Consider the following 55,539-nt stretch of genomic DNA (forward strand, 5'->3'; position numbering starts at 1 on the left):
GGACCTGCAAGTACCGTCCAGACTACCCGAGCAAACCATTCGGAGGCTTGGAGGAAGCGCGGGCGTGGACACTGAAATTCGTGCGCTGGTACAACCAGGAGCACAAGCACAGCGGACTGAAGTTTGTGACGCCGGCGCAGCGTCACACTGGCCAGGATGCGGCCATTCTGGCGCGCCGCGAGCAGGTCTATCGTGACGCCAAGAACCGCAATCCTCAGCGCTGGTCGCAGGACACGAGGAATTGGAAACTGGAAGATCAGGTCTGGTTGAATCCGGAACGGATTCGGCCAGAAGAACTACAGCAAGCAGCTTGAGATGACACGACAACTACGTTGACAAACGCCGGGTTGGGCTTTCGAACTTAACCAAAACGATGAAGAGCTTTTAGCGTTTTTAGTCGGGTAAGGCGAAGGCAAGGTCGAATAGATTACCGGGGACCCTTCGAAGCAACTGCTAAACTCGTCAAAACGGCCCAGTTTGCGCGTGCTGGCGCCGATTTAGATCCCCTCAGTCCGAGGGAGACGTGCGGGATTCGCCAGGCTTCATGCGCACGCTTGCGGCGCGGTAGTTGTGGACTATGTCGCATGGAGTTCAGCCAGAACCCGCACGATCCAGATAATGACGCCTAGAACCGCGATCCCGTTGCGCATGCGCTTGATGTATCCAGACTTTTTCGAGGAAAGTAGATGCCGCCCATATTCGCTTGAATCCTGCGGCATGGTGCGGGCGCTCCAGACGCCTTCGATTATGGAGATGATCCGGAACTCGCGTTCCCACAACTGTCGTTGGCTGTCGCAGATTACATTCCAGAATATGAGCAGCAGCGACGAGCCAACAGCTGCGGAGATCAAGGCGGCCTTGTGTAGATCGCCATCGTCGTTTCGAAACGGTAGGACGAGGCCACCAAGCGCAACCGGAAGCAAGATTGCGGTGATGGACCAGATCAGTCCATTGTAATGCCGAGCCCACTCATGCCGCTGCGTGTATAAAAGACGCAGTTCCTCGGCCCTGGGTCCGTGTGGCCTGGCCGGATCCGCCATCGCCTCCAAGGCTTCGGCAAGTTGCTGCAGCTCGCTGGATTCTGTCGAATTCGATGGCATGTGCTGTCTTTCGCAAATTTGTTTGGAGGGAGGCAATTCCCGCGGGCGAAAAAAAAGGCTGCAAGCGTTAGCGTGCAACCTTCTTTTTACTGATATTCGTGGTAGGCCGTGCGGGATTCGAACCTGCGACCAACGGATTAAAAGTCCGCTGCTCTACCAGCTGAGCTAACGACCCGAAAGAGGCCGTATTATATACAGCCTCCCCGGGCCACGCAAGGCTCTTTTTCCAAGGCGGAGCGCTACACCAGCGCCGCCGTCACCTTCAGCACTTCCTCGGCGCTGGTCACGCCCTCGATGATCTTGTGGGCGCCGGCGATGCGCAGCGGCTTCATGCCGTCGGCGATGCTCTGGCGCCGCAGCGCGGCGATGTCGGTCTCCTCCTGCACCTGCTGGCTGAACGCCTCCGTCACCGTCAGCAGCTCATAGATGCCGGTGCGGCCACGGTAGCCGGTCTGGCGGCATTCGGGGCAGCCCACCGGGCGGTAGATGCTGGCCGGCTTGGGCAGCGCCCAGTTGCCGACCAGGCCCCGCCACACGTCGTCGGCGATTTCACCGTCGGGCGATTTGCAGTCCGGGCACAGCGTGCGCACCAGGCGCTGCGCCATGATGCCGATCAAGGTCGCCTCCAGCAGGTAGTGCGGCACGCCCAGCTCCAGCAGGCGCATCACGGCCGACGGCGCGTCGTTGGTGTGCAAGGTGGACAGCACCAGGTGGCCCGTCAGCGCGGCCTGGATCGCCATCTCGGCCGTGGCCAGGTCGCGGATCTCGCCGACCATGATGATGTCCGGGTCTTGCCGCATCAGCGCGCGCACGCCGTCGGCGAAGGACAGGTCGATGCCGGGCTGCACCTGCATCTGGTTGAACGAGGCCTCCACCATCTCGATCGGGTCCTCCACCGTGCACACGTTCACCTCCGAGGTGGCCAGCGCCTTCAGGGTGGTGTACAGGGTGGTGGTCTTGCCCGAGCCGGTGGGGCCGGTGACCAGGATGATGCCGTGCGGGCGGTTGGTCAGCGCGTCCCAGCGCGCGGCGTCGTCGTCGGGGAAGCCCAGTTCGGGCAGGGTCTTGACCACCACCTCGGGGTCGAAGATGCGCATCACCAGCTTTTCGCCGAAGGCGGTGGGCAGGGTGGACAGGCGCAGCTCGATCTCCTGGCCGCCGGCGGTGCGGGTCTTGATGCGGCCGTCCTGCGGGCGGCGCTTTTCGATCACGTCCATGCGGCCCAGCAGCTTGATGCGCGCGGTCATCGCGATCATCACCACCGCCGGCACCTGGTAGACCTGGTGCAGCACGCCGTCGATGCGGAAGCGTATCGTGCCCATGTCGCGCTTGGGCTCCAGGTGGATGTCCGAGGCGCGCTGCTCGAAGGCGTACTGCCACAGCCAGTCGACGATGTTGATCACGTGCTGGTCGTTGGCGTCGACCTGGCGGTTGCTCTTGCCCAGTTCGACCAGCTGCTCGAAGTTGCTGCGCATGGCCAGGTCCTGCGCGTTGGACTTGTTGGCCTTCTTGATGGACTTGGCCAGGCTGAAGAACTGCGAGGTGTATTGCGCGATGTCGAGCGGGTTGGCGATCACGCGGCGGATGGCGCGGCGCGAGATCTTCGCGATCTCCGCCTCCCATTCCAGCGCGAACGGGTCGGCGGTGGCCACCACCAGCGTGTCCATGGTCAGCTCCACCGGCAGGATGTTGAAGCGCGCCGCGTAGCTGGCCGACATCACGTCGGCCACCCGGGTGAAGTCGATCTTCAGCGGGTCGATGCGGTAGAAGGGCAGCTTGGCGTGGCCGGCCAGCCATTCGGTCAGGGCGTCCAAGGTCAGGTGCTTGTGCGGCGGCAGCGCCGACACCAGCTTGCAGTGCGCCACCGCGCACAGCGGATGCATGGAGCCGACCGTGTTCTTGAGGATGCCCTGGGCCTGGGCGAAGTTGGCCTTGACGTTGGCCTTCTCGACCATGCCGTCCGCCAGCAGCCAGGTGAAGATTTGTTGCAGGTCGAGTGCTTTGTTCATCTGGCTGGTTTCTGTGGTTGCTCAGGCTTGCTGTTGTTGGACGCCCTGTTGGATCCCCTTCACCCAGGATTTCGCGGGCAGCTTGGTCTCGGCCACGATGTGCGTGGCGCGCGCCTTCAGCGCTTCCAGGTCCAGCGCGCGGGCGCGCTTGAAGGCGATCGCCACCACGTTACCATCGTGCACCTGGGGCAGGCAAATCACCTGGTCAAACGCGAACTTCATCGCCTTCTGGTTCTTGGCGTAGCTCGGGTGGTCGCCGAACAGGTTCACGGTCATCACGCCTTCGTCGTTCAGGCAGGCGGCGCAGGCCTGGTAGAACTCCGGCGTGTCGAGCACGGGGCCGCGCGCGGTGGCGTCGTACAGGTCCACCTGCAGCGCGTCGAGCGCGCCGTGGTTGCCCCTGTCGTTGACGAAGTCCAGCGCGTCCATCTCCAGCACGTGCAGGCGCTGGTCGTTCGGCGGCAGCTTGAACATCGATTCGCAGATCGCGACGACGGACGGATTCAGTTCCACCGCCGTGACCTCGGCCTGCGGAAACTGTTTATAACAAAACTTGGTCAGCGCCGCCGTGCCCAGGCCCAGCTGGGCGATGCGGCGCGGCTGTTCCACCCACAGCATCCACGCCATCATCTGCTGCGCGTACTCCAGTTCCGGCCAGTCCGGCTTGCGGATGCGCATGGCGCCCTGCACCCACTCGGTGCCGAAATGCAGGTAGCGCACGCCGTCCTGTTCGGACAAGGTCACGGGCGCGTACTTCGGCTTGCGCGGCGCGGCCTTGCGCGGCTCGGCGCCCGGTTTGGGCTTGCTGGCGGCCGGGCGCGAGGATTCTTCTTTTTCGATGGATTTACGTTTGATGAGCATGGGAGGCAATCAGAGGTGGTCCGCGCATTATCGCAAAGTGTCCGCAAACCAAAAAGGGGTCAGGTTCGATATTCCCCGATGGGAATATCGAACCTGACCCCTTTTTGAGCGCGGGAAAGGATTTAGTTGACGATCGGGTCGACCGAGACGCGCAGGCGAATGCGCTGGCCCGGGTCGTACGGCAGCACGCTGGTGTAGTTGCGGCCGCGGTAGTCGTAGGTCACCTCGTAGCCGTTGGTGCGCGATTCCCAATGGTCCACGGTGCGGCATTGCTTGACGGCCTGCTCGGTCACGCCGCCGGGCTGGGCGTTCTGGTTGTCGACGCGGTCGCCGACCACGGCGCCGGCGATGGCGCCGGCCGCGGTGGCGGCGGTGCGGCCGCTGCCGCCGCCGATCTGGTTGCCCAGCAGGGCGCCGGCGATGCCGCCGACGATGGAGCCGCCCGCGCTACGCTGCGCCGGCTGCTGCACTTGCACGTACTCGGTGCGGCATTCCTGGCGCGGGCGGTTGACTTGCTCGACTTGCGGCTGCACGCGCACCACGCGGCCGTAGTCCTCGAAATCGGCCGCTTGAGCCATGGAAACGGAACCCAGGCACAGGGCCGTCGCGATCAGTTTGGCTTGCAGGTTCATTTTTGTACCTCTTGTATGTTTGGTGTGACGGGCGGGGCAATCCGCTATTCAATGGGAATTGCGTAGGAGTATGGTAATCCCGCCGGGGGACGGTGGGTGTTAGGGATGGCAACAATTTGTAACAACGCGTTCCCGATCCGCACAACCATTCCTATGATGCGCCTCAAAACCTCGAGGAAATGTTCTATTTCTAACAAAACTTGCGATCCGCATCACATTCGTGTTGATTCGCAGGATACAACACGTTACCCTAACAACCGTATGGGAACATATTGACAGAGAGAAACGCGACTCGCCGGCGCATTGACCCGCCTAGTAAACCGTACATAACAGGTCGATTTGAGGGAAAAATGAGTTTGTTGATAACTGTGCCGCCCAACCTTGTCCAATCCATCCGCGCATTTCGGGTCATCGAGTTGCAAGACGAGGCAGCCCGTCTCGGGCAGCACTTTTTATACGCTCATTGCAACGCCGGCCTGACCAAGCAGCAGGTGCTGGGCATCATCGCCGAATCGTTCCTGTTCCCCAAACCCTGCGGCAAGAACTTCGAGGCGCTGCGCGTGTGCCTGACCGACACCATGGCCAAGGCGGGCGAGCAGACCGGCTTCCTGATCGTGCTGGAGCAGTTGCCCAACACGCAGAAATTCGACCGCGAGGCGCGCGAGACCCTGCTCGACGTGTTCCGCGACGCGGCCGACTACTGGGCCGAGAAAAAAGTCCCGTTCCGCGTGTTTTACTCCTTCGAATAGTCCTTCAAGCCGGCTGTCAGGCCGTCCTTGTGCCAACGCTGCGCCGATGCTGCGCCGCAGCATCCCAAGTTCCATTTCTTGGTCCGCCCCGCGTGAACGGGTACAATGCCGGCTTATGAAAAATATCGTCATCCTCATTTCCGGTCGCGGCAGCAACATGGAAACGGTGGTCCGTGCGGCGCAAGCCGAGCAGTGGCCCGCCCGCATCGCTGCCGTCATCAGCAACCGTCCCGACGCGCTCGGCCTGGCTTTCGCCGACGAGCACGGCATCCCGACCGCCGTCGTCGCCAACAAGGAATACCCGACGCGCGAGGCCTTCGACGCCGCCCTGCGGGACGTGATCGACGGCTACCGGCCCGACCTGGTGGTGCTGGCCGGCTTCATGCGCATCCTCACGCCCGCTTTCGTCGCGCATTACGAGGGCCGCCTGCTGAACATCCACCCCTCGCTGCTGCCCCATTTCCCGGGCTTGCACACGCACGAGCAGGCGCTGGCCTCCGGCATGAAGGAACACGGCGCGACGGTGCATTTCGTTACCGCCGAACTCGATCACGGCCCCATGGTGGACCAGGCCTCCGTGCCCGTGCTGCCGGGGGATACCGCCGCCACGCTGGCGGCGCGCGTGCTGGTTCAAGAGCATGAGCTCTATCCGCGCGCGATACGCTGGTTCATCGAAGACAGGCTGACCATCGAGCACGGCAAGGTCCACGTGGACCACTCAACAAAACATTAACCAAGGATTTCCATGAGATTGCCACCCGCGATACTCGCGAACACTGAAGAAGTGTTGCGCGAGATTTTGCGCTTTACCGCGCCGGCCGATACCACCCTGTCGCGCTATTTCAAAGACCATCCGCGCCTGGGCGGCCGCGAGCGCGGCGCCATCGCCGAGGGCATATACAACGTGCTGCGCAACCGCGCCTTCTTCACCGACCAGGCCGAGGCCGGCGCCGGCGGCGCCATGCGCCGCTTGTCCCTGCTGGGCCTGGCCGACGCGGTCGGCGTCGACTCGCTGGGCGGGTTGACGGAGGAGGAGACCGAGTGGCTGCACCGCGTGCTGCTGATCGACCGCAAGCTGATGCACAAGTCGATGCGCTCGAACATGCCGAAATGGCTGTTCGAGAAGCTGGTGGCCCAGTTCGGCGAGGACGAGGCGCTGGCGCTGGCCGACGCGCTGAACACCCCGGCCCCGCTGGACCTGCGCGTCAATTCCATGAAGGCCAGCCGCGAGGACGTGATCGCCGAACTGGCGCAGGCGCCGATCGCCGCCGACCCGACCCCGTATGCGCCGCTGGGCCTGCGCGTGCACCGCAAGCCGCAGCTGCAGAACCTGCCGCTGTTCAAGAGCGGCGCGATCGAGGTGCAGGACGAGGGCAGCCAGGTGCTGGCCCAGATCCTGGGCGCCAAGCGCGGCGAGATGGTGGTGGACTTCTGCGCCGGCGCCGGCGGCAAGACGCTGGCGCTGGGCGCGCTGATGCGCAACACCGGCCGCCTGTACGCGTTCGACGTGTCCGAGAAGCGCCTGGCCAAGCTGAAGCCGCGCCTGGCGCGCTCCGGCCTGTCCAATGTGCACCCGGTGCAGATCGCGCACGAGCGCGACGCCAAGATCAAGCGCCTGGCCGGCAAGATCGACCGCGTGCTGGTGGACGCGCCGTGCTCGGGCATGGGCACGCTGCGCCGCAATCCGGACGTGAAGTGGCGCCAGCAGGAGGGCGCCATCGCCGAGATGCACGACAAGCAAGTGGCCATCCTGGACGGCGCCGCGCGCCTGGTCAAGGGCGGCGGCCGCCTGGTGTACGCCACCTGCAGCTTCCTGAACGAGGAAAACGACGAGGTCGCGGCGCAATTCCTGGCCAACCATCCGGACTTCGAGCTGGTGCCGATGAGCAAGGTGCTGGCGGAACAGAAGATCGAGTTGGAAATGGGCGACTACCTGAAGATGCTGCCGCACAAGCACCAGACCGACGGCTTCTTCGCCGCCGTGTTCGAACGCAAGCCCATGGTCAAGAAAGCCAGGGAAGAGGCGGGCGACACGGATGCCGATGAGTAATTAACATGACGGGCCGGCCTTAGCCGGCCTTTTTCATTTCTGGACAACGATGAAGCAAGAACCACTGAAAAACCTGATTACCGATTTGATCAGCGATCTGCGCGACCCCGGCCTGCTGTGGCAGCTGGCGGCGGTGGCGCTCGCCATCCTGCTGGGCTGGACCCTGTCCAGCCTGTTGCGCGCGCGCGTCGCCGCGCGCGAGCCGGTGGGCAATATCGCCCGCTTCGGCGTCGAGAGCTTCAGCCGCGTGGTCGGCCCGCTGGCCATCGTCACGCTGCTGTTCATCGCCGAGATCGTGCTGGCGCGCTGGCAGAAAGTGCATTTGCTGAAGGTGGCCGTGCCCATCTTCACTTCGCTGGCGGTGATACGCTTCACCTTCTACGTGCTGCGCCGCGTGTTCGCGCGCCACGGCCAGATCGGCGCCGCCATGCAGACCTTCGAGAAGATCTTCCAGCTGCTGGTCTGGCTGGGCGTGGCGCTGTACATCACCGGCGCCTGGCAGGACATCTTCGTCTACCTCGACAACACCGTGCTGCCGCTGGGCAAGCACAAAGTGTCGGTGGCGGACATCCTGCAGGCGCTGGTTTCCGTCGTGGTGCTGCTGATGCTGGCGCTGTGGGCCGGCGCCGCGCTGGAGGAGCGCCTGATGGGCGTGCAGGGCATGCACTCCAGCCTGCGGGTGGTGATGGCGCGCTTCGGCCGCGCCCTGCTGATCGTGGTGGCCGTGCTGGGCAGCCTGTCGATGGTGGGCATCGACCTCACCGTGCTGTCGGTGTTCGGCGGCGCGCTGGGCGTCGGCCTGGGCCTGGGCTTGCAGAAGATCGCCAGCAACTACGTGTCCGGCTTCGTCATCCTGCTGGACCGCAGCCTCACCATCGGCGACATGATCACGGTGGACAAGTACAGCGGCCGCGTGCTGCAGATCAACACCCGGTACACGGTGCTGCAGGGACTGGATGGCGTGGAATCCATCGTTCCCAATGAAATGCTGGTGTCGGGCGCGGTCCAGAATTCGACCTTGACCAACAAAAGCGTGTCGCTGAGCACCAAGGTGTCCGTTTCCTACGACACCGACCTGGACATGGCGCTGCGCCTGCTGGAGGAGGCGGCCCAGTCCGTCGAGCGCGTGGACCGGGACAAGGCGCCGAACGCGACGCTGGTGAACTTCGGCGCCGACGGCCTGGACCTGCAGGTGAGCTGGTGGATCGGCGACCCCGAGAACGGGCGGGGCGGCGTGATCTCCGACGTCAACCGCGCGATCTGGAAATCCTTCCAGGAACACGGCATTTCCGTTCCTTTCCCGCAACGGGAAATGCGTATTGTCAATCCGGAAAGATTGACGGAACAGCCTTGAGCGCCTAAAAAATAGTCAGTGACCCTAGGCAACGAACGGCAAAAGAAGGCCGTTTCAGCGTACAATATCGCCCAATATGAGAAGTCGCGCCTGCTCAATTTGGTGAGCGGGCGGCGAACGGGACATCCCACTTTGGAGCGGTAATGACCATTAGTTTACAAGCAGTTCTCGAATTCCTGAATACCGGCCTGACCGGTCTGTCCGGATGGCAAGTCTTTTTCTACACGCTGTTAGTCACCCACATCACCATCGCCAGCGTCACCATCTACCTGCATCGCCACCAGGCGCACCGGGCGCTGGACCTGCACGGCATCCCCAGCCATTTCTTCCGTTTCTGGCTGTGGCTGACCACCGGCCAGGTGACCAAGGAATGGGCGTCGATCCACCGCAAGCACCACGCCAAGTGCGACACGGCTGAAGATCCGCACAGCCCGGTAACCCGCGGCATCAAGAAGGTATTCTGGGAAGGCGCCGAGCTGTATCGCGCCGAATCGAAGAATCTGGAAACCATGGAGAAATACGGCCATGGCACGCCGAGCGATTGGATCGAGCGCAATCTCTACACCAAATACAGCTGGCAGGGCGTCGCCGCGCTGCTGATCATTAACGTGATGCTGTTTGGCGCCATCGGTATCACCGTGTGGGCCGTGCAGATGATCTGGATTCCAGTGACCGCCGCCGGCATTATCAACGGCATCGGCCATTACTGGGGCTACCGCAATTACGACTGCTCCGACGCGGCCACCAATATCATCCCCTTCGGCATTTTGATCGGCGGCGAGGAACTGCATAATAACCACCACACCTTCGCGACGTCGGCCAAGCTGTCGTCCAAATGGTACGAGTTCGATATCGGCTGGTTCTATATCCGCGTTCTGGAAACGCTGGGCCTGGCGAAAGTGAAGAAAGTCGCACCCGCGCCTAAATTCCAGCACGGTAAAGTCCAGGCCGATCTGGAAACCCTGCAATCGGTTATCGCCAATCGTTACGACGTGATGGCCAAATACGCCAAATCGGTCAAGTCCGCCTGGAAAGAAGAACTGGCGCATTTAAAAGACAAGGCGGAATTGGAATCCCGTTTCCTGAAATCCTCGCGCAAATTGCTGCAGCGTGAACCAGCCAAACTGGAAGCGCCGCAAAAGCAGCAATTGAGCGAATTGTTCGAGCACAGCAAAGCGCTGGAAACCATGCACAATATGCGCGTCGAATTGGGCGTGATTTGGGAGCGTTCGCACTTCACCCGCGACCAGCTGCTGCACAAGTTGCAGGACTGGTGCGATCGCGCCGAGGCGTCCGGTATCAAATCGCTGCAAGAGTTCTCGCTGCGTCTGCGCAGCTACGCATAAAAACCACGGCCGGCATTCAGCCGGTTTCCCGCGGTTAAAAAAATGGCCCTCATGGGCCATTTTTTATTTCCCCAATTGAACGATAACGGCCAACGTACCAGGCTCGCCAAACACGCGAACCTGGCACTGTGCGAGGCCGCGCGCCGGCAAGCATTGACTGCCTGCCTATCGCAGGCTTGGCGAGTGCCTGGTTCGCGGCACGCGGGCCAGGTACCAGTTCGGCGCCCCCGCCCAGCCCCCGTACAGGCCGCCCCACGGCCAAATCAAGCCAATACCTGGCGCGATCATGCTCGATCGCAGCTTGAATCCCTTGCCGCCACCCCCGCTTCTGCTACCATGACCCGGTTGTCTTTTTAGAAAATGGAGAATCATGAATAACAGACTGATCGGCAAACTGGTTATTGTTGTGGCGGCGATAGGCGCGCTAATGTTGTTCTCCCCGTTCGCCATCGTCCCCGCCGGACATCGCGGCGTACTGACGACTTTCGGCAAGCCATCCGAAAACGTTTATGGCGAGGGCATCCATTTCCGCTGGCCCCTGGCGCAGAAAATGAATCTGGTGGGCGTCGCGATTGAAAAAGGCGAGGGGGAAGGCGACGCGGCTTCCAAGGACTTGCAGACCGTTAAAACCAAGGTGGTCATCAATTACCATGTGCGTCCAGACGCGGTGGTGGCTGTTTTTCGCGACCTGGGTAACCAGCCGGGTGAAAGGATCATCGTGCCCGCCGTGCACGAGGCGGTCAAGGCGGTTACCGCGCGCTATACGGCGGAGGAGCTGATTTCGAAAAGGGCGGTGGTCCGCGACGATATCGTCAACGCGCTGCGCGAGAGAATGGCGCGCCATGGCCTGGTGATCGACGAGTTTTCCATCGTCAGTTTTAATTTCAGTAAAACCTTCGACGAGGCGATCGAGGCCAAAACCACGGCCGAGCAATTGAAAATGAAAGCGGAGCGCGATTTGCAGCGGATCGAAGTGGAGGCGCAGCAGAAAATAGCGCGCGCCAAGGCGGAGGCGGAATCGTTGTCGCTGCAACGCCAGCAGGTGACGCCTGAATTACTGCGCCTGCGCGAAACGGAGAACCAGGCCAAGGCGATCGAAAAATGGGATGGCCATCTGCCGACCACGATGACGGGCGGGGCTGTGCCGTTTATTAATGTCGGCGGCGGAGGTAAATAAGGCGCAATAAAAAAGCCGCTCGGTGAGCGGCTTTTTTAACCTGAAACAAGGATCGATTACTTGATCTTGGTTTCTTTGTACATAACGTGCTTGCGGGCTTTAGGATCGAACTTCATGATCTCCATTTTTGCCGGCATGGTACGCTTGTTTTTGTCGGTGGTGTAGAAGTGACCAGTGCCTGCGGTCGATTCCAGTTTGATTTTGTCGCGGCCAGTTTTTGCCATGATAGCTCCCTAATTAAACTTTCTCGCCACGAGCACGCATGTCGGCCAGGACGGCGTCGATGCCTACCTTGTCGATGGTGCGCAGACCGGCGTTCGAAAGACGCAGGGTAACGTAACGGTTTTCAGATTCAACGAAGATGCGACGGTTCTGCAGGTTGGGCAGGAAACGACGCTTAGTTTTGTTGTTTGCATGGGAAACATTGTTGCCGACCATCGGCTTCTTCCCAGTGACTTGGCAAACACGTGCCATGGTGCACTCCTTGAGTAACTTCCGAAATTGGAAAAACAAGAGTATATAGAAAAAACTGAGCTTTTTCAACGACTTGCGAAAAACAATTGTGTCTCTACCCATCGTCGAAATTTAACAATTGCAAAACGGCCCGCCAAGACCTTGTTTTCATAGGGTAAACCGCCCCGGCGCGGCGCCGTTTTCAGCTGTCTACAGCTGTCCGTGTTCGGCGAAGGAGTGCACCTGGTGGCCGGCCACGACGAAATGGTCGAGGATGCGCACATCGACCAGGGCCAGCGCCTGCACCAGCGCGCGCGTCAGCAGCAGGTCGGACTCGCTGGGCTCGGGCGTGCCGGAAGGGTGGTTGTGGGCCAGCATGACGCTGGCGGCGTTGCGCGCCAGCGCTTCCCGCACCACTTCGCGCGGGTAGACGCTGGTGTGCGACAGCGTGCCGCGGAACAGCTCGCGCGCCTCGATCAGCCGGTTTTTGACATCCAGGAACAACACATGGAAGGATTCGTAGGGCTGGCGGCCCAGTGTCAGCCGCAGGTATTCCTTGACGGCTTGCGGCGAACCGAGCACCTGGCCGGCCTTCAGCTGCTCGCCCAGCGCCCGCCGCGCCAGTTCCATCACGGCCTGCAGCTGGGCGAATTTGGCCGAACCGAGGCCGGGGATGGCGGAAAAGTCGCGCAGGCTGGCGGAGAACAGGCCGTTCAGCGAGCCGAAATGGGTGACGGTGTCGCGCGCCAGTTCCACGGCGTTCTTGCCGCGCACGCCCACGCGCAGGAAGACGGCCAGCAATTCCGCGTCGGACAGGGTGTTGGCGCCCTCGCGTATCAGGCGTTCGCGCGGACGCTGGTGTTCGGGCCAGTCGGCAATTCCCATGCTGCACCTCGCTGCGCCGGGACATCCGGCTCAATCCAGCAGTATGGTCCGACGGGATGGGCCGGCTTTATAAAGGCGCAAGCTTAGCGCGCCGGCGCCCCCGCCTGCCGGTCGGACTGGCCCTCCGGCTGCATGAGGCGTGGCATGGTGGCGGCGATGGCGAAGGGCAGCAGCACCGGGTACAGGCCCCAGATGGCGCGGCCGTCGACGCGCACGCACAGCGCAGCGTACAACGGCGGCAGCGCCAGCAGCAGGAGCAGGCTTTTCAGCGGCCGCAGCTGCCCGGGCGCGCGGCCCAGGCCGATCAGCGCCAGCGGCAGCACCACGCCCGCCGCCAGCGCCATCGAGGCCAGCGAGCGCAGGTCGCCCAGCGCGTGGATGGCCTGGTTCAGGCTGGGTGTCCAGCTATAGGCGGGCAGGCCGGCGAGCAGCCACCAGCGCACGGCCAGGATCCAGGCGCCGGCGGCCGCCAGCGCCGCCAGGCCGGCCGGGATGGCGATTTGCCGCGCGGCCAGCAGCCAGACCAGCAACAGGACGTTTTCCTCGCGCACGGCGGTGCCGGCCAGCCCGGCGGCGGCGGCGAGCCAGGGCTGGCCGGAAACCAGGGCCAGCACGAAGGCGGCGCGGGCGCAGATGGAGCCCGGATCCACCAGCAGATAGGGCGCGTACCAGTAGGTGGGCACGCAGGCCACCAGCATCAGGCCCGCCAGGAAGGCTTTGCGGCGGTTGTAGCCCAGGCGCATCACGCTGAGCGCGGCCATGCAGCCGGCCGCGCTGACCAGTAGCCAGTTCAGCATGGCGAAGCTGTTGCGCAGTTCGCCTGGAATGATGGAGGCCACGGCCGGCACCAGCACCCGGTAGGGGAAGGGCGCCCGCAGCTCGCCGAAGGGCAATTCGCCGCGCAGATAGCGGGCGGTATTGAAATAGGCCAGCGAGTCCTCGACCGTGCCGCCCCAGCGCCACCACATGAGGGCGAGGGCGAGCGAGGAGAAGACGGCGATCATGCCCAGCAGTTGCGGACGCTCCAGCGAGCGCGCCGCGGCGTAGCGGTAGGGGGAGGGAAAAATTTGCATGGCGCGCATTCTATTCGATGCGGCAAGAAATGTCTTATTTGCTAACATCCGCTCACAACCGGGGGCGGCGGCGCTCACCGGGCGGGACGCTGGCCGGCAAGCTGGCTTACAATAGACGTTTTGCACGCAATAAAGAAGATCATGTCCAACGCGCAACCCGCCGTCGTCACCGCCTCGGCCTACCTCACCCTGCATTACCGCCTCGCCAAGCTCGACGGTACTGACATCGTCACCACCTTCAACGGCAACCCCGCCACGCTGATGCTGGGCCAGGGCCAGTTGGCCCCCGTGCTGGAGGAACTGCTGCTGGGCCTGCCGGAAGGCACGCACAAGACCTTCGAGCTGGACCCGGGCGTCGGCTTCGGCCCGCGCAACCCGGACCTGGTGCGTCCCGTGTCCCGCGCCACGCTGGACGAGAACTCGGTGCCGGGCGCCGACTACAAGGTGGGCGACCTGGTGGACTTCGCCGCGCCGGGCGGCGGCCGTTTCGCCGGCGTGCTGCGCGAACTGGGCGAGAGCGAGGCGATCTTCGACTTCAACCATCCGCTGGCGGGCCAGCCGCTGCGCTTCGAGGTGAACCTCATCTCCGTGCTGTAAGGAACCGGACCATGGACAAAGAAATCCTGCTGGCCCAGCCGCGCGGCTTTTGCGCCGGCGTGGACCGCGCCATTGAAATCGTCGAGCGCGCGCTGAAACAGTTCGGCGCGCCCATCTACGTGCGCCACGAGATCGTGCACAACGCCTATGTGGTGGAGGACCTGCGCAACAAGGGTGCGATCTTCATCGAGGACCTGGACGATGTGCCCGCCGGCAACACGCTGGTGTTTTCCGCCCACGGCGTGCCGAAATCGGTGCGCGCCGAGGCCGAGGCGCGCGGCCTGAGCATCTACGACGCGACCTGCCCGCTGGTGACCAAGGTGCACGTGGAAGTGGCCAAGATGCGCAAGCAGGGTTGCGAGATCGTCATGATCGGCCACGACGGCCACCCCGAGGTCGAAGGCACGATGGGCCAGACCGACGAGGGCATGTATCTGGTGGAGACGGTGGACGATGTGCAAACGCTGGCCGTCAAAAATCCGGACAATCTGGCCTATGTGACGCAGACAACGTTGTCGGTGGACGACACCATCGACATAATCGCCGCCCTCAAGCTGAAATTCCCGAACATTATTGAGCCGAAAAAAGGCGACATCTGCTACGCCACCACCAACCGCCAGGAGGCCGTGAAATTCATGGCGCCGCAGGTGGACGTGGTGATCGTCGTGGGCAGCCCGAACAGCTCGAATTCCAACCGCCTGCGCGAAGTGGCGGAGAAGAAGGGCACCCCGGCCTACATGGTCGACAACGCCTCGCAGATCGATCCCGCCTGGCTGGACGGCAAGCTGCGCGTGGGCGTCACGGCCGGCGCGTCCGCGCCCGAGGTGTTGGTGCAGGCCGTTATCGACCGCCTCAAGGAGCTGGGCGCGCGCAGCGTGCGCGCGCTGGACGGCGTGCAGGAAGCGGTCACTTTCCCGCTGCCGAAGGGCCTGGACGGGGTCAAGGCCGCCCCGGTCATCTGAATTTAATTTTGCGAACTTAATTATTTTTCGATATTAGTTTTTATTAAACCTCGCTATCATTGCGAACGCTTTCACGCCAGACCGATTGAAAGCAACGCAGCAGCGTCACGGCACCATGGAGAGCCCGCTCTCCGGGTGCCGTTTTTGTTAAGCGGGCAGCCGCACAACGCGATAAAAGAGGCATTCCCACGATGGAAACTTTCATCCAACAAATTATCAACGGCCTGGTGCTGGGCAGCATGTACGCTTTGGTGGCCTTGGGCTACACCATGGTGTACGGCGTCCTGAATCTCATCAACTTCGCCCACGGCGACGTGCTGATGGTGGGCGCGATGGCCGGCCTCACCATCCTGAACCTGCTGAACGTGTACGCGCCCGAGCTGCCGGGCTACGCCAAGCTGGCCATCGCCATCCTGGGCGCGATCCCGGTGTGCATGCTGGTCAACGTGGTGATCGAGCGGGTCGCCTACCGCCGCCTGCGCAACGCGCCGCGGCTGGCGCCGCTGATCACGGCGATCGGCGTGTCCATCCTGCTGCAAACCTTCGCCATGATGATCTGGGGCCGCAATCCGCTGCCGTTCCCGCAGTTGCTGTCGTCCGACCCCATCCTGATCAGCGGCGCCGTCATCACGCAGACCCAGGTGCTGCTGCTGGTGCTGGCGGCCGCGTCCATGTTCGGCCTGGTGATGCTGGTGGAAAAAACCAAGATGGGCCGCGCCATGCGCGCCGTCGCCGAGAACCCGCGGGTGGCCGGGCTGATGGGCGTGGACTCGAACCGGGTCATCGTCGCCACCTTCGCCATCGGCGCGGCGCTGGCCGCCGTGGCCGGCGTGATGTGGGGCGCCAACTACGCCTCCATCCAGTTCGCCATGGGCTTCGTGCCCGGCCTGAAGGCCTTCTCGGCCGCCGTGCTGGGCGGCATCGGCAACATCTACGGCGCCATGATAGGCGGCATCGTGCTGGGCATTATCGAAAGCCTGGGCGCCGGCTACATCGGCGACCTGACGGGCGGTTTCCTGGGCTCGAACTACCAGGACATCTTCGCCTTCGTGGTGCTGATCCTGGTGCTGACGGTGCGTCCGTCCGGCATCATGGGCGAGCGCGTGGCGGACCGGGCATAAGGGGGGGGACGGCTATGGCATTGTTGAATTTCGACGTCCAGAAGGACGCTAAAAAAGCCTACACCAGCATGGCGGTGGTGATGGTCCTGCTGATCGTCTTCCCCTTCGTGGCCGCGCCGTTCGGCAACTCCTGGGTGCGCATCGTCGACCTGGCGCTGCTGTACATCATGCTGGCGCTGGGCCTGAACATCGTGGTCGGCTTCGCCGGCCTGCTGGACCTGGGTTATATCGCCTTCTACGCGGTGGGCGCCTACATGACCGGCCTCTTGGCCTCGCCGCAGTTCGCGACCCTGCTCGAATCCATCGTCAACCTGCACCCCGGCATCGGCGAGGCGCTGGTGGCGGTCATGGGCGAGGAGATCCGCGCCAACGGCATCCACCTGTCGGTGTGGTTCATCGTGCCGATGGCGGCCGCGCTGGCCGGCCTGTTCGGCGCCATCCTGGGCGCGCCGACCTTGAAGCTGCGCGGCGACTACCTGGCCATCGTGACCCTGGGCTTCGGCGAGATCATCCGCATCTTCATGAACAACCTGAACGAGCCGGTCAACTTCACCAACGGCCCGCAGGGCATCAACCTGATCGACCCGATCCGCGTGTTCGGCACCTCGCTGGCCGGCGAGGCCGGCTCGCGCGCCACCGTCATGATAGGCGGCTACGGCATGCCCTCGGTGAACGCCTATTACTTCCTGTTCCTGTTCCTGACGGTGGCCATCGTGTTCGTCACCAGCCGCCTGCAGCATTCGCGCCTGGGCCGCGCCTGGGTGGCGATCCGCGAGGACGAGATCGCCGCCAAGGCGATGGGCATCAACACCCGCAACGTCAAGCTGCTGGCCTTCTCCATGGGCGCCTCGTTCGGCGGCGTGGCCGGCGCCATGTTCGCCTCGTTCCAGGGCTTCGTGTCGCCGGAATCGTTCTCGCTGACCGAGTCGATCGCGGTGCTGGCGATGGTGGTGCTGGGCGGCATCGGCCACATCCCCGGCGTGATCATGGGCGGCGCGCTGCTGGCGGGCCTGCCGGAGGTGCTGCGCCACGTGGTGGAACCGCTGCAGCAAAAGCTGTTCGGCCACGTGATCATCGAGGCGGAGGTGCTGCGCCAGCTGCTGTACGGCCTGGCCATGGTGCTGATCATGCTGAACCGTCCGGCCGGCCTGTGGCCCGCGCCCAAGCACGAGGACCGTCCGGACGCGGACAGTGACACCAAAGATCAATCGTCCGGCGTCCTGCCTGCCTGAGGAATAAGAAATGAGTGATGAAGTAATCCTGAACATCGCCGGCGTCAACAAGCGCTTCGGCGGCCTGCAGGCGCTGACCGACGTGGGCATCAAGATCATGAAGGGCCAGATCTACGGCCTGATCGGCCCCAACGGCGCCGGCAAGACCACCTTCTTCAACGTGATCACCGGCCTGTACCAGCCGGACACCGGCACCTTCGAGCTGGCCGGCAAGCCGTATTCGCCGTCCGCGCCGCACGAGGTGGCCAAGGCGGGCATCGCCCGCACCTTCCAGAACATCCGCCTGTTCGGCGAGATGACGGCGCTGGAAAACGTCATGGTGGGGCGCCACGTGCGCTCGCACCAGGGCGTGTTCGGCGCCGTGTTCCGCCACAAGGCGGCGCGCGAGGAGGAGGCGTCGATCAAGCGTCGCGCGCAGGAGCTGCTGGACTTCGTCGGCATCGGCGCCTTCGCCAACCGCACCTCGAAGTTCCTGTCGTATGGCGACCAGCGCCGCCTGGAAATCGCCCGCGCGCTGGCCACCGACCCGCAACTGCTGGCGCTGGACGAGCCGGCGGCCGGCATGAACGCCACCGAGAAGCTGGCGCTGAAGGAATTGCTGGTGAAGATCAAGGCCGAGGGCAAGACCGTGCTGCTGATCGAGCACGACGTCAAGATGATGATGAGCTTGTGCGACCGCATCACCGTGCTGGAATACGGCAAGCCGATCGCCGAGGGCCTGCCGGCCGAGATACAGAGCAACAAGGCGGTGATCGACGCCTACCTGGGAGGTTCGCACTAATGAGCGAGAATGTGTTAAAAGTGGCGGGCCTGAAGGTGGCGTACGGCGGCATCAAGGCCGTCAAGGGCATCGACCTGGAAGTGAACAAGGGCGAGCTGGTCACGCTGATCGGCGCCAACGGCGCGGGCAAGACCACCACGCTGAAAGCCATCACCGGCACCTTGCCCGACTGCAAGGTCGAAGGCACGGTGTCGTACATGGGGCAGTCGCTCAAGGGCAGCAAATCGTTCCACCTGGTGGAGAGGAAGCTGGCCATGGTGCCGGAAGGGCGGGGCGTGTTCACCCGCATGACCATCACCGAGAACCTGATGATGGGCGCCTACACGCGCGACGACAAGGCCGGCATCGAGGCCGACATTGAAAAATGGTTCGGCATCTTCCCGCGGCTGAAGGAGCGCTCGGCGCAGCTGGCCGGCACCTTGTCCGGCGGCGAGCAGCAGATGCTGGCCATGGCGCGCGCGCTGATGTGCCACCCGACCCTGCTGCTGCTGGACGAGCCGTCGATGGGGCTGTCGCCGATCATGGTCGACAAGATCTTCGAGGTGATCCGCAACGTCTCCAAGGAAGGCATCACGATCCTGCTGGTCGAACAGAACGCCAAGCTCGCCTTGCAAGCCGCCCACCGCGGCTACGTGATGGACTCCGGCTTGGTCACGATGACCGGCAACGCCAGGGACATGCTGGACGATCCCCGCGTCAAGGCCGCCTACCTCGGCGAATAAGTTCCCCCGCGGGAAAAAGCGCCCAGGGCTATTTAATTAAATAGCCCTGGGCGCTTTTTGCGTTTTGATACACTGGTGGTCCCATTTCGCGGAGCGCGCCGGCCATGAGCGTCAAATCCCTGCCTGAACTGATCGCGCTGGAACGCTTGATCGACGCGGGAGGGCAGTCGCTGCGGGCGAGCGTCGCGTGCACGGTGGCGGCGGATAGCCAGCAGTTTCCGGTGCATGTGATCACCATGGGGACGGCCGATCCGGCGGCGCCGGCGCTGGGCTTCTTCGGCGGCATCCACGGGCTGGAGCGCATCGGCACCCAGGTCATTCTTTCCTTTCTTCAAAGCCTGATCGCGCGGCTGCGCTGGGACCACGGCCTGCACCGCCAATTGGCGGAGACGCGGCTGGTCTTCATGCCGCTGATTAACCCGGGCGGCATGTGGCAGGCCACGCGCTGCAATCCGCACGGCGTGGACTTGATGCGCAATTCGCCGGTGCAGGCCAGCGAACGCGTGCCTTTTCTGCTGGGCGGACAGCGCGCCAGTCCGCGCTTGCCGTGGTACCGGGGCGCTTTCGGCGCGCCGATGGAGGCGGAGAGCAGGGCGGTCTGCCAGGTGGTGGAGCGCGAATTCCTGTCGCGCCGCTTCGGCGTCACGCTGGATTGCCATTCCGGCTTCGGCTTGCGCGACCGGATATGGTTTCCACACGCGCATACCCGCACGCCGATCGCGCACTTGCCCGAGATCGCCGCGCTGGAGGAACTGTTCACGCAGAGTTATCCCCATCACAACTACACCTTCGAACCGCAGAGCCTGCAATACCGCACCCATGGCGACCTGTGGGACCATCTCTACCTGCGGGCGACGCGCGACGTGGATCGGGTGTTCCTGCCGCTGACGCTGGAGATGGGGTCCTGGCTGTGGGTGAAGAAGAATCCGCGCCAGCTGTTTTCGCGGCTGGGCGTGTTCAATCCCACGGCGGCGCACCGTTTGCAGCGGGTGCTGCGCAGCCATTTGGTGTGGTTCGATTTCCTGATGCGGGCGGTGGGGGCGCACGAACGCTGGCGGCCCGATGCGCCCGCGCGGCAAACGCAGCGCCAGCGCGCGCTGGCCCGCTGGTACGGCCTGGGCGTCGCGTGAGCGACTGGGTGCTGCTGCGTGGCCTGGTGCGCGAACAGCGGCACTGGGAGGCGTTCCCGGACCAGTTCCGCGCGGCCTTGCCGGACGCGCGGGTGATCACGCTGGATTTGCCGGGGAACGGGACCAACTTCCGGCGGGACAGTCCCGCGTCGGTGGCGGGCATGGTGGAAGCGTGCCGGGACGAGTTGCGGACGCGGGGCGTGCTTGGCCCCGTCAACCTGCTGGCCTTGTCGCTGGGCGCGATGGTGGCGGTCGAATGGCGGGCGCGGTATCCGGGGGAACTGGAGTGCTGCGTGCTGATCAACACCAGCATGCGGCCGTTCAGCCGCTTTTACGAACGATTGCGGTGGCGGAACTATCCGGCCATCCTGCGGCAACTGATTGCTGGCGACGCGCGCAGCCAGGAGGCGCTGGTGCTGCGGCTGACCAGCGAGCGGCACGCCGGCGACGCGGCGCTGCTGGACCGGTGGACGGGCTACCAACGCGAGTTTCCGGTGGCGCGCCGCAACGCGCTCAGGCAGCTGTTCGCGGCGGCACGGTACAGCGCGCCGCCAGACGCGGGAGCGGGAGGAGCGGGGCCTGGAGGCGTGTCAGGAGCGGCAGGAGCGGGAACGGCCGGAACGGCCGGAACGGCGGGGCGCCTGTTGGTGCTCGCGGGCGCGCGCGACCGGCTGGTCGACCCGTGCTGCTCGCGGCGGCTGGCGCGGGCCTGGGGCGCCGCGTTCCGCGAGCACCCCGACGCCGGTCACGACCTGCCGCTGGACGACGGCCCGTGGGTCGCCGCGCAAGTCGCGCAATGGCTGACGCCGCTTCGGGGTCAGACCCCTTTCGCGGCTGACGCCGGTTGATGGGGATGCGGAACCGGCCGGCGGGGGACGAAAAAAAGCCCCGGACATAGCCGGGGCTGCTGAAGGACATCCGCTGGAGAGGACACCACGGATGCCGAGGAGACCTAAAAACAGCGGAGCCGGTCCGGGCGGACCGGCGCTTCCTGTATTACTTCTTCGGGGTAACCTTGGCGGCGGCGGCGGCGAACTGGTTCACCGCGGCGTTCAGGTTGGTTTCGATGGCTTCGCCAGCTTGCTTGGCGGTTTTGGTGAACTGCTCGTAACCGGCGCTGGCGTTGCCCAGGGTCGATTTCAGCAGGGCAACAGCGTTTTCGGTGCCGGCCGGTGCGTTTTTGCTCACTTCGTCAACCAGCGAAATCACTTTGCGGTTGGTTTCGGCGATCTGGGTTTCAGCGGCTTTGCTGAACTCGGCTTGGGTGCTGGACGCGATGGCTGCCAGGTGACGGCCGTAAGCGATGGCTTTTTCGGCGGTAGGCTGTGCCTGAGCTGCTGCCAGCGAGAAGAATTCTTGCGGATCCTTGGCGGCCAGCAGTTGCTTGGCGGCCACCGAGGACTCTTCCAGCGATGCTTTGGCGGCGGTCAGGTTCAGGTCGACCAGCTTTTCAACGCCTTCGAAGGCCTTGTTGGTCAGCGACGAGAAGATGGCGAATTGGCTCTCAAAGTTGGCTTTGGTCGCATTGGAAAATTGCTCAGGGATAGAAAACATGTAAATCTCCAGTGTTGAGTGATTAAGCGTTATTCAGATGCTGCTTGAAAGTTACCTGTGGTACATCTCGATGAAGCATTTTTTCAGGCCGGACAACAAATTGTGCAACGCAACAAACCCGATTCTACGGACTTCAATTATTAAGTCAAGTGATTTTTGTGCGTTGCACAAAGGTATCAAATATTGCAACGAATTTCCAGTGTCATACTAGTCATCTGCAAGTGTTGACGGGCATCAAACACCTTGGCGATGCTGCACCCGCAGCAAGCGGACTATGCTATGGCCGGTGCGGCCGGGCCGGCCGTGCTAGACTCGCTGCCCTATCGCCGCCGCGACCGGCGCGGCGGTGAATTGAAACTTTCGGTAATCCATGTCCAAATCCGCCTCCTTCCTGTCGCCGGTCCCGGTGTTCTTCGTCTTCCTGTGGAGCACTGGCTTCATCGTGGCCAAATTCGGCCTGCCCTACGCCCCGCCGCTGATGTTCCTGCTGCTGCGCTTCGCCGGCGTGTTGGCCATCCTGGCGCCGCTGGTGCTGCTGCTCAAGGCGCCCTGGCCGACCGGACGGATCGGCCACGTGGCCATCGCCGGGTTGCTGTTGCAGGCCGGCTACCTGAGCGGCGTGTGGTGCGCCATCAAACTGGGCATGCCGGCCGGGCCGACCGCGCTGATCGTCGGCATGCAGCCCATCCTGACGGCCATCTCGGCCCCGTTGATCGGCGAGACGGTGCGCCCGCGCCAGTGGCTGGGCCTGGTGTTCGGCCTGGGCGGCGTGGCGCTGGTGGTGTACGCCAAGGTCACGCTGATCGGCCTGTCGGTGGAGGCCATCCTGCTGTGCGTGTTCGCGCTGCTGTCGATCACCGCCGGCACCCTGTACCAGAAGCGCTATTGCCCGCAGTTCGACTTGCGCACCGGCACCGTCATCCAGTTCGCCGCGTCCTTCGTCGCGGTGCTGCCGTTCGCCGTGTACTTCGAACAATGGTCTGACATACAATGGACCGGCGCCTTCCTGGGCGCGCTGGCCTGGTCGGTGCTGGCCCTGTCGATCGGCGCGATCTTCCTGCTGTTCGCGCTGATACGCCGCAGCGACGCCACCCAGGTCACCAGCCTGCTGTACCTGACGCCGCCCACCACCGCCGTGATGGCGTGGCTGATGTTCGGCGAGGCCTTCAACGCGCTCGGACTGGCCGGCATGGCGCTGGCGGTCGCGGGCGTGATTTTCGTTGTGAAGAAAGCAAAGTGACCGCCATGATATCGAGCCCGGAACAGCAAGCCGTCGACAACGCCATCGTTTCCCGCCGTTCCATCCGCGCCTTCCTGCCCACGCCGGTGGCGCGCGAGGACATCGAGCGGCTGCTGGAGGTGGCCGCGCGCGCGCCGTCCGGCACCAACACCCAGCCGTGGAAGGTGTATGTGCTGACCGGCGACAAGAAACAAGACCTGTCCGCGCGCATCCTGGCCGCCCACGCGGACCCGGCGCTCGCCGCGACGCACACCGAGGAATACGCGTACTATCCAAGGGAATGGAAGTCGCCCTATATCGACCGGCGCCGCAAGGTGGGCTGGGACCTGTACGCGCTGCTGGGCCTGACGCGCGAGAACAAGCGGGGCATGTCGGCCCAGCACGGCCGCAACTACGAGTTCTTCGGCGCGCCGGTGGGCCTGATGTTCACCATCGACCGCGTGATGGAGCAGGGCTCGTGGCTGGACTATGGCATGTTCCTGCAGAACATCATGGTCGCGGCGCGGGGCAGGGGGCTGGACACTTGCCCGCAGGCCGCGTTCACGCAGTACCACAGGATTATCCGCGAAGTGCTGGAATTGCCGGATAATGAAATGGTCGTGTGCGGCATGTCGCTGGGCTACGCCGACCCCGGCAGGGTCGAGAACACGTTGCTAACCGAGCGCGCTCCAGCGTCGAGTTTTGTTAAATTTGTAGACTGATAATTGTTAAAAAAAGCTGTGGTATCGCTGGTGTTTTTACTGCTGTCCGATGCGGAATACTCTTGCACCTGTGCGGCGTTTTGCTACACTGCAACAGGAATGAACTGACTGCACTGTGGGGAACGGAATGAACAAAATTGCCTTGGGCGCACTGCTGACTTTCTTGTGCGCAGCCTTACCGATCACCGCCGTGCACGCCGGTGAAGCCGCCCGCAAGGGTGCGAAGAAAAAGCAGGGGACCTATGTCAAGGCGCAGCCGCGCCAGGTCCTGCGCCTGGTGGCGCCGGCCGAGCGCGAACGCGCCGTGCGCCGCGTGACCGTCATCAACGGCAAGCGCAAGGTGGTCTACCAGCGCACCTACAACGTCGGGCCGGCGCTGATCCGTCCCACCATGGGCGACATGGCCGGCCTGAACCTGACGCCGGACCCGCTGGCGCTGCAGTCCAACGTCGCCTTCGTGCTGGACCAGGGCAATTCGGAAATCCTGTTCGAGAAGAACGCCGGCGTGGCGCTGCCGATCGCGTCCATCACCAAGATGATGACCGGCCTGGTCGTGGTCGAGGCCAACCAGGACATGGACGAGGTGCTGACCGTCACCGACGAGGACGTGGACAAGGCCAAGTTCAGCAGCTCGCGCCTGAAGGTGGGCTCGCAGCTGACGCGCGCCAACATGCTGCACATCGCCCTGATGAGCTCGGAAAACCGCGCCGCGTCCGCGCTGGGCCGCAACTATCCGGGCGGCCTGCCGGCCTTCGTCGACGCGATGAACGCCAAGGCGCGCGAACTGGGCATGACGGACACCCGCTACGTCGATTCCAGCGGCTTGTCGAAACAAAACGTGGCCAGCGCGCGCGACCTGGCCAAGCTGGCCGTGGCGGCCTACCAGCATCCCGTGCTGCGCGAGTATTCGACCGACGCGAAGGCGGTGGTGGAGGCCAACGGCCGTCCCATGCATTTCGGCACGACCAACCGCCTGATCGCCACGCCGGGCTGGGAAATCGGCCTGCAGAAAACCGGCTTCATCAACGAGGCCGGCCGCTGCCTGCTGATGCAGGCGGTGGTGCAGGGCCGCGCCGTGATCATGGTGCTGCTGGACGCCAAGGGTTCGGCCGCGCGCGCCGCCGACGCCGGCCGCATGCGCAAATGGGTGGAGGCGCTGAAACCGGCCGGCCTGTCGGCCAGCCCGCTGTCGGCCGGCGCCGTGACCGCCCCGACCTACTCCACCGGGATGTAACCCAGCGTGGCCGAGATCTGGTTGGCGGTCGCCACCAGGTCTTCCAGCCACTCGTCCTGCAGGCGGTCGGCCGGCGCCGAGATCGACAGGCCGGCGATCAGCTTGCCGGAATCGTCGTGGATGCCCGCCGCCATGCAGCGCACCCCCAGCTCCAGCTCCTCGTTGTCGCGCGCGTAGCCGCGCGCCTTTACCAGGCTCAGTTCGCGTTCCAGCTTGGCCAGATCCGTGATCGAATTCTTGTTGTGCCCGGCCAGCCCGGTGCGCGTGGCGTAGGCGCGGATGGCCTTCGGCTCGTCCACGGACAGGAACAGCTTGCCGGTCGAGGTCAGGTGCAGCGGCCCGCGGCCGCCGATGGCGCGCACCACCTGCATGCCCGAGCGCTCCGAGAAGGCGCGGTCGATGTAGACGATCTCGTCGCCCTGGCGCACGGACAGGTTGATGGTCTGCTGCGTCTTCTTGTGCAGCGCGCGCATGAAGTCCAGCGCGGCCTCGCGCACGGACAGGCGGCTCTTCACCACATTGCCCAGTTCCAGCAGGCGCATGCCCAGGCGGTAGGTGCCCGGCTCGATACGGTCGACGAAGCGCGTCAGCACCATGTCATTGAGGATGCGGTGGGCGGTGGAGGGATGCAGGCCGGACACCTTGGACAGCTCCTTGAGGCTGACGGGGTCCGGATATTTGGCCAGGGCGTCGAGCAGGGCGACCATGCGTTCGATGACCTGGATGGTCGTTTTTTGCTCCGGGACGTTTTCCATTTTCATGATGTGGTTGGTGCGGTGCAGTATTCAATACCCAATTTATACCATGATGTGAAAAAAATGGGAATTCCGGCATGCATCCGCGCTATGCCGAGGGCATAATGACGCACCGTATCAATTTCCCAACCGTGGCTATGGAACAACCTGTTAGCGAATTCAAGAGCAAGAGTGGACTGAAGCGCATTTTCGCGGCGCTGGGCTACTCGGTGGAGGGCTTGCGCACCGCCCTGCGGACCGAGCACGCGTTCCGCCAGGAGCTGATGCTGTTCGCCGCCGGCGCCGTGGTGGCGCTGCTGCTGCCGGTGTCCGGCTTCCAGAAGCTGGTGCTGATCGCCGTGCTGTGGCTGATGCTGATCGTCGAGCTGATCAATTCCGCCATCGAGGCGGTGGTGGACCGGGTGTCGCTGGAGCGCCATCCTCTGGCCAAGAACGCCAAGGACTTCGGCAGCGCGGCCGTGCTGCTGACCGCCATCCTGGCGGCCGCGACGTGGAGTGTGCTGCTGTTCCAGCGTTTCTGGTAGCAATTCCGGGCTATATGCGCCCAGTGCATATGAAAGCGCTAATTGCTTCGTTCTCAAATATATGCGATGACCGTAACCTACAGCTTCTGACGTACTAACCATAACGGGGTAAATCTGATGCTGTCCAAAAAAATCATCGCTGCTGCCATCTTTGCCGCAACCGCAATCGCACCTGCTTTCGCTGCTGAATTTTCCTTGCTGAACGTGTCCTACGACCCCACCCGGGAACTGTACCAGGACGTGAACACCGCCTTCGCCAAGTACTACCAGGCCAAAACCGGCGACACCGTCAAAATCAAACAATCGCACGGCGGCTCCGGCAAACAGGGCCGCGCCGTCATCGACGGCCTGGAGGCCGACGTGGTGACGCTGGCGCTGGCCTACGACATCGACGCCATCGCCGAGCGCAACCTGCTGGCCAAGGACTGGCAGAAACGCCTGAGCTCGAACAGCACCCCTTACAGCTCGACCATCGTGTTCCTGGTGCGCAAAGGCAACCCGAAAGGCATCAAGGACTGGAACGACCTGGTCAAGCCGGGCGTCTCGGTCATCACGCCGAATCCGAAAACCTCGGGCGGCGCCCGCTGGAACCACCTGGCCGCCTACGGCTACGCGCTGCGCCAGCCGGGCGGCAGCGACGCCAGCGGCAAGGACTTCCTGAAAAAACTGTACAAGAACGTGCCCGTGCTGGATTCCGGCGCGCGCGGTTCGACCACCACCTTCGTCGAGCGCGGCATCGGCGACGTGCTGATCGCCTGGGAAAACGAGGCCTTCCTGGCCATCAAGGAACTGGGCCCGGACAAGGTTGAAATCGTGGCGCCGTCCGTCAGCATCCTGGCCGAGCCGCCGGTGGCCGTGGTCGACAAGGTGGCCGACAAGCGCGGCACCCGCAAGGTGGCCGAGGCCTACCTGCAGTACCTGTACACCGACGAGGCGCAGGAACTGATCGCCAAGAACTACTACCGTCCGTCGGTGGAGAAGGAAGCGAAGAAGTACGCCAAGCAGTTCCCGAACATCAAGCTGTTCACGCTGGCGCAAGTGGCCGGCGACTGGACCAAGGCGCAGAAGACCCACTTCGCCGATGGCGGCGTGTTCGACCAGATCTACACCCCGGGCAAATAAGGAGCGCGTGATGGCCGCCACCGCGTTGTCCCGGTTCCGTGTCCTGGTCGCCCCCGGCCTGCACGGCAGCGGGCCGGCGCACTGGCAAAGCCGCTGGGAGCGCCTGTACCCCGAGTTCGAGCGCATCGAGCAGGACCGCTGGGACCAGCCCGTCCTGCCCGTGTGGTCGGCCCGGGTGGACCGGGAGCGGGGCCGGGACCGCCGTCCCACCCTGGTGGTGGCGCACAGCTTCGGCGCCCTGGCCACCGTGCACAGCCTGGCGCGCGACGGCGCGGACGTGGCCGGCGCGCTGCTGGTGGCGCCGGCCGACCCGGACAAATTCGGCGTCGCCGCGCTGTTGCCGCGGGAGCCGCTGCCTTGCCCCGCCGTGATGATCGCCAGCGCCAACGATCCCTGGATGACGGCGGAGAAGGCCGCGCTGTGGGCCGGGCGCTGGGGCTGCGAGTTCATCAATGCCGGCGCGCTGGGCCACATCAACGCGGAATCCGGACTGGGCGACTGGCCATCTGGCCAGCGGCAGTTGCAAATCCTGGCTGAACGGGCGCACAATGAGCACCCTGCCAATGTTTTTTGACCAACTTCAGCAATAGGAGACTTTCATGACCCTGCGCCTGGGCGACACCGCCCCAGATTTCGAGCAACAATCCTCGATCGGTCCGATCAAGTTCCACGAGTGGGCCGGCGATTCGTGGGTGGTCCTGTTCTCCCATCCGGCCGACTTCACGCCGGTCTGCACCACCGAGCTGGGCTTGACCGCCAAGCTGAAACCCGAATTCGACAAGCGCAATGTGAAAGCCATCGCGCTGTCCGTCGATCCGGTCGAGTCGCACGCCGCCTGGATCAAGGACATCGAGGAGACCCAGAAAACCGTGGTCGGCTTCCCCATCATCGCCGACGCGGACAAAAAGGTCGCCAACCTGTACGACATGATCCACCCCGAGCAATCGGCCACCGCCACCGTGCGCACGCTGTTCGTCATCGATCCGAAGAAGAAGATCCGCCTGTCCATCACCTACCCGATGAGCACCGGCCGCAACTTCGACGAGGTGCTGCGCGTGATCGACGCGCTGCAACTGACCGATGGCTACACCGTGGCCACGCCGGGCAACTGGAAGGATGGCGACGACGTCATCATCCCGCTGACCGTGCAGGACCCGGAAGTGCTGAAGCAGAAGTATCCGAAAGGCTTCAAGGCCGAGCGCCCCTACCTGCGCGTGACGCCACAGCCCAACAAATAAGCCGCATGCCCGGCGGGCCGTCCGGCCCGCCTTCTCCTCCTTATACTCATTCCGCGCATAAGCAAATAAGCACTTCGTTGTTTGGATTTGCGGCAACTCTCTATACCCTAGCGGTCTCATAGGGAGAATATGCATGCAATTGTCATTTGTGATTTCGGGATTCGCGGTGGGCGTATTGGTCGGCATGACCGGCGTGGGCGGCGGTTCCCTCATGACTCCCCTGCTGACGCTGCTGTTCGGCGTGTCCCCCTCCGTCGCGGTCGGCACCGACCTGGCGTTCGCCTCCATCACCAAGGGCTTCGGCACCTTCACGCACCGCCTGCGCGGCACCGTGCGCTGGGACATCGTGCGCCTGCTGTGCATGGGCGCCTTGCCCGCCGCCGTGGTGGCCGCCATCGCGCTCAAGCAGTTCGGCGCGCTGGACAAGGAAATCGGCGTCATCATCCGTTATTCAATCGCCGGCTCGGTCATGCTGACCGTGGTGGCGCTGCTGTTCAAGCGCAAGATGCTGGCCTGGATCACCGCGCACCCCGAGCGCCAGTTGCAGGGCCGCGCGCTGGACCTCACCACCATCGCCTGCGGCGCCGTGCTGGGCATCCTGGTCACCGTGTCCTCGATCGGCGCCGGCGCCATCGGCGCCACGCTGCTGGTGATGCTGTATCCACGCCTGAGCTCGGCCGAGGTGGCCGGCACCGACATCGCCTACGCCGTGCCGCTGACGGCGATCGCCGCCGTCGGCCACTGGTGGCTGGGCTCGATCAACTGGACTTTGCTGATGACCTTGCTGGTGGGTTCCGTGCCCGGCATCACCATCGGCTCCTGGTTCGCCCGCGCCGTGCCGGAGCGCATCCTGCGCGCCATGCTGGCCGCCACCCTGATGGGCGTCGCCGCCAAGCTGATCTCGGCTTCCTAGTTTCATCGGTTCTTAATAGCCAGCAAGTCTATGCAAATGAATAATCATTCGTTTGCCGCATGAAGATGTAATGCCATGATGCGCCTCATAGAAGAATTTGTAATATGAGGGGTATTCAATGTCAGCAACGATTGCACAGTCCATACCGCTCGCGGCGCCAGCGCCGCGGCCGGCGCCCTATCGGGTGATGCCGGGTTTTAACCTGTCTTTGGGCTTCACTATTTTCTATCTCAGCCTGATCGTCCTGATTCCGCTGTCGGCCGTGTTCTTCAAGACGTTCACGATGACCTGGGAGGCGTTCTGGGCCGCGGTCACCTCCGAGCGCGTGATGGCTTCCTACCGGCTGACCTTCGGCGCCTCGCTGATCGGCGCCACCGTGAACGCCGTGTTCGGCTTCATCGTGGCCTGGGTGCTGGTGCGCTACCAGTTCCCCGGCAAGCGCGTCATCGACGCCCTGGTCGACCTGCCGTTCGCGCTGCCGACCGCCGTGGCCGGCATCACGCTGACGGCGCTGTACTCGGCCAACGGCTGGTTCGGCTCCATCCTGGAAGCCAAGCTGGGCCTGAAGGTGGCGTTCACGCCGCTGGGCGTGGTGGTGGCGCTGACCTTCATCGGCCTGCCCTTCGTGGTGCGCACCGTGCAACCGGTGCTGGAGGACGCGGAACGCGAACTGGAGGAGGCCGCCGCCAGCCTGGGCGCCAGCGCCTGGCAGACGTTCTCGCGCGTGGTGTTCCCCACCGTGCTGCCGTCGCTGATGACGGGCTTCGCGCTGGCCTTCGCCCGCGCCACCGGCGAATACGGCTCGGTGATCTTCATCGCCGGCAACATGCCGATGGTGTCGGAAATCACGCCGCTGTTCATCATCACCAAGCTGGAGCAGTACGACTACGCGGGCGCCACCGCCATCGCCGTGGTCATGCTGCTGATCTCGTTCGTGATGCTGTTGACCATCAACCTGCTGCAAGCCTGGGCGCGCGGAAAATCGGGAAAGAAATAATATGAGTGCACCTGCTGGCAACCTGCCGCGCCGCGGCGAACTGGCGTCCGCGCCCAACATCCTGGAACCGCTGTGGGTGCGCGGCCTGCTGATCGGCGTCGCGCTGACCTTCCTGACCCTGTTCCTGTTCGTGCCGCTGGTGGCCGTGTTCGCCGAGGCCTTCAAGAAGGGCTGGGAAACCTACGCCGCCGCCATCGTCGAGGACGACGCGATCTCCGCCATCAAGCTGACCCTGATCACGGCCGCCATCGCCGTGCCGCTGAACCTGGTGTTCGGCGTGGCGGCCTCGTGGTGCATCGCCAAGTTCGAGTTCCGCGGCAAGAGCTTCCTGCTGACCCTGATCGACCTGCCGTTCTCGGTCTCGCCGGTGATCTCGGGCCTGATCTATGTGCTGCTGTTCGGCGCCCAGGGCTGGTTCGGCCCCTGGCTGCAGGAGCACGACATCAAGATCCTGTTCGCGGTGCCGGGCATCGTGCTGGCCACCATCTTCGTCACCTTCCCGTTCGTGGCGCGCGAACTGATCCCGCTGATGCAGGCGCAGGGCAGCGAGGAGGAGGAGGCCGCCATCGTGCTGGGCGCGAGCGGCTGGCAGACCTTCTTCCGCGTGACCTTGCCCAACATCAAATGGGGCCTGCTGTACGGCGTGATCCTGTGCAACGCCCGCGCCATGGGCGAGTTCGGCGCGGTGTCGGTGGTGTCCGGCCACATCCGCGGCGAGACCAACACCGTGCCGCTGCAAGTCGAGATCCTCTACAACGAATACAACTTCGCGGCCGCCTTCGCCGTGGCCTCGCTGCTGGCGCTGCTGGCCCTGGTCACCCTGGCCCTGAAATCCTTCATCGCCTGGCGTCTGCACGAAGACTACGCCGGCGACAAAAATGAACATTAAGCGGAGCACCTAGCCATGACCATCGCAGTCAAAAACATCAACAAGCGCTTCGGCGAATTCACCGCCCTGAACAACGTGTCGCTGGACTTCCCCACCGGCGAACTGACCGCGCTGCTGGGCCCCTCGGGCTGCGGCAAGACCACGCTGCTGCGCTGCATCGCCGGCCTGGAGCATCCGGATTCGGGCCAGGTCCTGCTGGACGGCAAGGACGCCTCCGACCGCCACGTGCGCGAGCGCCAGGTGGGCTTCGTGTTCCAGCACTACGCGCTGTTCAAGCACATGACCGTGTTCGAAAACGTGGCCTTCGGACTGCGCGTGAAGGCGCGCGCCGAGCGCCCGTCCGAGGAGCAGATCAAGCGCAAGGTGATGGACCTGCTGGGCCTGGTGCAGCTGGACTGGCTGGCCGACCGCTATCCGCCGCAGCTGTCCGGCGGCCAGCGCCAGCGCATCGCCCTGGCGCGCGCGCTGGCGGTGGAGCCGCGCGTGCTGCTGCTGGACGAGCCCTTCGGCGCGCTGGACGCCAAGGTGCGCAAGGAACTGCGCCGCTGGCTGCGCCGCCTGCACGACGAGCTGCACGTGACCAGCATCTTCGTCACCCACGACCAGGAGGAGGCGCTGGAGGTGGCCGACCAGGTGGTGCTGATGAACAAGGGCAAGGTCGAGCAACTGGGCGCGCCGGACCACGTGTACAACCATCCGGCATCGCCGTTCGTGTACGGCTTCCTGGGCAACGTCAACATGTTCCACGGCCGCGTGCACGAGGGCGTGATCACCACCGGCGACATCGCGCTGGACCTGGCTTCGCACGGCGAGGTGCAGGACAGCAAGGGCATCGCCTATGTGCGCCCGCACGAGCTCGACGTGGAGCGCTACACCCAGGGCGCCGAGGGCATCGTCGTCAAGCTGCGCCGCGCGCACGCCATCGGCCCGCTGGCCCAGCTGGACCTGGAGCGCTCCGACAACGCCGAGATCATCGAGGCGGTGATTCCGAACGAGCGCTACGCCAACCTGGGCCTGAAGGAGGGCGAGACCCTGGTCGTGCGTCCGCGCCGGCTGCACGTGTTTGTCGACGAGGGAACCGCGATATGAACTTCCAGCAACTGCGCTCCATCCGCGAGGCGGCGCGCCGCAACTACAACCTGACCGAGGTGGCCAACGCGCTGTTCACGTCGCAGCCCGGCGTGAGCCGCCAGATCCGCGAGCTCGAGGACGAGCTGGGCGTGATCATCTTCGAGCGCAACGGCAAGCGCCTGACCGGGCTGACCGAGCCGGGCAAGGGCATCCTGAAGATCATCGACCGCCTGCTGGTGGAGGCCGAGAACCTGCAGCAGGCCAGCATGGAATACACGGGCCAGAGCACCGGCACGCTGACCGTGGCCGCCACCCACACCCAGGCCCGCTACGCGCTGCCGAAGGTGGTGCAGAGCTTCCGCGCGTCCTTTCCCGAGGTGCGCATCGCCCTGCAGCAAAGCTCGCCCGAGCACATCGCCGAGTGGGTCCTGTCCGGCAAGGCCGACATCGGCATCGCCACCGAGGGCCTGTCGCAATTCCCGGACCTGGTGTCCTTCCCGTGCTACCGCTGGAGCCACTTGATCGTGGTGCCGGACGGCCACCCGCTGCTGCAGCGCTCGCCCATCGGGCTGGAGGACCTGGCCGAGTTCCCGCTGATCACCTACGACGTCGGCTTCACCGGCCGCGGCCACCTGGACGACGCCTTCGCGCGCGCCGGCGTGCGCCCGGACATCGTGCTGACGGCGATGGATTCGGACGTCATCAAGCAATATGTGTCGCTGGGGCTGGGGGTCGGCATCGTGGCCTCCATGGCCTTCGACCACGGCCGCGACAAGGGCTTGCGCGCGGTGGAGGCCTCGCACCTGTTCGCCGCCAACACCACGCGGCTGGCGGTGCGCAAGGGCGCCTACCTGCGCAGCTACGCGCAGGAGTTCATCTTGCAATTCGCCCCCGAACTGAGCCGGCTCGACATCGAGCGCGCGCTGATGGGGCCGGAGGCCGCGTAGGCACACAATCCTGACCGCAAGCTGACCGTTGCGGCGCTTGAACAGGACAAACCTATTTTCCGCTAGTCATTATATTTCGCCCTATACTGATCCATGGCCTGGCATTTGGCTCTGAAACAACTGTTTTTTATGGAGGGCGTCAACATGGGTATCGGCAACTGGAAGATAGGAGTCCGGCTGGCGGCCGGGCTGGGCGTGTCGCTCTTGTTCATGATCGGCATGTCGGTCAGCGGCATCGGCAACCTGGGCAGGGTCAACGACGCGACCACCGACCTGGCCACCGACAAGGTGCCCAAGGTGATCGAGGCTTACGAGGCGGTGGGCGGCGTCAACGACATCGCGCGCGCCATGCGCAACGCGATGCTGTCCACCGACCCCGAGACGGTCAAGAAGGAGCTCAAGCGGGTAGACGACAAGAAGGTGGAAATCGCCGGCCATCTCGACAAGCTGGACAAGCTCATTTCCGACGACGACGATCCCGAAAGCAAGGCCAAGCTCAAGGCCGTGCTGGCGGCGCGCGACCGCTACCTGGTGGTGCAGACGGCCTTCCTGGCCAAGTCCGGCGACGCGGAAAAGCGCGACGAGAACGTGGCCTATCTGCTGACCACGGTGCGCAAGGAGCAGACCGCCTACCTGAACGCGCTGACCGACCTGGTGAAATACCAGAGCGCTGCCGTCAACAAGGCGGCGGCCGAGGCCAACGCGGCCTATGTCGGCGTGCGCACGATGATGATCGTGCTGACCGTGGTGGCGACGGCGTTGGCTGCGCTGGTGCTGTACTGGGTCACGCGTAGCATCACCGGGCCGCTGAACCGCGCGGTCAGCCTGGCCGAGGCGGTGGCGGACGGCGACCTGACCATGAAAATCGAGTGCGACACCCGGGACGAGACCGGCCAATTGCTGCGGGCGCTGGGCAATATGAACGACAGCCTGGCGCGCACGGTCGGCAAGGTGCGATCCGGCACGCACACCATCACCAACGCCTCAAACGAGATCGCCACCGGCAATATGGACTTGTCCAGCCGCACCGAGCAGCAGGCCTCCAGCCTGGAGGAGACCGCCTCCTCGATGGAGGAGCTGACCTCCACCGTGACGCAGAACGCCGACAACGCGCGCCAGGCCACGGCGCTGGTGGTGGCCGCGTCCGACTTCGCCAGCAAGGGCGGCAAGGTGGTGGGCGAGGTGGTGACCACCATGGGTGCCATCAAGGAAAGCTCGAACAAGATCGTCGACATCATCGGCGTCATCGACGGCATCGCCTTCCAGACCAACATCCTGGCCTTGAACGCGGCGGTGGAGGCGGCGCGCGCGGGCGAGCAGGGCAGGGGCTTCGCGGTGGTGGCGTCCGAGGTGCGCAACCTGGCGCAGCGCTCGGCCGCCGCGGCCAGGGAGATCAAGGCGCTGATCGGGCAATCGGTGGAGACGGTCGACGCCGGCGCGCGGCTGGTGGACGAGGCCGGCGCCACCATGGACGGCATCGTCAAGGCGGTGCGGCAGGTGGCCGACATCATGACCGAGATCAGCGCGGCCAGCCAGGAGCAGAGTTCCGGCATCGCGCAGGTGAACCAGGCCATCGTGCAGATCGACGACGCCACGCAGCAGAACGCGGCGCTGGTGGAGGAGGCGGCGGCGGCCGCGCAATCGATGCGCGACCAAGCCGAGATGCTGGCCGAGGCGGTCAGCGTGTTCCGGATCGCGGGGCAGCAATACCACGTGGAGCAGAGCGGGGCGCGCGCCGTGGTGAAAGCGGCGCCGCAAAAGCGCATCGCCGCGACGGCCTCCGGCGACGGCTGGGAAGAGTTCTAGCCCGCCCGATCGCGTTCCATGCCTAATACCCTATTTTGAAACTGGACGAAATCGAACTAGGCAGACTGGCCGGCAGGGCGATGACCAAAGCGTCGTCCCGCTGCGTCCATTTCAAGGCCGCTTTGCTACCCAGCAGGCTTACGGACTTGACGGGACGGCTCTCGTGCGCCGAATTCTTGCCCAGGGACGCGATGCGGACTTCGCCCGCCGGTTCGCCCAGGGTGATGGCGTACAGGTGGCCGTCCTTGGTGGTGAAGCGGATGTCGGCCGGCGTGTAAGCCGCGGTTTCCTTGAAGTGCCCCGCTTCCGCCTTGGTCGGTCCTTCGCCGAAGATTTTCCATGGCCGGGTGCCGTAAATCGCGTCGCCGTTGACCTTCATCCAGTCGGCCATCTGCGCGACGAATTGCAGGCATTCGGGCGGCAGGCTGCCGTCCGGGTACTGCACCACGTTCAGGAGCAGGTTGCCGTTCTTGCTGACGATGTCCGCCAGCATGTAGACGACCTCCGCGGTTTTCTTGTACTTGTAGCCTTCGCTGTAAAACCAGTCGCCGATCGATGTATCGGTTTGCCACGGCAATGCTTGTATCCCCTCCATCACGCCGCGCTCCACGTCCTGCACCCCCGCCTTCGCCAGGAATTCGCCGGAACCAATAGCCTTGTGGTTGTACACCGCCTCGAGCTTGCCCTTGTGGGCGGCCATATTCCGGTTGTAGAAATCGGCCACCAGGGTGCGACCGACCACGCCAAAGGGAATCCCGCCATCGGAGTACAACAGGTCCGGCTGATACCGGGTGAGCAGATCGGTCATGCGGTTGAACCATTGCTGGTGCCAGGCCGGATCCTTGGCGTACCAGGTTTCGGCATTGTGGTACAGCTGGGTGTGCGCGGGGTGGTACAGGTCCGCGTAGGCCGGATCGGCGCCGTCGTAGGGCACGCCTTTTTGCGGCCCGGTCTGGTCGGCGTTGTGGCTGGTCGTGAACCAGCCATAGCTGGCGCCCAGATGCTCCGACACGCCGAAGCGCAGGCCGGCACGCTGCGCCGCGTCGCGCCAGGCGCCGACGATGTCGCGTTTCGGCCCCGTCTTCACCGCGTTCCAGCGATGGTGCCGGGAATCCCACAGGTCGAAATTATCGTGGTGCACGCCCATCGACACGAAATACTTCGCGCCGGCCGCCTTGTACAAGGCCATCAGCGCTTCCGGGTCGAATTTTTCGGCCTTCCAGAGCGGGATGATGTCCTTGTAGCCGACCTTGCCGGGGTGGCCGTAATGTTCAAGGTGGTGCTTGTACTGCGGCGAGTCCTGGACATACATGTTGCGCGCGTACCAGTCGCCGGCGCGCGGCACCGACTGCGGGCCCCAGTGCGACCAGATGCCGAACTTGGCGTCGCGGAACCAGTCGGGCGCCGTGTAGGTGTTGAGGGATTCCGCGTCGGGCTTGAAGGGCGCGGGGGCCGCGTGAGCGACATTGCTTGTTGCCATCAAGGCACAGAGGGCGAGCGAGGGTAGTTTCATGTGTCCCGGTATTGATTTTTATATATAAAAAACTCACGGGACCGATTTTAGACCATTCTTCGCCGAGCGCGAACTGTTTTTTGCGCCGCCCGCCTGCCGGCGCCTATTGCCCCGGGTTCGGGGCGGCGGCGTGGATGGCGTCGATGCGCGCCACCACGTCCGGCGGCAGCACCGTGCCGAAGGCGTCGATGTTCTGCTCCAGCTGCGCCAGCGTGGTCGCGCCGATGATGGTGGAGGCCACGAACCAGCGCGAGTAGCACCAGGCCAGCGCCATTTGCGCCGGCGTCATGCCGTGCGCGCGCGCCAGCGCCGCGTACTGCCCCACCGCCGCCACCACGCCCGGGCGCAGATAGCGCGGGCTCCAGGTCGGCGGGAAGATGGTCAAGCGGCCGCGCGCCTTCGGATCGTCGAGGTACTTCGCGCTGAGCTGGCCGAAGGCCAGCGGGCTGTAGGCCAGCAGGCCCACGTTTTCGCGGTGGCAGGTCTCGTCCAGCAGGCTGGTCTCGAAGTGGCGCGCGGCGAGGTTGTACAGGTTCTGTATCGTGGCGATGCGCGGCAGGCCCTTCATCTCGGCCCGCTTGACGAACTCGCACACGCCCCAGCTGGTTTCGTTCGACACGCCGATGTGGCGGATCTTGCCCTCGTCCACCAGCCTGCCCAGCGCCGCCAGGGTGTCCTCGATGGCCACCGACGCGCGGTCCTTGGACGGATCGAACACGTTGGCGCCGAAGATGGGCGCGTTGCGGCTGGGCCAGTGCAATTGGTATAAATCGATATGGTCCGTTTGCAGCCGCCGCAGGCTGGCCTCGACGGCGGCGCGGATGTTGGCCTCGTCCAGGTTGTTGGCGCCGCCGCGCACCCAGTGCATATACGGGTTCGGGCCGGCCACCTTGGTGGCCAGCACCACGTCGCCGCGCTTGCCGGTCTTCCTCAGCCAGCTGCCGATGTGGCGCTCGGTGGCGCCCTGCGTTTCGGCGCGCGGCATCACCGGATACATCTCGGCGGTGTCGATGAAGTTCACGCCGCGGGAGAGCGCGTAGTCGAGCTGGCTGTGCGCCTCGGCCTCGCTGTTCTGCTCGCCGAAGGTCATGGTGCCCAGGCACACCTTGCTGACCTTGAGGCCGCTGCCGCCCAATATCGTGTATTCCATTGCTCGCTCCAAGTCGTGTGATGGCGTCGAAGTGGCGAGCTGAGCCCCATTTGGGGCCAGGCCCCAAATGGGGCTCAGCTCGGCTGGCGGCACGGGTCAGCGGCGGATGGCGTCGGCGCAGTCGCGCACCAGGGCCGAACCGGCGTAGATCAGGCCGCTATACAGCTGCACCAGTTGCGCGCCGGCGTCCATCTTCACCTTGGCGTCCGCGCCGCGCATGATGCCGCCCACGCCGATGATGGGCAGGGCCTCGCCCAGCTCGGCCTTGAGCAGGCGGATCACCTGGTTGGACAGTTCGAACACCGGCGCGCCGGACAGGCCGCCGGCCTCGGCGCCGTGCTGCATGCCCTCCACCGCCGCGCGGCTGAGCGTGGTGTTGGTGGCGATCACGCCGTCGATCTGGTGGCGCAGCAGCGCGTCGGCGATGTTCTTGACCTGGTCGCCGTCCATGTCCGGCGCGATCTTCAGGGCCAGCGGCACGTAGCGCTTGTGCTGGTCGGCCAGCCGCCGCTGCGCCTGCTTCAGCTGGGCCAGCAGGCCGTCCAGCTCGGAACCGCCCTGCAGCTGGCGCAGGTTCTTGGTGTTGGGCGAGGAGATGTTCACCGTCACGTAGCTGGCGTAGGGGTAGACCTTTTCCAGGCAGTGCAGGTAGTCGTCGGCGGCGCGCTCGATCGGCGTGTCGGCGTTCTTGCCGATGTTCAGGCCCAGCACGCCCTCCTTGTTCTGGTAGAAGCGCGACGACTGCACGTTGGCCACGAAGGCGTCCACGCCGCCGTTGTTGAAGCCCATGCGGTTGATGATGCCGTGCGCGGCCGGCAGGCGGAACATGCGCGGCTTGGGGTTGCCGGGCTGCGCGCGCGGCGTCACGGTGCCGACCTCGATCGAGCCGAAGCCCAGGTCGGCCAGCGCGTCGATGTAGGCGCCGTCCTTGTCCAGGCCGGCGGCCAGGCCGACCGGGTTCTTGAACAGGATGCCCATCACCGTGCGCGGGTCCGGCTTGGGGGCGCGCACGAAGGCGCGCGTCAGGCCCAGCGCGGAGGCGCGCTTGAGGGCGGGCAGGGTGAAGTGGTGGGCGGCTTCGGCGTCCATCGAGAACAGCACGGGACGCGCGAGGGAATACAGGAATTTGTCGGACATTGGGGGGCCACCGGAAAAAAGTAGCCCGTATTTTACCTCGCCAGCACGCCCCACTGTCCCTTGACGCGCGCCTCCAGCGGCTGGAAGTTGATCTTGTAGGACATCTTCGGGCTGTCCGCTATCCAGTAGCCGAGGTAGACGTAGGGCAGCCCGAGTTCCTGCGCCTGGGTGATCTGCCACACGATGTTGTAGGTGCCGAAGGAGGCGCCCTCGACGTCCGGGTCGAAGAAGGTGTAGACCGAGGACAGCCCGTCCGACAGCACGTCGATGATGCTGACCATGCGCAGCGTGCCGTCCGGCTCGCGGAACTCCACCAGCCGCGTGTTGACGCGGCTTTGCAGCAGGAACTGCGCGTACTGGTCGCGGCTGTCCTGGTCCATGCCGCCGCCGGCGTGGCGCGTGCTCTGGTAGCGCAGGTACAGGTCGTAGTGCTCGTCCGAGAACGACAGCGTGGCGACGCCGGCGCGCAGCTTGCCGTGGCGCGCCCAGGCGCGGCGCTGGCCGCGGGTGGGCACGAACTGGCCGGCCACCACCCGCACCGGCACGCAGGCCTGGCAGCCGTCGCAATACGGCCGGTAGGTGAAGATGCCGCTGCGGCGGAAGCCGTTCTTGACCAGCTCGGAATAGACGTCCGCGTTGATCAGGTGCGACGGGGTGGCGACTTGCGAGCGCGCCTGGCGGTCGTCCAGGTAGCTGCAAGGGTAGGGCGCTGTCGTATAGAACTGCAGCGTCGCAAAGGGGAGGTCATTCAGATGCGTCATGCACGTGTCCCGTCAGTGCCAATGTCTTTGATCCTATCATAACGCGTCCGGCCGGGAACAGTGTGAACGCGCGCACTAAACTGTGGCGGATGGATACGGCGGCGCGGGCCGCCAGTCGCGGATCGGGGGCAGCGCGATGTTGCGCCGCAGGTGCGCGAGGAATTCGGCGCGCGGAATGGGCGCGGCGCCCAGCGAGGCCAGGTGGCCGGTTTCCTGCTGGCAGTCGATCATGGCCACGCCGTGGCCGCGCAGGAAGTGCACCAGGTAGGCCAGCGCGATCTTGGAGCCGTCGGTGACGCGCGCGAACATCGATTCGCCGTAGAACATGCGGCCGATGCACACGCCGTAGGCGCCGCCCACCAGTTCGCCGTCCAGCCACAGTTCGGACGAGTGCGCGTAGCCGAGCCGGTGCAGGCCGGTGTAGCCGGCGATGATGTCCTCCGAGATCCAGGTGCCGGGGCCGTCGCGGCGCGGGGCGGCGCAGGCGCGCATCACGTCCTCGAAGGCGAAGTCGAAGCGCACCTCCCAGCGGCCGCCGTCGGCCGCGCTGCGCTGCACCTTCCGGATGGCCTTCTTGAGGCTGTCCGAGACTCGGAAGTCGGCCGTCATCAGCACCATGCGCGGGTCGGTGCTCCACCACAGGATGGGCTGGCCCTCGGAGAACCAGGGGAAGATGCCGCGCTGGTAGGCGGCCAGCAGGCGCGCCGGCGACAGGTCGGCGCCGGCGGCCAGCAGCCCGGGCGCGTCGGTGGTCAGCGCTTCATCGACGTCGGGAAAGGGGGTGTGGGCGTCCAGCCAGGGGATCATACGTCACTGCGCATGGGCTTGGAGATGTCCAGGGTGTGGAAGCCGTAGGCGCCGCCCTCGCGCATGCGGACGCGGTCGGCGAAAAACAGTTCCAGCGTGGCGCGGATGGTGGGGAAGGCGAGTTCGTCCCAGGGGATCTCGTCCTCGCTGAACATCCGCACGTCCAGGCTTTCCTCCCCGGGGGCGAAATCGAGGTCGCGCAGGGTGGCCAGGTAGAACATATGCACCTGGTGCACGCGCGCCACGTTAATCAGGGTAAACAGCTGGCCCAGCTCGATGTTGGCGCCGGCCTCCTCCTCGGTCTCGCGCACGGCGGCCTCGGCGGTGGTTTCATTGTTTTCCATGAAGCCGGCCGGCAAGGTCCAGTAGCCGTAGCGCGGCTCGATGGCGCGCTTGCACAGCAGCACCTGCAGCTTGCCCTCGCGCTCCCAGACGGGAACCGAGCCCAGCACCATCTTGGGGTTCTGGTAATGGATGGTGGTGCATTGCGCGCAGACGTAGCGCGGGCGGTTGTCGCCGGCGGGGACGGTCAGCTCGACGGGATGGGCGCATTCGGAGCAGAATTTCATGGGAGCGGGCAGGTTCGGGGCATTGGTCACGTTTTCGCTTACTTTACACCGATTGCGTGCTCTACGCGTAGTGTGGCGGCACGCTATGCAGTTATCGTGCCAGATATAAAAGTTCTATGATCCGGGTTTTTAGGATAAATATTGCCTAAAGCGGCGAACTGACCTATAATACGTTCATCAGACGCGGGGTGGAGCAGTCTGGCAGCTCGTCGGGCTCATAACCCGAAGGTCACAGGTTCAAATCCTGTCCCCGCAACCAAATACTAAAAGCCGTTGACACTCTCCCGAGTGTCGACGGCTTTTTTCATTTCCGCATCACACCGTGGCCCGTACCATGCGGGTGGCGCTGCCCAGGTGCAGCTGGTCGCCGCGGCCCGCCAGGTACATGGCCGCCATGCGCTCGCGGTCGAAGTGCTCGACCCGGCTGTAACCGAGGCCGCGCAGCATGCGGTCCAGCGCGTCCGGATGGAAGTTGCTTTTCCAGGGCTCGCCGCCATGGGCCAGGCTGGCGGAAATGGCGTCCATCGCGGCGCGGTCGGCCGGCGCCTGCAGCTCGGGCGCGACGACGTAGTCGAACACCACGCTGGAGCCGGGCGCGCAGCCGGCGATGTGGCGCAAGGTGTCTTCCACGTCCCCCGGTTCCAGGTAGAGCGTGACGCCCAGCCACGAGAAGCAGGCCGGCGCGCCGCGGTCGAATCCCGCCGCCGCCAAGGCCGGCGCCAGCGCGCCCTCCTCGAAGTCGGTGGCGACATAGCTGAGCGTCGCCGGGACGGGAATGCCGGCCGCTTCCAGCAGGCCGCGCTTCCATCGCTGGGTGGCCGGCAAGTCCACCTCGAACAGGCGCGCCGCCGCCGTGTCGCCGCGGTAGGCCATCGTGTCCAGGCCGGCGCCCAGCGTGACGTGCTGTGTCACGCCGCGCCGTCGCGCGTCGCGCCAGCTGTCCTCGGCCAGGCGGCTGCGGATCACCAGTATCGTGCGCAGCGCCGTGGTGGAGGGCTCGTTGAGCTTGTCGATGTCGGCGCGCAGCCGCGCCTCCTCCTCGGCGCCGAGTATTTTCAGGGCCAGCGGGTCGTCCAGTATCGGCGGCCGGTCCAGGAACTGGTGCGCCGCGCGCAGGCGGGCCACCAGCATGGCGCTGGGTTTCGGCGGGATGGTTTCAGTATGCATGTCGTCCTCCGTGTATGGGGATCGTAGCCGAAAGCCCGGCGTTGCGCGAGGTTCAACCGTGCTTTATGCTGCCTGGATGAGACGCTTGGCGCCCTTACTTTTGCTGCCGCCCCTGGTGCTCGCGCTGATCGGCTTGCGCGGCGGCGAGCCGGCGCCGCAACGGCATCCCGCGCTGGCCACGCTGCCCGCGCGCATGGTGTGGGCGTGGGAGCGGCCGGAGGACTTGCGCTGGCTGCCAAGGGACGTGGGCGTGGCCTATGTCGCGGCCAGCGTCGTGCTGCGCGGCGACGAGGCGATCGTCCATCCCCGCATGGCGCCGCTGCTGACGGCCGACGGCGTGGCCAGGGTGCCGGTGCTGCACGTGGACGCGTCCTGGCGCGAGCCGCCGGCGCTGAACGCGTTGCAGGCCGAGCGCGTGGTGCGGGAATTGCTGCGCGTGGCGCAACGCGGCAACCGCCACGTGGTGCAGCTCGACTTCGAGGTGCGCCGCTCGCAGCGTCCCTTCCTGGCGCGCGTGATGGCCGAGGCGCGCCGCCGCCTGCCGCCCGGGATGGCGCTGTCGGTGACCGCGCTGGCGTCCTGGTGCCTGGACGATCACTGGCTGCCGTCCGGCCTGGCCGACGAGATCGTGCCCATGGCCTTCCGCATGGGGCCGGGCGAACAGGCGCTGCGCCAGCGTCTGCGGCGCGACGGCTTCCCGCGGCACGCCTGCCGCCACGCGGCCGGCTACGCCACCGACGAACCGGGCCTGCGCGGCGTGAACCCGCGCAGCTATTATTTCTCTCCCCGTCCATGGACGCCCGCCACTTGGCGCGCCGAGACGAACCCCACCCAACCACCGACATGACCATGCGCCCGTCCCGACTACCTTCCTGCCTTGCCGCGGCATTGCTGCTGGCATTGCCGCGTGCCGCGCTGTCCAGCGGCGCCGACGGTTTCACCGACAACCGTTACGCCTCCCTCTACCAGGTGGCGCCCGCCGCGCTGGCGCAATACGCGGGCGGCGACCTGGGCGTGCTGCCCGGCACCTACTGGCGCATCTATCACTACCTGGCCTACCAGGCGGCGAAGGGCCGCGCCCTCACGGCGGGGCAACTGGCCGCGCTGGAGCTGGACCGCTGGCACGTGGGCAAGGGCAGCGATTGGGACTACGCGTACGAGCCCGAGAAAAACGGCAGCGGCGGCTGGAGCAAGGAGCGCGCCGCCTACGCCAGGCAATGGGGCCTGCCGGTCGACGTGAAGCTGGACGTGATGGGCGAGACCGACGACGGCAGCTATGTGAACTGCCATGGCGACGCCTTCCGCCAGGCCACCGTCACCTTGAAGGCGCGCGCGCAACTGGGCGCCGGCGGCAAGCCGGACGCGTGGCACAAGGCCTGGCTGCAAGGGCAGGACGCGGTGTTCGCCAACTGCCAGGAGCCGCCTCACCAATACGGCCAGCCGCGGCCCAAACGGGTGACGCGATTGCCGCCCGCGCCCGCCGCCGGGGCGCCGGATTGGCTGAAGGCCGACCATGCCTACCAGACCGCCGCCGCGTACTTCTATTCCCGCGATTTCGACGCCGCGCGCAAGCAGTTCCAGCTGGTGGCGCAGGACGCCAAGTCACCCTGGAAAACGCTGGGCGCCTATCTCGCCGCGCGCAGCCTGATACGCGCCGCCACGCTGGACGGCGAGGGCAAGGCGCCGGACCGCAACACCAAACTGCTGCAGGCGCGCAAGGAGCTGGAGGCGCTGGCGCCGTCGTTCGCGCCGGCGAAGCGGATGATCACGCTGGTGGACGCGCGCATCGATCCGGCGGCGCGCATCGCCGCGCTGGCGCGGCAGCTGGAACAGGAGCCCTTCGGCGCGGACACGCCGCGCCTGCTGAGCGATTACCTGGTTTTGCTGGACAAGCAGCCGCGCGCCGCCATGATCGCGGCGAAGGAGCCGCTCACCGCGTGGATAGGCGCGATGCAGGCCGAAGTCCCGGGCGACTACTTCGACGACGCGCGCGGCAAGGAAACGCAGCAGGTGCGCAAGGAGGCCATGGAAACCCTGCGCCAGCGCTGGCTGAATCAGCCGGACGCCCTGTGGCTGGCGCCCCTGCTCACGCTGGCCCACCCGGGCGAGTTGCGGGAGGCGGAGCGCAAGGCCGCCGCCGCCGTGCCGGCGAAACATCCACTCTACCTGGACCTGCAGTACCACCTGGCGCGGCTGGCCATCGCCGAGAAGCAGGCCGAGAAGGCGGACCGGGAGATCGACCGCCTGATGGCCGCCCACGGCAAGGCCATGTCCACGGCGACGGCCAACCGCTACCTGGCGCTGAAGATGGCGTCGGCCGGCACGCTGGACGCGTTCTTGGCCGCCGCGCCGCGCAAGCCGGACGGCGTGGAGCAGGGCGGGGCCATCGACGGCGCGCCGGCCGAAGCGGACACCGACGGGGACACCGACGAGGACTTCGCGTTGAGCGTGTTCCGTCACATGCCGATGAGCGAACTGAAGGCGCTGCTGGCGCATCCGCGCCTGCCGGCGAAATGGCAGGCGCCGCTGCGCGAGGCGACGATGGCGCGCGCCCTGATCCTGAACGACGAGGCGACGGCGCTGGCGCTGCTGGACGGCCTGGCGAAGGGGCGCAAGACCACCGGGCACCTGTATGCGCGCTACCGCAACGCGGCCAGCGGCGCGGAGCGCAAGCTGGCGGGCGCGCTGCTGCTGGTGAACACGCCGGAGCTCAATCCCAAGGTGATCGATGCCTTCGGCCGCGGCCGGGACTGGGGGTGCGGAAGCAGCGAGCCGGGCGAGGATGGCGGCGTGCCCGCGCAGCCGCCGCGCTATCTGGGCGCCGGACAACTCGCGGAGGCGGCAAAGGAACAGCAGGCATTGATGAGGCTCCCGCTGCGCACCGAATTCATCGCGCCGGCGCTGCTGGCGTGGGCGAAGCAGAAGCCCAGCGACGAGGAGGCGCCCAAGGCGCTGCATTTCCTGGTGGCGTCCACGCGCATGGAGTGCCCGTACGGTTCGGGCAAGGCGGAGAAGGAGCAGCCGCGCGCGCAGTATTCGCGCGAGGCCTTCAACCTGCTGCACAAGCACTACCCGAACAGCAAGTGGGCGAAGCAGACGAAGTACTACTATTGAATACTACGATTGACCGTCGTCGCCGCGCGGATGCAGGCTGGCCCACAGGTGCGCGGCGGCCATGGTGCGGTGGGGCGCGTAGCGCTTGAGGATGGCCTCGGTGCGCGCCATGTCCGGCTTGGCCTCTTCGCCCAGCAGCGCTTGCAGCGCGGCGCGGATGGCGACGTCGCCGTGCAGCGAGCAGTCGGCGTAGCCGTAGCCGCGCAGCAGGCCGTAGTTGACGGTCCACGGGCCGATGCCCTTCACCGCCAGCAGCGCCTTGCCGATGTCCTCGATGTCGTTGCCGGGGCCGGGCTCCAGGTTCAATTCACCGCTCGCCACCAGCGCGGAGAAGCGCAGCAGGGTTTCCGCCTTGGCGCGCGAGAATTTTCGGGTGAGCAGTTCGTCCGGATCCAGTCCGGCCGCGCTGGCGGCGTCCGGGTAGCACCACAGGCCGCCGCTGTGCCGGCGTCCGGCCCGCAGGATGAACGTGCGGCGCAGGGCGATCGCGAAGGGGAGGTTGATCTGCTGGCCGATGATGGCCCAGGTCAGCGCCTCGAACACCGTGGCCGACTGCACGATGCGCAGGCCGGGCTGGCGGCGCGACAGCTCGCCCAGCAGCGCGTCGCCGGCGGCGAAGTCGAGGAAGGGTTGCGGATCGATGCGCAGGCCGAGGATGTTGAGCGCGGCTTCCCTGGCCAGCGGCGCGACGGCGGCATGCGCCGCCGGGTCGCCGTCCGCCAGCACCGCGCAGGCGGCGCGGTCCGCGCCCAGGGCGATATCCAGCACCACCGGCACGCCGTCGAGCAGCACGCCCTTGCGCAAGCGGTCCGGCTTCACCTCCTCGGCCACGCTTTCCGCGTCACGGCCATGGAAGGCGAGCAGGTCGTGCAGGCGGTAGCCCCCGGGGAGGGCGATCTCGAAGCGCTCCATCACGCCGCCGATTTGCGCAGCCAGGACAGGTCGGGCTTGAAGCCCGTCACCAGCGCCGTGCCGACGATGACGATGGCCGCGCCGGCCACCGTGTACCAGCCCACCGTCTCGCCCAGGAACAGCACGCCCCACAGGATGCCGAACAGGGGGCTGATGAAGGTGACCGTCAGCGCCGAGGTGGCGCCCACGTCGCGCACCAGCTTGTAGTACAGCAGGTAGGCGACGCCGCTGCACAGCACACCGAGCGCCAAGGCGGCGCCGATGATGCCCGGCGTCGGTTCGCCGGGCGAGGGGAAGACGGCCAGCGACGGGATGGTGAGCAGCGAGGCGGCCCACATCGAGCCGTGCGCGTTGGCGAACGGTTCCACCGCCTTGGCCTGGCGCGCGTAGGTGCTGGCGATGCCGTAGTTGAAGGAGGCGAACACCGCGGCGGCGATGGCCAGGCCGGCGCCGGCCTGCGCGCTGGAGTGGTCGAAGCCCACCAGCAGCGCGACGCCGGCGGTGCCCAGCGCGAGGCCCAGCAGCACGCGGCCGCCCACCATCTGGCGCTGCCACACCGCGCCGAGCAGGGCGCCCCAGATCGGCGCGGTGGCGTTCAGCACCGACAGCACGGACGCGGACAGCGTGCGCGCGGCGTAGGCGAACAGCAGGAAGGGCAGGGCGGAGTTGAACAGCCCGAGGATCAGGTAATGCTTCCAGTGCTGGCGCAGGTCCAGCGGCTTTTTCATCATCAGGCCGACGATGGCGAGGAACAGGGCGGCGAACACCACGCGGTACTCGATCAGCACCGCCGGGCCGAGCACGGGCGCGGCGATGCGCATGAAGAGGAAGGAGCCGCCCCAGATCGCGGCTAGCAGGATAAGGCGCAGCAGGTTGGCGGTGCTCATGGGACTCCGGTAGTTGTATAGACTAGCGGTATTGTGGGGCAGCGCGGCCGGCCCCGCCAGCCGATTCTTGCTATTGAATCGCCATTGAGTCGCTCAGCGCACCAGGCAGGCGTTCGGCGTGGCCGATTCCGGCGTCAGCGCGGCGGCGTGGTTGAGCCGCAGCGCGGACGGCACGCCGTTCTTCACCGCCGTCATCTCGGCCAGGATGGAGATCGCGATCTCGGCCGGCGTCTTGCTGCCGATGTACATGCCGATCGGGCCGTGCAGCTTGTCCAGCTGCTCCGGCGTGACGTCGAACTGCAGCAGGCGTTCGCGCCGCTTGCCGTTGTTCAGGCGCGAGCCGATGGCGCCGACGTAGAAGGCGTCCGACTTCAGCGCCTCCATCAGCGCCAAGTCGTCCAGCTTGGGATCGTGCGTCAGCGCCACCACGGCGCTGCGGTGGTCCAGCCGCATCTGCTGCACCAGGTCGTCCGGCATGGCGTGCACCAACTGCGCGCCGTCGACCTGCCAGCCGGCGCGGTATTCCTCGCGCGGGTCGCAGACGGTGACGTGGTAGTCCATGGCGCTGGCGATCTGCGCCAGGAAGCGCGACAGCTGCCCGGCGCCGATGATCAGCAGCCGCCAGCGCGGGCCGTGCTGGGTGACCAGCTCGTTGCCGGCCAGTTCGAGGATGTTGCCGGCCGGGGCGGGGGCCAGCGCGACGGCGCCGGTGTCCAGGTTCAGGCGGCGTTCGACCAGCTGGCGCTGGTCCAGCATGGCGAGCAGCTCGGCGATGCGGCTGTGCGCGCCGATCGGCTCGATCGCCAGTTCGATGGTGCCGCCGCAGGGCAGGCCGAAGCGGTGCGCCTCGTCGGCCGTGATGCCGTAGCTGACCACCTCCGGGACGGTGCGGGTGATGCCGCGTTCGCGCACGCGGGCGATCAGGTCGTCCTCGATGCAGCCGCCCGAGACGGAGCCCACCACCGTGCCGTCGTCGCAAATGGCGAGGGTGGCGCCGATCGGGCGCGGGCTGGAGCCCCAGGTTTTCATCACGGTCACCAGTTCCGCGCGGTGGCCGGCGGCGATCCAGGCGGCGCTGGTTTTCAGTACTTCGAGGTCTATGCTGTCCATCGCGTGACTATACTATGGCGCGGGCGGGGCTGCAGGCGGCGCCGCGGATATGGCTTATCGGCGGGCTTATCGGCGCGGCCGCTTGCGGCACACGCGCTTGAAGGCGCTTTCGTTCACGCTGCCGGGCAGGATTTTCTCGGCGTCGTACTGCTCGTACTTGAACGTGCCCACCGCCTCGCCGCGTCCCATCGCCTCCGGATAGTAGCTCTGGGCCAGCAGGGTGGCGGTGCGCTCGCCGCAGGCGTAGGCGTATTGCGCCTTCACGGAGCGGTAGGTCTTGCCGTCCGGCGCGGTCTGCGGCCGGCGGTAGCTGCGCAGGGTCCAGGCCTTGCGGCCCTCGTCCTCGTCCTTGATGTCGCGCTGGTCGATATACAGCTCGCTGGCGCTGTTGCCGCTGACGCGCGTCCAGGCCTGGTCGCCGGCCTTGGCGCAGAGCGGGGCGCAGGCGCACAGCAGCATCAGTGCCAGCGTGGTTTTCATGGCAGCAGCGGCTTTTTCGCGGCCAGCTTGGCCTTGATCTCGGCGACCGTGCGGTCGATGGCGGCCATGCGCTGGGCGGTGCCGGGGTGCACCGCCGTGTAGCCGTTCAGCACCGTGGCCGGATACTGGCTGGCCAGGCGCTGCCAGAACGGCTTGGCGTGGTCGATGTTGTAGCCGGCGCGCGCCAGCATGTACAGCGCCAGGCTGTCGGCCGCCGCGTCCATGTCGGCCGGCACCGCCTTGATGCCGGCGCCGCCGATCAGCAGCGACAGGTCCGGCTTGGCGCGCACCAGGTTGTCGATCATGCTGCCGACGGTGGCCGAATTGCGCATCGCGCCCGGGTGGCCCAGCACGTTGTGCGCGATGTCCTTGGCCATCACGAAGGCGATCGCCTCGTCGCTTTGCGCGAAGTTGATCATGCCGCGCGTGATCAGCACGCGCGAGCCGTCGGCGTAGGAATTGATGTTGTCCGAGTTGCCCAGGTTGACGCGGATGGCGCAGGCGCGCGTGACCGGCACCTTCAGGGTCTGGTTGTTGCCGGTGCGGGCGATGGTCACGTCCAGCGCGGCGCGGCTGCCGACCAGCGGGCCGAGCACCTCGGCCGCCTGCACCTCGGCCTCGGGGCCGCCCGGCAGCTGCTTGCCCTCCACCGCCATCAGGTTGTCGCCCTTGCGCAGGCCGGCGCGGGCGGCGCCGCTGCCGGCCAGCACGGAGCTCACCTGCAGCCGCTCGCCGTAGCCCAGCACGGCCACGGAGGCCTCGTTGTATTCGCCCGGGTAGGAATAGCGGTTCTGCGCGGTGAAGCCGAGCAGGTTGCGCGCCTGCGTGCGGCACAGGTCGGCGTTGTTGATCAGCAGCGGCGCGGAGACGCGCGACAGGCGGTCCTGCAGCGCGACCATGGTCTTCAGCGAACCCTGCGCGGCGGCGGCGCGCGCCGACAGCGCGGGCGCCTCGGGGTCGGACGGCCTGGCGGAGGCGGGCGGCTGCGCGGGCTGCGGCGTTTGCGGCAATAGCGTCGAACAGCCCGTCAGCAGCAACGCCGCCGCGCCCGCGAGCGCCGTCGCCCCGCCTGTAACCCGTTTCCCGAATGCCTTGCCTGCCATGGATCCTGTTCCTTAGTGTTTGCCGGTGCTGCCGAAGCCGCCTTCGCCGCGTTCGCTGTCACCGAATTCCTCCACTACGTCGAAGCCCACCTGCAGCACCGGCACGATAATCAGTTGGGCCAGGCGCTCCATGGGGTTCAGCGTAAACGTGTTTTGACCCCGGTTCCAGGTGGACACCATCAGTTGTCCCTGGTAGTCGGAGTCGATCAAGCCTACCAGATTCCCCAGCACGATGCCGTTCTTGTGGCCCATGCCGCTGCGCGGCAGGATCATGGCGGCGTAGCCCGGATCGGCGATGTGGATGGCCAGGCCGGTGGGCACCAGCACGGTCTGGCCGGGCTCGATGACGATGGGCGCGTCGACGCAGGCGCGCAGGTCCAGGCCGGCGCTGCCGGGGGTGGCGTAGGCCGGCATCTGGTCTTTCATGCGCGGATCGAGGATTTTGACGGCGATGTTTTTCATGGTGCGTGCTTATTGAAAGAGGGAGTGCTTGTCGATCCGTTTCGAGATCTCTGAAATGAGCTGGCGCGCCAGCGTGAGCTTGTCGGCGCGCGGCAGGATGGTGTGGCCGTTTTCGTCGAACAGGATGATGGTGTTGTCGTCCTGGCCGAAGGTGTGGTGGCCGATGTTACCGACCAGCAGGGGGATGCCTTTCTTTTCGCGCTTGGCGGCGCCGTATTCGAGCAGGTTCTCCGATTCGGCGGCGAAGCCCACGCAATACGGATAGCCGGCCAGGCTGGTGCGCGCGGCCACGGTGGCCAGGATGTCGGGGTTCTGTTCGAACTTCAGGTCCGGCACGGCGCCGTCGGCGGTCTTCTTGACCTTCTGCGTGCTGGGGTTGACCACGCGCCAGTCGGCCACGGCGGCCACCGAGATGAACACGTGCTGGCCGTGCACCGACGCCATCACGGCGTCGTGCATCTGCTGCGCGCTTTGCACGTTGAGGCGCTGCACGCCGAACGGCGTGGGCAGCGCGGTGGGACCGGACACCAGGATCACCTCCGCGCCGGCCTCGCGCGCGGCGCGCGCCACGGCGTAGCCCATCTTGCCCGAGGACAGATTGGTGATGCCGCGCACCGGGTCGATGGCCTCGAAGGTGGGGCCGGCGGTCACCAGGATGCGCTTGCCCGCCAGGACCTTGGGCTGGAACGACGCCACCAGTTCGGCCAGCAGCTGGTCCGCCTCCAGCATGCGGCCCATGCCCACCTCGCCGCAGGCCTGCTCGCCGGCGGCGGGGCCGAAGACGGCGATGCCGTCGTCGCGGATCTGCTGCACGTTGCGCTGGGTGGCGGGGTTCTGCCACATCTCCACGTTCATGGCCGGCGCCACCAGCAGCGGCACGCCGCCCGGACGGGCCAGGCACATGGTCGACAGCAGGTCGTCGCACACGCCGTGCGCCAGCTTGTAGATGAAGTCCGCCGAGCAGGGCGCGACCAGGATCGCGTCGGCGCCGCGGGTGGCGTCGATGTGGGCCATGTTGTTGTCCACGCGCGGGTCCCACTGGCTGGTGTAGACCGGCTTGCCGGACAGCGCCTGCATGGTGACGGCGGTGATGAAGTGGGTGGCCGCGTCGGTCATCACGACCTGCACCGAGGCGCCCTCCTTGGTCAGCGCGCGGCACAGCTCCGCCGCCTTGTAGCAGGCGACGCCGCCGGACAGGCCGAGGACGATTTTCTTGCCGGTCAATTCCATCGCTATTCCTTCTTGCTTCGTGTTTATTTGTTCACCCTGCGCAGTTCATCGAGGATGAACAGGCCGGCGCCGATGCAGATGGCGGTGTCGGCCACGTTGAAGGCCGGGAAGTGGCCGATGCCGCGCCAGTGGAAATCGAGGAAGTCGACCACGTGGCCGTACACCATGCGGTCGATCACGTTGCCCACCGCGCCGCCCAGGATCAGCGCCATGGCCCAGCAGAACAGGCGCTGGCTGGCGTGCTTCTTCAGCAGGTAGACGATGAACAGCGCCGCGCCGACGCCGATGGCGGTGAAGAAGTAGCGCTGCCAGCCGCCGGCGTTGCCCAGGAAGCTGAAGGCCGCGCCCTTGTTGTAGGCCAGCGTGAGGTTGAAGAAGGAGGTGATGAACATGTCCTCGCCGTAGCGGAAGGTCTTGTTGATCGTGATCTTGGTGATCTGGTCCAGCAGGATGATGATGGACGCGATGCCCAGCCACGGGGCCAGGCCGCCGCCGCTGGAGGATTGAGTCGAGAAGCTTTTTTGTCTGGTGGCCATAGGACTTTGTAATGGAAACGTGGTGGATGTCCGCAATCTCGTAACACGGTGACCGTAGGGCGGAGTGCGCAACGCGCATTCCGCCGGATGCATGCGGGCCTGCGCGCATCCGGCGGAATAGCGCTGGCGCGCTACTCCGCCCTACGTGTCCCATTCAACGGGGGCGGGTGCGCGATTTTACGCGTACTGGCGCTTTTCGCCCGCGCCGAACAGGTTGCTGTGGCAGCGGCCGCACAGTGTGGCGTGGTCGGCGTGGGCGCCGACGTCGGCGCGGTAGTGCCAGCAGCGCTCGCACTTGGCCGCCTCGGACGCGGCCACCGTCACCGCCTCGTCGGCCTCCGCCGCCACTTCCTCGGCCAGCGCCTGGGAGGTGATGAACACGAACTTCAGGTCGTCCCCCAGGCTGGCCAGCAGCTGGTACTTGTCGCCGGCGGCCTTGATGCGCAGTTCCGCCTGCAGCGAGGAGCCGATCGCGCCCGAGGTGCGCAGGTCTTCCAGCTGCTTGGTCACGTCGGCGCGCACCGCGCGCAGGGCCGTGTACTTGGCCAGCAGCGCCTCGGCGCCGGCCACGGCGGGCAGTTCCCAGTACGTTTGCGTGAAGATGGTCTCGTCGCTGGCCTTGAGCGCCTCGGCGCCGGCGAACACCGCCCACGCCTCCTCGGCGGTGAACGACAGCATCGGCGACATCACGCGCAGCAGGCTTTGCGTGATGTGCCACAGCGCCGTCTGCGCCGAGCGGCGCGCGTGCGAATCCACGGCGGAGGTGTACAGGCGGTCCTTCAGGATGTCCAGGTAGAAGCCGCCCAGGTCCTCGGAGCAGAAGTTCTGCAGCTTGGACACCACCGGATGGAACTCGTAGTTCTCGTAGTGCTGCGCGATCTCGCCCTGCAGCGCGGCCATGTTGACCAGCGCGTAGCGGTCGATCTCCAGCAGTTCGGCCACCGGCACGCTGTGCCTGGCCGCGTCGAAGTCCGAGGTGTTGGCCAGCAGGAAGCGCAGCGTGTTGCGGATGCGGCGGTACGACTCGGTCACGCGCTTGAGGATCTCGTCGGAGATCGACAGCTCGCCGGTGTAGTCGGTGGCGGCCACCCACAGGCGCAGGATGTCGGCGCCCAGCTTGTTCGACACGTCCTGCGGCGACACGGTGTTGCCGACCGACTTGGACATCTTCTTGCCCTCGCCGTCGACCACGAAGCCGTGCGTCAGCAGCGCCTTGTAGGGCGGCGCGCCGTTCAGCATGGAGGACGTCAGCAGCGAGGAGTGGAACCAGCCGCGGTGCTGGTCCGAGCCTTCCACGTACAGGTCGGCCGGGAATGCGCTTTGCTCCCTATGCGAACCGCGCAGCACCGTCTGGTGCGTGGTGCCGGAGTCGAACCACACGTCCAGCGTGTCCTTGTTCTTCTCGTACAGCGCCGCCTCGTCGCCCAGCAGCGTGGCCGGATCGAGCGCCTGCCATGCGTCGATGCCGCTCTTTTCGATCAGCAGGGCGATTTGTTCCAGCAGTTCCGGGGTGCGCGGGTGCAGGTCGCCGGTTTCCTTGTGGATGAAGAAGGCCATCGGCACGCCCCACTGGCGCTGGCGCGACAGGGTCCAGTCCGGACGGTTGGCGATCATGCCGTGCAGGCGCGCCTGGCCCCAGTCCGGGAAGAAGCGGGTGGCGTCGATGCCTTTCAGCGCGGTCTGGCGCAGGGTGGCGCCGCCGTCCTTCGGGTGCGCGTCCATGCCGGCGAACCACTGCGAGGTGGCGCGGTAGACGATGGGGGTCTTGTGGCGCCAGCAGTGCATATAGCTGTGGTCGAACATCTTCAGTTCGAACAGGGCGCCGGCCTCGCGCAGCGCGTCGCAGATCGGCTTGGACGCCTCCCAGATCGTCAGGCCGCCGAACAGCGGCAGCGTGGACACGTATTTGCCGTCGCCCATCACCGGTTTCAGGATCTCGTCGTCCTTCATGCCGTGCGCCTTGCAGGAGATGAAGTCGTCCAGGCCGTAGGCGGGCGCCGAGTGGACCACGCCGGTGCCGCTCTCGGTGGTCACGTACTCGGCCAGGTACATCGGCGAGTGGCGGTCGAAGAAGGCGTCGCGCGCGTGCAGCGGGTGCTTGAAGCGGATGCCGGCCAGCGCCGCGCCGGCGCAGGTGCCGATGGTGGTGCCTTCGAGCTTGTAGCGCGCCAGGCAGGATTCAACCAGGTCCTGCGCCAGGATCAGCAGCAGCGGCTGGCCGTCGCGGGTGGTTTCCACCAGCGCGTATTTGACTTCCGGGTGCACGTTGAGCGCCTGGTTGGACGGGATGGTCCAGGGCGTGGTGGTCCAGATGACGATGAAGCCGTTCTCGGTCGGCAGCTTCGGCAGGTCGAAGGCGGCGGCCAGCTTGTCATGCTCGGCGAAGGCGAAGCCGACGTCGATGGCCGGGTCGCGCTTGTTCTGGTATTCCACTTCCGCCTCGGCCAGCGCCGAGCCGCAGTCGAAGCACCAGTTCACCGGCTTCAGGCCGCGGTAGACATAGCCTTTTTCCAGCATCTTGCCGAGCGCGCGCAGCTCGTCGGCCTCGTTGCTGAAGTTCATGGTCAGGTAGGGGTTCTCCCACTCGCCCAGCACGCCCAGGCGGATGAAGTCCTTCTTCTGGCGCTCGATCTGCTCGTGCGCGTAGGCGCGCGCCTTGCTCAGCACCTCGGCGGTCGGCAGGTTCTTGCCGTACTGTTTTTCGATCTGGATCTCGATCGGCATGCCGTGGCAGTCCCAGCCCGGCACGTAGGGCGCGTCGAAACCGGCCATGGTGCGCGACTTGACGACCATGTCCTTGAGGATCTTGTTGACGGCGTGGCCGATGTGGATGTCGCCGTTGGCGTAGGGCGGGCCGTCGTGCAGCACGAACCTCGGCCGGCCGGCGGCCGCCTTGCGGATGCGGTGGTAGATCTTCTTCTCTTGCCAATCCTTGACCCAGTTCGGCTCGCGCTTGGCGAGGTCGCCGCGCATCGGGAACGGGGTCTCGGTCATGTTGACCGGGTATTTGCTTTCAGCCTTCTTTGGTTTGTTGTCGGACATGGTGTTCTTCAGATGTGGTGTATCGGTGAGCGTTGGGTGCCGCGGAGGGGCGCGCGGCGCGCGCGGCGCTCAAATTCGGTCGGTGGCGGTGACGGCGCCGCCGCGCCGGGCGAACCAGGCGCGCGCCTCGGCCGCGTCGCGGTCGATGGCGGCGGTCAGCGTGGGCAGATCGATGAACTTTTCCTCGTCGCGTATCTTGTGCAGGAACTCGACGCGCACGTTGCGGCCGTAGCAGGCCCGCGCGTAGTCGAAGATGTGCACCTCGAGCAGCACGCGGCCGGCGTCCTCCACGGTCGGGCGCACGCCCAGGCTGGCCACGGCGGGCAGCGGCTGG

The 55,539-nt window shown here is 65.7% G+C and carries 57 protein-coding genes and 2 tRNA genes (1 of these 59 only partly in view); 31 read left to right on the top strand and 28 right to left on the bottom strand.

Going from position 1 to position 55,539, the window contains the following annotated elements:
* Positions 1–314 (top strand): integrase core domain-containing protein (locus BM436_RS27860; protein ID WP_143133331.1); only part of this gene is annotated, 314 nt, incomplete at its 5' end.
* 261 nt (positions 315–575) lie between these two features.
* Here the strand turns inward: BM436_RS27860 and BM436_RS27865 are convergent.
* The 5 genes from BM436_RS27865 to BM436_RS27885 all read right to left on the bottom strand — a co-directional run bounded on the left by BM436_RS27865 (position 576) and on the right by BM436_RS27885 (position 4,602).
* A complete protein-coding gene (locus tag BM436_RS27865; RefSeq protein ID WP_093558926.1) occupies positions 576–1,100 on the bottom strand; it encodes a hypothetical protein in 525 nt (174 codons plus the stop codon).
* A gap of 99 nt (positions 1,101–1,199) precedes the next feature.
* A tRNA-Lys gene (locus BM436_RS27870) sits at positions 1,200–1,275 on the bottom strand.
* 64 nt (positions 1,276–1,339) lie between these two features.
* Complete coding sequence (tfpB, locus tag BM436_RS27875) at positions 1,340–3,109, bottom strand: type IV pilus assembly ATPase TfpB (RefSeq protein ID WP_093558928.1); 1,770 nt, start codon at positions 3,107–3,109, stop codon at positions 1,340–1,342.
* A gap of 21 nt (positions 3,110–3,130) precedes the next feature.
* Positions 3,131–3,970 carry a spermine/spermidine synthase domain-containing protein gene (locus BM436_RS27880; protein WP_093558930.1) on the bottom strand — a complete coding sequence of 280 codons (840 nt, stop codon included), beginning with the start codon at positions 3,968–3,970 and terminating at the stop codon, positions 3,131–3,133.
* Between the two features lie 122 nt (positions 3,971–4,092).
* Positions 4,093–4,602, bottom strand: coding sequence for a glycine zipper 2TM domain-containing protein (locus BM436_RS27885; protein WP_093558932.1), 510 nt, complete (start codon positions 4,600–4,602; stop codon positions 4,093–4,095).
* A 350-nt stretch (positions 4,603–4,952) separates the two neighbouring features.
* Between BM436_RS27885 and BM436_RS27890 the strand changes: the two genes are divergently transcribed.
* From BM436_RS27890 to BM436_RS27915, 6 genes are all read left to right on the top strand, one after another.
* The gene (locus BM436_RS27890) at positions 4,953–5,351 is read left to right on the top strand and encodes a barstar family protein (RefSeq protein ID WP_093558934.1); all 399 of its coding nucleotides are present in this window, start codon (positions 4,953–4,955) and stop codon (positions 5,349–5,351) included.
* 115 nt (positions 5,352–5,466) lie between these two features.
* Complete coding sequence (gene purN, locus BM436_RS27895; RefSeq protein ID WP_093558936.1) at positions 5,467–6,084, top strand: phosphoribosylglycinamide formyltransferase; 618 nt, start codon at positions 5,467–5,469, stop codon at positions 6,082–6,084.
* Positions 6,085–6,096: 12 nt separating this feature from the next.
* Positions 6,097–7,401, top strand: a complete 1,305-nt coding sequence (locus BM436_RS27900) for an RsmB/NOP family class I SAM-dependent RNA methyltransferase (protein WP_093558938.1) — start codon at positions 6,097–6,099, stop codon at positions 7,399–7,401.
* A 49-nt stretch (positions 7,402–7,450) separates the two neighbouring features.
* Positions 7,451–8,755: a mechanosensitive ion channel family protein gene (locus tag BM436_RS27905; protein WP_093558940.1), complete on the top strand. Its 1,305-nt coding sequence runs from the start codon at positions 7,451–7,453 to the stop codon at positions 8,753–8,755.
* 143 nt (positions 8,756–8,898) lie between these two features.
* Positions 8,899–10,101 carry a DesA family fatty acid desaturase gene (locus BM436_RS27910; protein ID WP_177307557.1) on the top strand — a complete coding sequence of 401 codons (1,203 nt, stop codon included), beginning with the start codon at positions 8,899–8,901 and terminating at the stop codon, positions 10,099–10,101.
* A gap of 370 nt (positions 10,102–10,471) precedes the next feature.
* A complete protein-coding gene (locus BM436_RS27915) occupies positions 10,472–11,278 on the top strand; it encodes a prohibitin family protein (RefSeq protein WP_093558942.1) in 807 nt (268 codons plus the stop codon).
* A 56-nt stretch (positions 11,279–11,334) separates the two neighbouring features.
* On the opposite strand, the gene rpmG is transcribed toward BM436_RS27915, so the two are convergent.
* The 4 genes from rpmG to BM436_RS27935 form a co-directional block, all read right to left on the bottom strand.
* Positions 11,335–11,505, bottom strand: coding sequence for a 50S ribosomal protein L33 (gene rpmG / locus BM436_RS27920; protein WP_197422130.1), 171 nt, complete (start codon positions 11,503–11,505; stop codon positions 11,335–11,337).
* Positions 11,506–11,515: 10 nt separating this feature from the next.
* On the bottom strand, positions 11,516–11,752 hold the full coding sequence (gene rpmB, locus BM436_RS27925; protein WP_093559101.1) for a 50S ribosomal protein L28: 237 nt from the start codon (positions 11,750–11,752) through the stop codon (positions 11,516–11,518).
* Positions 11,753–11,941: 189 nt separating this feature from the next.
* Positions 11,942–12,616, bottom strand: coding sequence for a RadC family protein (gene radC, locus BM436_RS27930; protein WP_093558944.1), 675 nt, complete (start codon positions 12,614–12,616; stop codon positions 11,942–11,944).
* 83 nt (positions 12,617–12,699) lie between these two features.
* Entirely contained in the window at positions 12,700–13,689 is a 990-nt protein-coding gene (locus BM436_RS27935; protein ID WP_143133332.1) for a hypothetical protein, read from the bottom strand.
* Between the two features lie 141 nt (positions 13,690–13,830).
* On the opposite strand from BM436_RS27935, the gene BM436_RS27940 reads away from it, so the two are divergent.
* The 8 genes from BM436_RS27940 to BM436_RS27975 all read left to right on the top strand — a co-directional run bounded on the left by BM436_RS27940 (position 13,831) and on the right by BM436_RS27975 (position 21,082).
* The gene (locus tag BM436_RS27940) at positions 13,831–14,286 is read left to right on the top strand and encodes an FKBP-type peptidyl-prolyl cis-trans isomerase (protein WP_093558948.1); all 456 of its coding nucleotides are present in this window, start codon (positions 13,831–13,833) and stop codon (positions 14,284–14,286) included.
* An 11-nt stretch (positions 14,287–14,297) separates the two neighbouring features.
* Positions 14,298–15,248: a 4-hydroxy-3-methylbut-2-enyl diphosphate reductase gene (gene ispH, locus BM436_RS27945; RefSeq protein WP_093558950.1), complete on the top strand. Its 951-nt coding sequence runs from the start codon at positions 14,298–14,300 to the stop codon at positions 15,246–15,248.
* 191 nt (positions 15,249–15,439) lie between these two features.
* Positions 15,440–16,369, top strand: a complete 930-nt coding sequence (locus BM436_RS27950) for a branched-chain amino acid ABC transporter permease (protein WP_093558952.1) — start codon at positions 15,440–15,442, stop codon at positions 16,367–16,369.
* A gap of 14 nt (positions 16,370–16,383) precedes the next feature.
* Positions 16,384–17,601, top strand: a complete 1,218-nt coding sequence (locus tag BM436_RS27955; RefSeq protein ID WP_093558954.1) for an ABC transporter permease subunit — start codon at positions 16,384–16,386, stop codon at positions 17,599–17,601.
* Between the two features lie 10 nt (positions 17,602–17,611).
* A complete protein-coding gene (locus tag BM436_RS27960; protein ID WP_093558956.1) occupies positions 17,612–18,382 on the top strand; it encodes an ABC transporter ATP-binding protein in 771 nt (256 codons plus the stop codon).
* Positions 18,382–19,104, top strand: coding sequence for an ABC transporter ATP-binding protein (locus tag BM436_RS27965; protein ID WP_093558958.1), 723 nt, complete (start codon positions 18,382–18,384; stop codon positions 19,102–19,104). Before BM436_RS27960 ends, BM436_RS27965 begins: the two co-directional genes overlap by 1 nt.
* A 104-nt stretch (positions 19,105–19,208) precedes the next feature.
* Positions 19,209–20,234 (top strand): M14 family zinc carboxypeptidase, encoded by a 1,026-nt coding sequence (locus BM436_RS27970; protein WP_093558960.1) that lies wholly within the window; start codon positions 19,209–19,211, stop codon positions 20,232–20,234.
* Complete coding sequence (locus BM436_RS27975; RefSeq protein WP_093558962.1) at positions 20,231–21,082, top strand: alpha/beta fold hydrolase; 852 nt, start codon at positions 20,231–20,233, stop codon at positions 21,080–21,082. The genes BM436_RS27970 and BM436_RS27975 overlap by 4 nt, the downstream gene beginning before the upstream one ends.
* Before the next feature lie 148 nt (positions 21,083–21,230).
* Here the strand turns inward: BM436_RS27975 and BM436_RS27980 are convergent, their stop codons facing one another.
* Complete coding sequence (locus BM436_RS27980; protein ID WP_093558964.1) at positions 21,231–21,788, bottom strand: phasin family protein; 558 nt, start codon at positions 21,786–21,788, stop codon at positions 21,231–21,233.
* A 370-nt stretch (positions 21,789–22,158) separates the two neighbouring features.
* Between BM436_RS27980 and BM436_RS27985 the strand changes: the two genes are divergently transcribed.
* The 3 genes from BM436_RS27985 (at position 22,159) to BM436_RS27995 (ending at position 24,963) form a co-directional block, all read left to right on the top strand.
* Positions 22,159–23,028, top strand: a complete 870-nt coding sequence (locus BM436_RS27985) for a DMT family transporter (protein WP_093558966.1) — start codon at positions 22,159–22,161, stop codon at positions 23,026–23,028.
* A 5-nt stretch (positions 23,029–23,033) separates the two neighbouring features.
* Positions 23,034–23,729, top strand: coding sequence for a nitroreductase (locus BM436_RS27990; protein ID WP_093559103.1), 696 nt, complete (start codon positions 23,034–23,036; stop codon positions 23,727–23,729).
* A 127-nt stretch (positions 23,730–23,856) separates the two neighbouring features.
* Positions 23,857–24,963, top strand: a complete 1,107-nt coding sequence (locus tag BM436_RS27995) for a serine hydrolase (protein WP_093558968.1) — start codon at positions 23,857–23,859, stop codon at positions 24,961–24,963.
* Here the strand turns inward: BM436_RS27995 and BM436_RS28000 are convergent.
* Complete coding sequence (locus BM436_RS28000; protein WP_093558970.1) at positions 24,945–25,724, bottom strand: IclR family transcriptional regulator; 780 nt, start codon at positions 25,722–25,724, stop codon at positions 24,945–24,947. The two genes, BM436_RS27995 and BM436_RS28000, sit on opposite strands and share 19 nt — an antisense overlap.
* A gap of 131 nt (positions 25,725–25,855) precedes the next feature.
* Here BM436_RS28000 and BM436_RS28005 point away from each other — a divergent pair, with 131 nt between their 5' ends.
* The 10 genes from BM436_RS28005 (at position 25,856) to BM436_RS28050 (ending at position 35,225) form a co-directional block, all read left to right on the top strand.
* Positions 25,856–26,242 carry a diacylglycerol kinase gene (locus BM436_RS28005; RefSeq protein WP_229490803.1) on the top strand — a complete coding sequence of 129 codons (387 nt, stop codon included), beginning with the start codon at positions 25,856–25,858 and terminating at the stop codon, positions 26,240–26,242.
* A 117-nt stretch (positions 26,243–26,359) separates the two neighbouring features.
* On the top strand, positions 26,360–27,364 hold the full coding sequence (locus tag BM436_RS28010) for a sulfate ABC transporter substrate-binding protein (protein ID WP_093558972.1): 1,005 nt from the start codon (positions 26,360–26,362) through the stop codon (positions 27,362–27,364).
* Positions 27,365–27,374: 10 nt separating this feature from the next.
* On the top strand, positions 27,375–27,938 hold the full coding sequence (locus BM436_RS28015) for an RBBP9/YdeN family alpha/beta hydrolase (RefSeq protein ID WP_093558974.1): 564 nt from the start codon (positions 27,375–27,377) through the stop codon (positions 27,936–27,938).
* A 25-nt stretch (positions 27,939–27,963) separates the two neighbouring features.
* Positions 27,964–28,602 carry a peroxiredoxin gene (locus tag BM436_RS28020; protein WP_093558976.1) on the top strand — a complete coding sequence of 213 codons (639 nt, stop codon included), beginning with the start codon at positions 27,964–27,966 and terminating at the stop codon, positions 28,600–28,602.
* Between the two features lie 133 nt (positions 28,603–28,735).
* On the top strand, positions 28,736–29,515 hold the full coding sequence (locus BM436_RS28025; RefSeq protein ID WP_093558978.1) for a sulfite exporter TauE/SafE family protein: 780 nt from the start codon (positions 28,736–28,738) through the stop codon (positions 29,513–29,515).
* A 187-nt stretch (positions 29,516–29,702) separates the two neighbouring features.
* On the top strand, positions 29,703–30,512 hold the full coding sequence (gene cysT, locus BM436_RS28030) for a sulfate ABC transporter permease subunit CysT (protein WP_093558980.1): 810 nt from the start codon (positions 29,703–29,705) through the stop codon (positions 30,510–30,512).
* 1 nt (position 30,513) lies between these two features.
* Positions 30,514–31,401, top strand: a complete 888-nt coding sequence (gene cysW, locus BM436_RS28035) for a sulfate ABC transporter permease subunit CysW (RefSeq protein WP_093558982.1) — start codon at positions 30,514–30,516, stop codon at positions 31,399–31,401.
* A gap of 15 nt (positions 31,402–31,416) precedes the next feature.
* Entirely contained in the window at positions 31,417–32,490 is a 1,074-nt protein-coding gene (locus tag BM436_RS28040; protein ID WP_093558984.1) for a sulfate/molybdate ABC transporter ATP-binding protein, read from the top strand.
* Positions 32,487–33,419 (top strand): CysB family HTH-type transcriptional regulator, encoded by a 933-nt coding sequence (locus tag BM436_RS28045; RefSeq protein WP_093558986.1) that lies wholly within the window; start codon positions 32,487–32,489, stop codon positions 33,417–33,419. The genes BM436_RS28040 and BM436_RS28045 overlap by 4 nt, the downstream gene beginning before the upstream one ends.
* Positions 33,420–33,563: 144 nt before the next feature.
* On the top strand, positions 33,564–35,225 hold the full coding sequence (locus BM436_RS28050; protein WP_093559107.1) for a methyl-accepting chemotaxis protein: 1,662 nt from the start codon (positions 33,564–33,566) through the stop codon (positions 35,223–35,225).
* A gap of 22 nt (positions 35,226–35,247) precedes the next feature.
* On the opposite strand, the gene BM436_RS28055 is transcribed toward BM436_RS28050, so the two are convergent.
* The 6 genes from BM436_RS28055 to BM436_RS28080 form a co-directional block, all read right to left on the bottom strand.
* Positions 35,248–36,705, bottom strand: a complete 1,458-nt coding sequence (locus BM436_RS28055; RefSeq protein WP_218164945.1) for an alpha-L-fucosidase — start codon at positions 36,703–36,705, stop codon at positions 35,248–35,250.
* A gap of 136 nt (positions 36,706–36,841) precedes the next feature.
* The gene (locus BM436_RS28060; protein ID WP_093558990.1) at positions 36,842–37,888 is read right to left on the bottom strand and encodes an aldo/keto reductase; all 1,047 of its coding nucleotides are present in this window, start codon (positions 37,886–37,888) and stop codon (positions 36,842–36,844) included.
* A 96-nt stretch (positions 37,889–37,984) separates the two neighbouring features.
* Positions 37,985–39,025 (bottom strand): quinone-dependent dihydroorotate dehydrogenase, encoded by a 1,041-nt coding sequence (locus BM436_RS28065; RefSeq protein WP_093558992.1) that lies wholly within the window; start codon positions 39,023–39,025, stop codon positions 37,985–37,987.
* Between the two features lie 32 nt (positions 39,026–39,057).
* Positions 39,058–39,786 carry an arginyltransferase gene (locus BM436_RS28070; protein ID WP_093558994.1) on the bottom strand — a complete coding sequence of 243 codons (729 nt, stop codon included), beginning with the start codon at positions 39,784–39,786 and terminating at the stop codon, positions 39,058–39,060.
* 75 nt (positions 39,787–39,861) lie between these two features.
* On the bottom strand, positions 39,862–40,593 hold the full coding sequence (gene aat, locus BM436_RS28075) for a leucyl/phenylalanyl-tRNA--protein transferase (protein WP_093558995.1): 732 nt from the start codon (positions 40,591–40,593) through the stop codon (positions 39,862–39,864).
* Positions 40,590–41,162 (bottom strand): NUDIX hydrolase, encoded by a 573-nt coding sequence (locus BM436_RS28080; protein WP_093558997.1) that lies wholly within the window; start codon positions 41,160–41,162, stop codon positions 40,590–40,592. The genes aat and BM436_RS28080 overlap by 4 nt, the downstream gene beginning before the upstream one ends.
* Before the next feature lie 182 nt (positions 41,163–41,344).
* On the opposite strand from BM436_RS28080, the gene BM436_RS28085 reads away from it, so the two are divergent.
* Positions 41,345–41,421: transfer RNA gene (locus tag BM436_RS28085), tRNA-Met, on the top strand.
* A gap of 56 nt (positions 41,422–41,477) precedes the next feature.
* Here BM436_RS28085 and BM436_RS28090 read toward each other — a convergent pair.
* Positions 41,478–42,329: a class I SAM-dependent methyltransferase gene (locus BM436_RS28090; RefSeq protein WP_093558999.1), complete on the bottom strand. Its 852-nt coding sequence runs from the start codon at positions 42,327–42,329 to the stop codon at positions 41,478–41,480.
* A gap of 85 nt (positions 42,330–42,414) precedes the next feature.
* Here BM436_RS28090 and BM436_RS28095 point away from each other — a divergent pair, with 85 nt between their 5' ends.
* Together BM436_RS28095 and BM436_RS28100 are read left to right on the top strand one after the other, a co-directional pair.
* Positions 42,415–43,176: a hypothetical protein gene (locus BM436_RS28095; protein WP_143133333.1), complete on the top strand. Its 762-nt coding sequence runs from the start codon at positions 42,415–42,417 to the stop codon at positions 43,174–43,176.
* Positions 43,177–43,178: 2 nt separating this feature from the next.
* Positions 43,179–45,443 carry a hypothetical protein gene (locus tag BM436_RS28100; RefSeq protein WP_143133334.1) on the top strand — a complete coding sequence of 755 codons (2,265 nt, stop codon included), beginning with the start codon at positions 43,179–43,181 and terminating at the stop codon, positions 45,441–45,443.
* Positions 45,444–45,446: 3 nt separating this feature from the next.
* On the opposite strand, the gene BM436_RS28105 is transcribed toward BM436_RS28100, so the two are convergent.
* From BM436_RS28105 to BM436_RS28150, 10 genes are all read right to left on the bottom strand, one after another.
* On the bottom strand, positions 45,447–46,355 hold the full coding sequence (locus BM436_RS28105; RefSeq protein ID WP_093559005.1) for a DNA-3-methyladenine glycosylase 2: 909 nt from the start codon (positions 46,353–46,355) through the stop codon (positions 45,447–45,449).
* On the bottom strand, positions 46,355–47,242 hold the full coding sequence (locus BM436_RS28110; RefSeq protein WP_093559007.1) for a DMT family transporter: 888 nt from the start codon (positions 47,240–47,242) through the stop codon (positions 46,355–46,357). Before BM436_RS28110 ends, BM436_RS28105 begins: the two co-directional genes overlap by 1 nt.
* A gap of 93 nt (positions 47,243–47,335) precedes the next feature.
* Entirely contained in the window at positions 47,336–48,352 is a 1,017-nt protein-coding gene (locus BM436_RS28115) for an XdhC family protein (protein ID WP_093559009.1), read from the bottom strand.
* Between the two features lie 66 nt (positions 48,353–48,418).
* Complete coding sequence (locus tag BM436_RS28120) at positions 48,419–48,832, bottom strand: surface-adhesin E family protein (protein WP_093559011.1); 414 nt, start codon at positions 48,830–48,832, stop codon at positions 48,419–48,421.
* Positions 48,829–49,935, bottom strand: a complete 1,107-nt coding sequence (locus tag BM436_RS28125) for a M48 family metallopeptidase (protein WP_093559013.1) — start codon at positions 49,933–49,935, stop codon at positions 48,829–48,831. The genes BM436_RS28120 and BM436_RS28125 overlap by 4 nt, the downstream gene beginning before the upstream one ends.
* Positions 49,936–49,947: 12 nt before the next feature.
* Positions 49,948–50,397: a dUTP diphosphatase gene (gene dut, locus BM436_RS28130; protein ID WP_093559015.1), complete on the bottom strand. Its 450-nt coding sequence runs from the start codon at positions 50,395–50,397 to the stop codon at positions 49,948–49,950.
* A 9-nt stretch (positions 50,398–50,406) separates the two neighbouring features.
* Entirely contained in the window at positions 50,407–51,627 is a 1,221-nt protein-coding gene (gene coaBC / locus BM436_RS28135; RefSeq protein WP_093559017.1) for a bifunctional phosphopantothenoylcysteine decarboxylase/phosphopantothenate--cysteine ligase CoaBC, read from the bottom strand.
* A gap of 23 nt (positions 51,628–51,650) precedes the next feature.
* A complete protein-coding gene (lspA, locus tag BM436_RS28140) occupies positions 51,651–52,163 on the bottom strand; it encodes a signal peptidase II (RefSeq protein WP_093559019.1) in 513 nt (170 codons plus the stop codon).
* 177 nt (positions 52,164–52,340) lie between these two features.
* Complete coding sequence (ileS, locus tag BM436_RS28145; protein WP_093559021.1) at positions 52,341–55,205, bottom strand: isoleucine--tRNA ligase; 2,865 nt, start codon at positions 55,203–55,205, stop codon at positions 52,341–52,343.
* Positions 55,206–55,274: 69 nt separating this feature from the next.
* Positions 55,275–55,539, bottom strand: the 3' portion of a protein-coding gene (locus BM436_RS28150) for a bifunctional riboflavin kinase/FAD synthetase (RefSeq protein ID WP_093559023.1). It continues 707 nt past the right edge of the window; 265 of the gene's 972 nt are visible here — the last part of the coding sequence; its start codon lies off the right edge, out of view — the gene reads right to left on this strand; its stop codon occupies positions 55,275–55,277.

Source organism: Pseudoduganella namucuonensis, assembly GCF_900116645.1.
Classification (GTDB): domain Bacteria; phylum Pseudomonadota; class Gammaproteobacteria; order Burkholderiales; family Burkholderiaceae_D; genus Rugamonas; species Rugamonas namucuonensis.

Bases quoted from the DNA above. Each gene is read 5' to 3' on its own strand.
- BM436_RS27865 (WP_093558926.1), bottom strand. From the start codon at position 1,100: ATGCCATCGAATTCGACAGAATCCAGCGAGCTGCAGCAACTTGCCGAA.
- tfpB (WP_093558928.1), bottom strand. From the start codon at position 3,109: ATGAACAAAGCACTCGACCTGCAACAAATCTTCACCTGGCTGCTGGCG.
- BM436_RS27880 (WP_093558930.1), bottom strand. From the start codon at position 3,970: ATGCTCATCAAACGTAAATCCATCGAAAAAGAAGAATCCTCGCGCCCG.
- BM436_RS27885 (WP_093558932.1), bottom strand. From the start codon at position 4,602: ATGAACCTGCAAGCCAAACTGATCGCGACGGCCCTGTGCCTGGGTTCC.
- BM436_RS27890 (WP_093558934.1), top strand. From the start codon at position 4,953: ATGAGTTTGTTGATAACTGTGCCGCCCAACCTTGTCCAATCCATCCGC.
- purN (WP_093558936.1), top strand. From the start codon at position 5,467: ATGAAAAATATCGTCATCCTCATTTCCGGTCGCGGCAGCAACATGGAA.
- BM436_RS27900 (WP_093558938.1), top strand. From the start codon at position 6,097: ATGAGATTGCCACCCGCGATACTCGCGAACACTGAAGAAGTGTTGCGC.
- BM436_RS27905 (WP_093558940.1), top strand. From the start codon at position 7,451: ATGAAGCAAGAACCACTGAAAAACCTGATTACCGATTTGATCAGCGAT.
- BM436_RS27910 (WP_177307557.1), top strand. From the start codon at position 8,899: ATGACCATTAGTTTACAAGCAGTTCTCGAATTCCTGAATACCGGCCTG.
- BM436_RS27915 (WP_093558942.1), top strand. From the start codon at position 10,472: ATGAATAACAGACTGATCGGCAAACTGGTTATTGTTGTGGCGGCGATA.
- rpmB (WP_093559101.1), bottom strand. From the start codon at position 11,752: ATGGCACGTGTTTGCCAAGTCACTGGGAAGAAGCCGATGGTCGGCAAC.
- radC (WP_093558944.1), bottom strand. From the start codon at position 12,616: ATGGGAATTGCCGACTGGCCCGAACACCAGCGTCCGCGCGAACGCCTG.
- BM436_RS27935 (WP_143133332.1), bottom strand. From the start codon at position 13,689: ATGCAAATTTTTCCCTCCCCCTACCGCTACGCCGCGGCGCGCTCGCTG.
- BM436_RS27940 (WP_093558948.1), top strand. From the start codon at position 13,831: ATGTCCAACGCGCAACCCGCCGTCGTCACCGCCTCGGCCTACCTCACC.
- ispH (WP_093558950.1), top strand. From the start codon at position 14,298: ATGGACAAAGAAATCCTGCTGGCCCAGCCGCGCGGCTTTTGCGCCGGC.
- BM436_RS27950 (WP_093558952.1), top strand. From the start codon at position 15,440: ATGGAAACTTTCATCCAACAAATTATCAACGGCCTGGTGCTGGGCAGC.
- BM436_RS27955 (WP_093558954.1), top strand. From the start codon at position 16,384: ATGGCATTGTTGAATTTCGACGTCCAGAAGGACGCTAAAAAAGCCTAC.
- BM436_RS27960 (WP_093558956.1), top strand. From the start codon at position 17,612: ATGAGTGATGAAGTAATCCTGAACATCGCCGGCGTCAACAAGCGCTTC.
- BM436_RS27965 (WP_093558958.1), top strand. From the start codon at position 18,382: ATGAGCGAGAATGTGTTAAAAGTGGCGGGCCTGAAGGTGGCGTACGGC.
- BM436_RS27970 (WP_093558960.1), top strand. From the start codon at position 19,209: ATGAGCGTCAAATCCCTGCCTGAACTGATCGCGCTGGAACGCTTGATC.
- BM436_RS27980 (WP_093558964.1), bottom strand. From the start codon at position 21,788: ATGTTTTCTATCCCTGAGCAATTTTCCAATGCGACCAAAGCCAACTTT.
- BM436_RS27985 (WP_093558966.1), top strand. From the start codon at position 22,159: ATGTCCAAATCCGCCTCCTTCCTGTCGCCGGTCCCGGTGTTCTTCGTC.
- BM436_RS27990 (WP_093559103.1), top strand. From the start codon at position 23,034: ATGATATCGAGCCCGGAACAGCAAGCCGTCGACAACGCCATCGTTTCC.
- BM436_RS27995 (WP_093558968.1), top strand. From the start codon at position 23,857: ATGAACAAAATTGCCTTGGGCGCACTGCTGACTTTCTTGTGCGCAGCC.
- BM436_RS28000 (WP_093558970.1), bottom strand. From the start codon at position 25,724: ATGAAAATGGAAAACGTCCCGGAGCAAAAAACGACCATCCAGGTCATC.
- BM436_RS28005 (WP_229490803.1), top strand. From the start codon at position 25,856: ATGGAACAACCTGTTAGCGAATTCAAGAGCAAGAGTGGACTGAAGCGC.
- BM436_RS28010 (WP_093558972.1), top strand. From the start codon at position 26,360: ATGCTGTCCAAAAAAATCATCGCTGCTGCCATCTTTGCCGCAACCGCA.
- BM436_RS28015 (WP_093558974.1), top strand. From the start codon at position 27,375: ATGGCCGCCACCGCGTTGTCCCGGTTCCGTGTCCTGGTCGCCCCCGGC.
- BM436_RS28020 (WP_093558976.1), top strand. From the start codon at position 27,964: ATGACCCTGCGCCTGGGCGACACCGCCCCAGATTTCGAGCAACAATCC.
- BM436_RS28025 (WP_093558978.1), top strand. From the start codon at position 28,736: ATGCAATTGTCATTTGTGATTTCGGGATTCGCGGTGGGCGTATTGGTC.
- cysT (WP_093558980.1), top strand. From the start codon at position 29,703: ATGCCGGGTTTTAACCTGTCTTTGGGCTTCACTATTTTCTATCTCAGC.
- cysW (WP_093558982.1), top strand. From the start codon at position 30,514: ATGAGTGCACCTGCTGGCAACCTGCCGCGCCGCGGCGAACTGGCGTCC.
- BM436_RS28040 (WP_093558984.1), top strand. From the start codon at position 31,417: ATGACCATCGCAGTCAAAAACATCAACAAGCGCTTCGGCGAATTCACC.
- BM436_RS28045 (WP_093558986.1), top strand. From the start codon at position 32,487: ATGAACTTCCAGCAACTGCGCTCCATCCGCGAGGCGGCGCGCCGCAAC.
- BM436_RS28050 (WP_093559107.1), top strand. From the start codon at position 33,564: ATGGGTATCGGCAACTGGAAGATAGGAGTCCGGCTGGCGGCCGGGCTG.
- BM436_RS28055 (WP_218164945.1), bottom strand. From the start codon at position 36,705: ATGGCAACAAGCAATGTCGCTCACGCGGCCCCCGCGCCCTTCAAGCCC.
- BM436_RS28060 (WP_093558990.1), bottom strand. From the start codon at position 37,888: ATGGAATACACGATATTGGGCGGCAGCGGCCTCAAGGTCAGCAAGGTG.
- BM436_RS28065 (WP_093558992.1), bottom strand. From the start codon at position 39,025: ATGTCCGACAAATTCCTGTATTCCCTCGCGCGTCCCGTGCTGTTCTCG.
- BM436_RS28070 (WP_093558994.1), bottom strand. From the start codon at position 39,786: ATGACGCATCTGAATGACCTCCCCTTTGCGACGCTGCAGTTCTATACG.
- aat (WP_093558995.1), bottom strand. From the start codon at position 40,593: ATGATCCCCTGGCTGGACGCCCACACCCCCTTTCCCGACGTCGATGAA.
- BM436_RS28080 (WP_093558997.1), bottom strand. From the start codon at position 41,162: ATGAAATTCTGCTCCGAATGCGCCCATCCCGTCGAGCTGACCGTCCCC.
- BM436_RS28090 (WP_093558999.1), bottom strand. From the start codon at position 42,329: ATGCATACTGAAACCATCCCGCCGAAACCCAGCGCCATGCTGGTGGCC.
- BM436_RS28100 (WP_143133334.1), top strand. From the start codon at position 43,179: ATGCGCCCGTCCCGACTACCTTCCTGCCTTGCCGCGGCATTGCTGCTG.
- BM436_RS28105 (WP_093559005.1), bottom strand. From the start codon at position 46,355: ATGGAGCGCTTCGAGATCGCCCTCCCCGGGGGCTACCGCCTGCACGAC.
- BM436_RS28110 (WP_093559007.1), bottom strand. From the start codon at position 47,242: ATGAGCACCGCCAACCTGCTGCGCCTTATCCTGCTAGCCGCGATCTGG.
- BM436_RS28115 (WP_093559009.1), bottom strand. From the start codon at position 48,352: ATGGACAGCATAGACCTCGAAGTACTGAAAACCAGCGCCGCCTGGATC.
- BM436_RS28120 (WP_093559011.1), bottom strand. From the start codon at position 48,832: ATGAAAACCACGCTGGCACTGATGCTGCTGTGCGCCTGCGCCCCGCTC.
- BM436_RS28125 (WP_093559013.1), bottom strand. From the start codon at position 49,935: ATGGCAGGCAAGGCATTCGGGAAACGGGTTACAGGCGGGGCGACGGCG.
- dut (WP_093559015.1), bottom strand. From the start codon at position 50,397: ATGAAAAACATCGCCGTCAAAATCCTCGATCCGCGCATGAAAGACCAG.
- coaBC (WP_093559017.1), bottom strand. From the start codon at position 51,627: ATGGAATTGACCGGCAAGAAAATCGTCCTCGGCCTGTCCGGCGGCGTC.
- lspA (WP_093559019.1), bottom strand. From the start codon at position 52,163: ATGGCCACCAGACAAAAAAGCTTCTCGACTCAATCCTCCAGCGGCGGC.
- ileS (WP_093559021.1), bottom strand. From the start codon at position 55,205: ATGTCCGACAACAAACCAAAGAAGGCTGAAAGCAAATACCCGGTCAAC.